The following is a 57671-nucleotide window of genomic DNA, read 5'->3' as shown; positions in this document are numbered from 1 at the left end:
GGGAGAAACCGGTCGTGCTCGACACGGACGAAGGCGTTCGTGCCGATACGACAACCGGCGTGCTCGCGAAGCTGCGCCCCGCCTTTGCGCTGAACGGCAGCGTCACGGCCGGCAACGCCTCGCAGACGAGCGACGGCGCTGCGGCGGCCGTGCTGATGAGCTGCGAGCGCGCGGAGGAGCTGGGGCTGAAGCCGCTTGCGGCGTTCCGCTCCTTCGCTCTGGCGGGTGTAGCGCCCGAGATCATGGGCGTCGGCCCGGTCGAAGCGATTCCGAAGGCGCTGAAGCAGGCGGGGATCACGCGGGATCAGGTGGATTTGTACGAAATCAACGAAGCGTTCGCTTCCCAGTGCGTGCACATTATCCGCGAGCTGAAGCTGGACGAAGCGAAGGTGAACGTGAACGGCGGCGCGATCGCGCTCGGCCATCCGCTGGGCTGTACGGGCACGAAGCTGACGGCCACGCTGGTTCACGAGCTGCGGCGCAGAGGCGGCGGCTACGGGGTCGTGTCGATGTGCATCGGAGGCGGAATGGGAGCGGCCGGCGTGTTTGAAGTTTACGGAGAATAACGGGTCACGGTTGCTTGGGCGTCAACGTACGGTTTGCCGGCTCACGGATCCGCGGATGGTAGGAGCCGTGAGGCGGTCTTGTCGAACCTTCACGGCTCCGGAGACCGGCTTCGTCCTTGGGCGGGATTAACCGAATCATCCAGCGGTCTGCCGGCAGCGGCGGAAACATGAAACCGCAAACCGGAAACCGGAAACCGGAAATAAAGCAAGCTTATCTTCGCATATGAATCCAGTAAAGGAGAGATTGCACATGATTGAAACGAGAAAATGGACCAAAGGCGGAAGTTTTGTCATCGAAGATTTGGATGTAAACGCTCTCGTAACCCCGGAGGATTTCACCGAAGAACAGCGAATGATGATGGAGACGACCCGCGACTTCGTAGAAGGAGAAGTGCTGCCGAAAGACGAAGAAATTGAGAAGCTCGATTACGAGCTGACCGTCAAACTGATGCGCAAAGCGGGAGAAATCGGCCTGCTGGGCGCGGATGTGCCGGAGGAATACGGCGGACTCGGGCTCGACAAAATCAGCTCGACCGTCATTAACGAAAACTTGTCCAAGGCGTCCGCCTTTGCCTTGTCTATCGGCGCTCACGTCGGGATCGGTACTCTGCCGATCGTCTTTTTCGGTACGCCGGAGCAGAAGCGGAAATATTTGCCGGAGCTTGCCACGGGCGAAAAAATCGCGGCCTACTGCCTGACGGAGCCTACTTCCGGTTCGGATGCGCTGGGCGCGAAAACGACGGCAAAGCTGTCGGATGACGGACAGCATTATATCTTGAACGGTTCCAAGCTGTATATTACCAACGCGGGCTTCGCGGATATTTTTATCGTGTACGCCAAGGTGGACGGCAAAGATTTTACCGCCTTTATCGTGGAGCGCGATTTGAAGGGTTTCTCCGTCGGACCGGAAGAGAAAAAAATGGGCATCAAAGGGTCGTCCACATGCCCGCTCTATTTTGAAGATGTGCATGTGCCGGTCGAAAACCTGCTCGGGGAAGTCGGACGCGGCCATATTATCGCATTTAATATTTTGAACATTGGTCGATTCAAGCTGGGAGCGGGCTGTCTCGGCGCAAGCAAGGAAGCCATCGAGCTCAGCGCGAAATACGCCAACACCCGTACGCAGTTCGGGCAGCCGATTTCTTCTTTTCCGCTGATCGGCAAGAAACTTGCGGAAATGAACATCCGCACGTATGTAACGGAAAGCATCGTGTACCGTACATCCGGCATGATCGACACGGCGCTCCAGAATCTCGACCACAACAGCGCGGAAGCGGGACAGCAGTCCGCCAAAGCGATTGCCGAATATGCGCTGGAATGCTCCATTAATAAGGTATTTGCTTCGGAAGCGCTTGATTTCGTGGCCGATGAAGGCGTGCAGATTCATGGGGGTTACGGCTTCATTCAAGAGTATAAAATCGAACGGATTTACCGGGATTCGCGGATCAACCGGATTTTTGAAGGAACGAACGAAATCAACCGCCTTCTCATTCCGGGAACGCTGCTCAAGAAAGCGATGAAGGGCGAGCTTGATCTCATGGGCAAAGCGCAGGCTCTCCAGTCCGAGCTGATGCAGCTTATTCCCGGTCAGACCTTTGACGAAACGCTGGAACAGGCAACCCATCTGACCGCTATGGCGAAAAAAATATTCCTGATGGCGGGCGGCTCCGCCGTACAGAAATACGGCATGAACCTGGAGAAGCAGCAGGAAGTGCTCAGCAACCTGGCGGATATGATGATTCAGATTTACGCCATGGAAACGACGCTGGTGCGTACGCGCAAGCTCATCGCGAAATCCGGCGAAGAGAAAGCGAAGAACGCGATTCAAATGACGGAGGTGTTCGTCCAGGAAGCGTTCGCCGAGATCGAGCGTCTTGCCAAGGATACACTGGCCGCGATGGAAACCGGCGATGTGCTGCGCACCCAGCTCTCCGTTCTGAAGAAGCTCACACGCAGCACACCGGTGGATGCGGTCGGCCTGAAGCGCGAAATTGCGGCTCGTGTCATAGCTGCTGAGAAATACGTCATCTGACGATATGGCCCGCGAAAGGGATGATCTTGTATGGATTCGGCTAGGCCATGGCTGCATCACTACGAAAGTGAAGTCGCCTCGACTTACGAGTATCCCAGGCACAATTTAGCGTACTTCCTGGTGCAGGCGGCGGGGAAAAACCCGCAGCTGCCTGCCCTTTATTTTATGGGCAAGAAAATCAAGTACGGCCAGTTGATGGAGGCGTGCTACCGGTTCGCCAACGGACTGAGGCAGCTCGGCGTCAAGAAAGGGGAGCGGGTGGCGATTATGCTGCCCAACTGCCCCCAGAGCGTCATCGCTTATTACGGGGCGCTGCTTGCCGGAGCAGTGGTCGTTCAGACGAACCCGCTTTATATGGAGCGGGAGCTGGAGCATCAGCTTCTCGATTCCGGAGCGGTCGCGATCGTTACCCTGGATCTGCTGTACCGGAGAGTCGGCGCGGTTGTGCCGAGAACACACCTGAGGCACGTCATCGTTTCTTCCCTGAAAGACTATCTGCCTTTTCCGAAGAATATGCTGTATCCGATCAAAGCGAAGCGGGACGGGGCGGATCTGAGCGTTCCGTTGAGCGAGTCCGTTCGTTCCTTCCGCACCTTGCTTGCCTCGTCCTCGGCGATACCCGTCATGGAGGAAGTGAATGCGGCCGAGGATGTGGCGCTGCTCCAGTATACCGGAGGAACGACGGGGCTTTCGAAGGGCGTCATGCTCACGCACATGAACCTCATCGCCAACACGCTGCAGACGAAGCATTGGTTCCATAAGGCGGCAGACGGGCAGGAGATTTACTTGGCAGCGCTTCCATTTTTTCATGTGTTCGGCATGACCGTGCTCATGAATCAGGCGGTCGTCCGCAGCGGCATGATGGTGCTTGTGCCGAAGTTTGAAGTGAGCGAAATACTGCGCCTTATTTCGAAGCTGAAGCCGACGGTATTCCCGGGCGCGCCGACGATGTACATCGCCTTGATCAATCATCCCGACATCAGGGAGTACGATTTGTCTTCGATTAATGTGTGCATCAGCGGCTCCGCTCCGCTGCCTCTGGAAGTCCAGGATAGATTCGAAGAGCTTACGGGCGGCCGTCTGATCGAAGGCTACGGCTTAACGGAAGCGTCTCCGGTGACGCACGCGAATCCCATCTGGGGGAGAAGGAAGATCGGCTCGATCGGCATTCCGTTTCCGGATACGGAAGCCAAAGTCGTGGACCCCGCAACCGGAGAGGAGGCGGGCATCGACGAAATCGGCGAGCTGATCGTGAAGGGGCCGCAGGTCATGAAAGGATACTGGAACCGTCCGCACGAATCGGAGGCGGTGCTCAAGAACGGCTGGCTCTACACCGGCGACATGGCCCGCGTGGACGAAGAAGGCTATTTTTCGATCGTGGACCGGAAAAAAGACATCATTATTGCAGGCGGTTTCAATATTTATCCGCGGGAAATCGAAGAAGTTCTTTTCGAACATCCGTCTGTCAAGGAGGCGGTCGTGATCGGAATACCGGACCCTTATCGGGGAGAGACTGTGAAAGCCTTCGTTATCGTGAGGGAAGGAGAAAGCCTTACGGAAGAGGAACTCAATACGTGGTGCCGGGAGCGTCTGGCGGCTTTCAAGGTTCCGCGCCGGTACGAATTCCGGACGCAGCTTCCGAAAACGATGGTCGGCAAAGTCCTCCGCCGCAGACTGCTTGAGGAAGAGCTGGAGCAAATTTCCGCGGCGAAAGAATAAACACGCCCGCTTTTCCGGCCGGCTTGCTCCATCGCTTAAGCCCCGGAACGGGGCTTTTTCTTTCCGGAACATCCCGGTATAATGGCGCTAATAGAGAAGGGAGGAAGCCCGATGGAACAAGAGAATGCAGTCAGTCCGCAGTTTCAGCATCTGATGGAACGTGCCCGAAACACGTTTTGGGAGTATCTCGGCTGTGAGATCGTGGAGGCTGCCGCGGATAAAGTCGTGGTCCGGCTTGTCGCCCAGCAGCATCATCTCAATCTGATCGGAATTGTTCATGGGGGAGTCACCTCTTCCATGCTGGATAACGCCATGGGTGTCGTGCTCATGCTCGCAAGACCCGACGACAAGATTGTGACGACGAATTTGAACGTGCAGTTCGTGGCGCCCATGCAGCCCGGCGAATTGTACGTGACGGCGGAGATTGTCCACCAGTCGCGGAAAATGTTGACGGCCATAGGTCGGGTCACGGATGCCGAAGGACGTCTAGGCACTTTGGGAACCGGGACCTTCCGGGTCATTTAAGTGAGCCGGATTTCGTTGAAAAAGAACCTGAAGAGGCGATCTCTTCAGGTTTTTTCCATTAACGGAGCCGCGTCGTTCTTTTGCGGGAGTTTAATCCGGTTGTGTGCAATTGAATAAATCATTATACTATTTATAATCCTTATAAACAGGAAGAATGGAAGGGAGCGAAATCAACATGGCAAATTGGACTGAAGTAACCACACTGGAACAATGGAACGAGATTTTCGATCAATCCGCCGAGAAGCCTTTCGTCATGCTGAAGCACAGCACGACTTGCCCGGTCAGCGCCAGCGCACTGGAAGAATACGACGAATATTTGGGCAAGAACCCGAATGAAAAGGTGAACTATTACCTCGTTAAGGTGATTGAAAGCCGCCCCGTTTCGAACAAAATTGCCGAGGATGTCGGCGTGAAGCATGCTTCTCCGCAAATTATTTACGTGAAGGACAAGTTTGCGGAATGGAACACTTCCCACTGGTCGGTAACGTCCAAGCACATTTCCGCCGTACTGGACTAATCGTATGGGATTGAGGAACGGATGAATCTGCCTATTTAGTCAGATTGGCAATATATACACGTATATATACGATATGATATACGATATACTGGTCGTACGGACGGGTATCGTGGAAAGTAGCCGTCCGTCGGATCTTTTTTTCATAACCTTTGCCCCGGCGGGCTCAGGTTATTTTTTTGCGCCGGAGGATAGCCCTTCGTTTGCAAATCAGGTATACTGATCCGAGTACATAAATTGACCCTTGGTAAAGGAAAACGGAAATCATGACAACACATTCGAACGACAAACCTCTGTTTCCGGTGCCTCTCGCATTTATCGTCGGCATTATCGGAATCTCTTTCTCTGCCATTTTCGTCCGCTGGAGCGAAGCTCCCGTGGCCGTGACCGCCATGTACCGCCTGCTGCTGACCAATCTGATTATGCTGCCGTTTCTGTTCAAATACACGGCGGAGATCAAAGCGATCCGCTGGAAATCGGTATTCGGCCTGATCGGCTCGGGCTTGTTTCTGGCGCTGCATTTTCTGCTCTGGATGGCGTCTCTCAGCTATACGACCGTCGCTTCTTCAACGGCGCTGCTTACGCTGGAACCGATCTTCGTGATGATCGGGGCATACTGGCTGTTCCGCCAGAAGAACAACTGGGGCACGGTGATCGGCATGCTGATCGCGATGATCGGGGCCGCCATGATCGGCTGGGGGGACTTCCGGTTCTCCGGGGAAGCTCTCAAAGGCGATCTGTTGTCCATCGTCAGCGCAGCCGCCGTGGCCGTTCATATGCTGCTCGGCAAAACGATGCGGCAGTCCATGTCCGCGTTCGTCTACAGCTTCTTCGTCTTTCTTGCGGCCGCCGCCGCTCTCGGCGTCTACAATCTTGCGCAGGGAACGCCGCTTACGGGCTATTCGCAGAAGGATTGGCTCATGTTCCTGCTGCTCGCTATCGTCCCGACGATGTTCGGCCACTACCTGTTCAACTGGCTGCTGAAATATGTGAAAGCCGCGACCGTATCCATGAGCGTACTCGGCGAACCGCTCGGCTCGACGGTACTCGCCTTTTTCCTGCTCGGCGAAGCGATAACCGGCATCCAAATCGGAGCGGGCTGCCTGCTGCTGTTCGGCATCTGGCTGTTTATCCGCAGTCAGGGCAGGAAGGGGAAGGACGAAATGGTGGCGACTCCCGCCGTGCTCGCGCCCCTGCCTGAAATACCCGAGGAGCGGACGGGCGCTTCCCGGCCTTCTTTGACCGACAGTTGAACGATTAGACTTCCTACTTACTAGAAATGAAAAAAAAGGATAACATACGCCCCGAGCGTAACGGAAAGCCCCCTCAAAGGGGCTTTTTTTCATATAAAAGTGAATAGGGGTCATTTTAATCTCGTTTCGGTCATAAAGATTTCTTATAAAAGTACCTTAATTTGGGGTACTCTACCTGTTTCAAAACTATAAAATTCGTCTAATGAATAGCAAAATACCCATCTAAACAAAGCGGGTATTGTTAGGCGTTTCTACCAGTTTCTACATTAGAAGAAGGACGCCCATGCTGACAAAGAGGGGGATGCCATGATTAATTTTACGAATGTCAACAAGTATTATGGATCATTTCACGTGCTGCAGAACATCAACCTCGAAGTGCAGAAAGGCGAAGTCGTCGTTGTCATCGGCCCTTCGGGATCGGGCAAAAGCACGATGCTGCGCTGCATTAACCGGCTGGAAACGATCCAGCAGGGGGAGCTTACGGTGGAAGGCGTACGCGTGAACGACAAGAAAACCGACATCAACAAGCTCCGGCGGGAAATCGGCATGGTATTTCAGCATTTCAATCTGTATCCTCACAAAAAAGTCATCGAGAACATCACGCTGGCTCCAATAAAGGTGCTGGGGCTCTCCAAAGCGGAAGCGGAGAAGCGCGCGATGCTTTATTTGGAAAAGGTAGGAATTCCCGATAAAGCGCAATCTTTTCCATCCCAGCTTTCCGGCGGACAGCAGCAGCGCGTGGCAATTGCCCGCGGGCTTGCCATGGAGCCGAACATCATGCTGTTCGATGAGCCGACTTCCGCGCTCGACCCCGAGATGATCGGAGAAGTTCTCGATGTTATGAAAACGCTGGCGAAGGAAGGAATGACGATGGTCGTCGTCACTCACGAAATGGGCTTTGCCCGTGAAGTGGCGGACAGGGTTGTTTTTATGGACCAGGGCCAAATCGTCGAGGAAGCGCTTCCGAAACAATTTTTCGAGAATCCGCGGGAAGAACGAGCCAAATTGTTCTTGAGCCGCCTGCTTGCGCATTAACTGATTAAGGGATATACGGTTTACCATTACAGAAGCGAGAAAAGGAAGGGGTCTACTTATGAAAGTTTGGAAGCCTTTTAAAATCGGCATGATTCTGCTTACCTTTATTCTGGTTCTGGGCGCCTGCGGCAAAGCCAAAGATAACGGCGGATCGACAGGCGGATCGACTCCGGGCGGCTCCAACGCGCCGACGACGGATACGAAAACGCTCGATGCGATCAAGCAGCGCGGAAAGTTCGTAGTCGGCGTCAAATTCGATACAAACCTGTTCGGGTTGAAAGATCCGGGAACGGGCCAAGTCAACGGTTTCGATATCGACATTTCCAAAGCGATTGCCAAAAAGCTGCTCGGTGACGAAACGAAAGTCGAATTGAAAGAAGTGACTTCCAAGACGCGGATTCCGATGCTCCAAAAAGGAGATATCGACGCCATCATCGCAACGATGACGATTTCGGAAGAGCGCAAGAAAGAAGTGGATTTCACGGACGTCTATTTCAAGGCGGGCCAATCTCTACTCGTTAAAAAAGGCAGCGACATCAAGTCGATCGACGACGTCGTGAAGAAGAAGGGCGTTAAAGTCCTGACCGTAAAAGGCTCCACTTCGGCGAAAAATATTCGTGCCAAAGCCCCGAACGCACAGGTACTGGAATTTGAAAACTACCAGGAAGCGTTCACGGCTCTGAAATCCGGCAAAGGGGAAGCTTTGACGACGGATAACGCCATTCTCTATGGAATGACGAAGCAGGACCCTAATTATGAAGTCGTAGGCGGCACATTCACGGATGAGCCGTACGGCATCGCGGTTCGCAAAGGCGACGCGGAATTCACGAAAGCGGTCAACGACGTTCTGAAAGAACTGAAGGACAGCGGCGAATACGCGAAAATTTACGAGAAATGGATCGGCGAGAAACCGGCCGAGTAAAAAGGTGCGGGATAGGCGGCCGGCCGGCCGCTTGTCCCGTTTTCTTCCAGGATATCGTTAATTAGAAGGAACAGATCGGGGTGCTGCCGGTGGATTTAAGCGTAATTGCAGAGAATTGGGACCGATATATCGAAGGATTCGGCAATACCGTGATGGTCAGTCTTCTGTCGCTCGTACTCAGCTTCCTGCTGGGGACGCTGGTGGCCGTGCTGCGGATCTCGCCTTTTAAAGCGCTGCGGGCGATCAGCGGGGTATATGTGGAATTCGTGCGGAACATTCCGCTATTGTTGATTATTTTCTTCTTCTACTACGGGTCTTCCGAGTTCGGCCTTTCGCTGGACGGGTTTACCGCGGGTACGATCGGTTTGACGATTTATACGTCCGCGTTTATTGCGGAGGCGATCCGAGCGGGCATACTGGCCGTTCCCGCTGGCCAGGCGGAGGCGGCCCGTTCTTCGGGTCTTTCCTACGGACAGACGATGATTCACGTCGTTCTTCCCCAGGCGATCAAGATTGTGATCCCGCCTCTTGGAAATCAGTTTCTGAATTTGATCAAAAACTCATCCATACTTGGCGTTATCGCGGGCATGGATCTCATGTATTTCGGGGATCTGATCAATTCCGATACGCTCGATACGTTTAATGTGTATATCGGGGTCGCGCTTTTCTATCTGGTGCTGACGATACCGCTCAGTCTGCTGGTTCAGTATCTCGAAAGAAGAATGGCGCGCGCCTAATCGGTTCCGGACGGGACAAGATCCGGTGAATGTCAAAGTGGGGTGTCGGAATGGATTTCTCAGGTGCGTACAGCGCGGATAATTTGATGTTTTTGTTAAAAGGGTTTCTCGTGACGCTGGAAATGGCCGTTATCGCCATTATTTTAAGTTTTGTCATCGGCAGTCTGATCGGGGTCATCCGTTACTCGAAAATCCCCGTACTCAGCCAGCTCATGGCGGTTCTCGTCGAAGTGATCCGGAACCTGCCGCTGCTGCTCATTATTTTCTTCGTTTACTTCGCCGTGCCGGAAGTGACCGGTGTGGAAATGAGCATTCTGACGTCCGCGATCATTTCCTTGACGATTTTCGAATCGGCGATGATTGCCGAAATCATCCGCGGGGGTCTCAACTCCATCGACAAGGGGCAAATCGAGGCGTCCCGTTCCTCCGGGTTAACCTATGTGCAGACGCTGTGGCACATCGTGTTCCCGCAAGCGGTGCGCCGGATGGTTCCGCCGATCGTCAGCCAGTTTATTTCACTGCTGAAGGATACGTCGCTTACCGTTATCATTGCGGCGCCGGAGCTGATGCATAACGCGCAGATCATCAACGGTTCTTCCCAGAAGTTCATCGTTCCGATCTTCCTGCTCGCCGCGGTGATGTATTTCGTCGTCAACTATTTCATTTCCCTGTTCGCTCAGCGCTTCGAGCTGAAGAGGACGTGACTCCGCGCAAGCCTTATGGCTCGCGGACCCGCGTAATTCCGGCTCCGGCCGGACGACAAAGAACCCGCTGTGCCGGTCCCGGACCGGTTTACAGCGGGTTCTTATGTGCTGGCGGACGAACCGCCGGAGCTTAACGCGCCGAACGTGTTCGCTCGAATTCGGCTTTGATCTCGGCCAGCAGCGACGGGTCCGTGATCACGTCGTAAGCGGTGGCCGCCAGCATCTTGGCGGCCAGGATCATGCCGTCCAGCGCACGCTGCTTCATCGCGAGGTCGCGGAACTCCGGCGTGTGAAGCAGGTGTTTCTCTTCAATGACCTTCATATACGGGTGAATCGTCGGGCAGTGAAGAGAGACGTTTCCGAGGTCAAGGGAGCCGTGGTCCTTGCCCGTCTGAATCATGTCTTCGGTAATGCCTGCCGAAGCCAGGTTGCGGTTGAACACCGCCGAGAGTGTCTCGTTCGTGTTCAGCTCGTCGTACGAGTACTCGTAGTTCGAGGTGGTGAGGGTGCAGCCGGTCTGCAGAGCGGCCCCCTCCGCGCATTTCAGCACCTTCGCCGCGACTTCGTTCGTGTAGGCGCGGGAAGAAGAGCGGACATAGAACTGGGCGACGGCATAGTCGGGAATAATGTTCGCGGCCTGGCCGCCTTCCGTAATGATTCCGTGAATGCGCACATCGCTGCGGAGCTGCTGGCGCAGCGCATTGATGGAATTGAACAGCATCAGAACGGCGTCCAGAGCGTTCACGCCCTCGTATGGGGAAGCGGCGGCGTGGGCCGCCTTGCCGAAGTACTCGAACTGGATGGCATCCAGCGCAAGCGATTCGCCGGAACGCTCATAAGTATAATAAGGATGCGCCATCAGCGCGAAGTCCACGTCATCGAACAATCCCGCGGCCGCCATGGGGACTTTCGCCCCTTTGGTTTCCTCGGCGGGCGTTCCGTAGACGCGGATTACGCCTCCCGTCTCGTCGATGACGGATTTAAGCCCGACGGCCGCTCCGATGCTCATCATGCAGATGAGATGATGTCCGCAGGCATGACCCAGCTCGGGGAGGGCGTCGTATTCCGCCAGGAAAGCGACAGTCGGTCCGGGCTTGCCCGAGTCATACACGCCGATGAAAGCGGTCGGAATGTCGAGCACGGCCCGTTCGACCGTGAAATCGTGCCGCTCCAGCTCTTCGATCAGCCGGGCGCAGGCCAGAAATTCTTCATGGCCGAGCTCGGGATTTTGCCCGATATAAGTTGAAATCGCTTGAAACTCCGGCGTGTGGAAATCGATGGTGTTATAGATACGTTCCTTCATGGCGGGTTCTCCTTATGTATGTAAGTGGTAGGGGCGGCGCCCCGTCGTTATCTTTCGGATGTAAGTCTATTGTAATACAAACTCGGACCCGCTACCACTTCCGGCTCCTTTGCGTTACAATAAAGCACGGAAAGCGCAATGTCCGCGTTTGCTGCAATTAGCGCATCTTCCCGAGGGAAATTCCACCGAAGGGAAATTTCATCCGCGAAGATGTTTACATAGCCCAGGAGGAGGATGTTTTATGAATAAATACGGATCGGATAATTGGCAGGATCACCGCTTTACGCTGGCCTGCAAAGAAGTCGAGCGCAGAGGACAGTGGCTGGACATCTATCTGGCGCTTCATCCCGAAGAAGGAGAAACTTTGCCGGAAGAACTGCAAGACCCCAGCGTGTACGTCATCTGCAATCTCGAAGGAACGATCGTTCAAATCATCCTGCTGGATGAAGGCTGCGACTGCGAATACCAGTTTACCCAGGGCGAGAAGGAGAAGATTGCCCGTTTTCTCGAAGAGCATTGCACGGCGGAAATGAATTCTCTTCTACTGCGCTAGAAAAGTAGAGACCGGCAGGCCGGCTCCGGAATATACTGTCTTACAGACGTAAGCGACAGGAGGGGCCGCCATGGGAAGAGCATTACGCTACATCGCGTTCGGAGATTCGCTGACCGTCGGTACGGGCGATCCGACGCGGGAAGGGTTTACCGCAAGATACCGCGGTATGGCAGAAGCGGCGCTGGGACGCAGCGTAGTTCTGCGCAATGCCGGTACGAACGGCGCCACATCGGGCGAGCTGCTGCAGTACTTGCGCAACGAGGGCGATTTGCGGCGGGGGCTGGCGACCGCCGATATCGTGACGGTTACGGCCGGAGGGAACGACCTGATCCGCTCGGCCATGCCGTATTTGAAGAGCCGCGATACGGGCGTGTTGAAGCGCAGCCTGCGCACATTCGGGAGCAATCTGCGCCAGATCGTGCGCTACTCCCAGCTTCCGATTCCGGACGGCAAGTCGCCGCTGGTGATTCTCGTCGGATTGTATAATCCGATTTCCATGCTGCCGGAAGCGGAGTTCTGGATCACGCGCTTCAACCAGCAAATGGAAAGGCTTCAGTCGCGCTCAGTCCGGTACGTGGACGTGTATTCGGCTTTCAAGGGAGCGGAGAGCCGCCTGATTTCCGACGATCTTTTTCATCCGAATGCGGAAGGATACAAGCGGATTGCGGAATGCATCGCTCAGAGCGTCCCGCTCACTTCCCTTGCCGGAGGCGGCGGGCATTAAAAAAACAGTGAAGCGGCTGCCTCACTGTTTTTTTTCGGTTTACGCGGGGACGGGCAAGACCTGCATCACGGCGAAGAAGTGACAGACGCTGCCTCCGATGACGAACGAATGCCAGATCGCATGGTGGTAGGGAATGCGCCGCCACAGATAGAACACCGTTCCGACCGTGTAGAGCAGTCCGCCCGCGACGAGCCAGACGATGCCGTTTGCCGACAAATGCTCGGCGAGGGGTTTAAAGGCCAGTACGATCAGCCAGCCCATGCCGATGTAACAAACCGTCGAGAGGACGATAAACCTTTTGACGAAGAAAATTTTGAGCACGATTCCGATAAGGGCGAGTCCCCATACGATGCCGAGCAGGGTCCATCCCAGCACTCCCCGCAGCGTAACGAGCATAAAGGGGGTGTAGGAGCCGGCAATCAGTACATAAATAGCGGAATGGTCCATGATTTCGAAAATGTCTTTCAGCCTTCCTCCCGGAGCGCTGTGAACGAGCGTGGAGCACAGATAGAGCAGAATCAGGGAAGTGCCGAAAATGCTGAAGCTGACGATATGCCAAGTGTTTCCGTATGTGGTTGCCTGCAAGAGGAGAAGAACCAGAGCGGCAATGCTTAGCAGGGTGCCGATTCCGTGCGAGACGGCGTTCGCGAATTCTTCGCGCGGTGAATATTCCATAGGGATTACCTCCAAGCTATCCGGGACCGGATGCCCAATTTACTGGCTAATGCTACTTAGACGCGATTCCCGGGCAAACCCCTTCAACGCTTTTTAGCCGTTTTTGCGTTCTTTTTAGATGGAACTTTTAACCAAAGAGGGGTTACAGGTGCGTCTAAAGACTCAGAAGGTGCATAAATATGCAGGTTTGACGCCCTATATACGCCGAAAAAGCATTTTCATAAAGCATCTTGCATAAAAGAAGCGATTTCGGTATACTAAAGCATGTTCTTTTTCGAATTGACCCTGCGTTAATAAACTACAATGAATAAAGGAGCACTTGCCATGAAAAAATGGGGACTGACACTAATCGCCCTTGTCCTGACAATGAGCCTCATTGCTGCATGCGGCAAAAAACCCGAAGCACCGAAAGATGCAGCCGGCGGCGCCCAAACGACAGCACCTGCCAAGAAGCTTATTCTCGGGACGAGCGCGGATTATCCGCCGTATGAATTCCACAAATCGACGAACGGTAAAGACGAAATCATCGGCTTCGACATCATGATCGCCAAAGAAATCGCGAAAGACATGGGAGCCGAGCTGGAAATCAAGGACATGAAGTTCGACGGCCTGCTGCCTGCGCTTCAATCCGGCAACGTGGATATGATCCTTTCGGGTATGACCCCGACGGAAGAACGCAAGAAGAACGTTGATTTCTCTAAAACGTATTACACCGCGAAGCAGATGATCGTTGTCCGCGCGGAAGACAAAGACAAGTACAAGACGATGGACAGTTTGGCGGGCAAGCGGATCGTCGTTCAGAAAGCTTCCATTCAAGAGACGGTAGCCAAAGAACAAATCAAGGACGCCAAAATCAAAACACTAAGCAAAATTACCGACATCGTGCTTGAGCTGAAAAACAAGAATGCCGACGCCGCGATTATCGAGCTTCCGGTTGCGACTTCCCACGTAAACCGCGACAAGAGCATCGTGATTGCCGAAGCGACTCCGAAGGTTGAAGAAGCGGGTTCCGCGGTTGCTTTCAAGAAAGGCAGCCAGGACAAGATCGACCTGGTGAACAAGACGATCGACCGTCTGATCGCCGAGAAGAAGATCGATCAGTTCGTAACCGATGCTACTTCCCAGGTGGAAGCCGAGTAAGCGCAAGGTCATCGGACCGGTAACTGCAATAAATGTGAGATAGCGGAGAATCCTCCGCTATTTTCTTTTTTCAGGGATGGTCACACGGGAGTCGGAAATTGTATAATTAGCGGTGTCCATCCGCATTTAAGGAGGAGTTAACAGCCCATGAATTTTTCATTTTTAAACGAATACGGGCATTATTTTGTGGACGGAACGAAGGTTACGCTGCTTCTGTCCGTGATTACCGTCATTTTGGGAGCGATTTTCGGGACAGGCATGAGTCTGCTCCGATTGTCGGGTATTTGGCCGCTCCGGTGGCTGGCTACGGCGTATATCGAGTTTTTCCGGGGAACGCCGATCATTATTCAAATTTTCCTCGTCTATTATGCGCTGCCGCAGTTTATTCCGGACTTTCATTTTCCCCCGTTTCCGTTTCTCGAAGAGTACGGCGGAGAGTTTACCGCAGCCGTCATCACGCTCGGTCTCAACAGCACGGCCTATGTGGCTGAAATTATGCGCGCGGGCATCCAGTCCGTGGACAAGGGGCAGATGGAAGCGGCACGTTCCCTCGGGATGAAGCCGTGGATGGCGATGCGTCTTGTCGTGATTCCGCAGGCGTTCCGCACCGTACTGCCGGCGCTCGGAAACGAGCTGGTAGTCGTGATCAAGGAAACGTCGATCGTATCGGTCATCGGCCTCAACGAACTGATGTTCAACGCGGACACGGTCAAAGGAAGCCTGTCGCTTCCGTTCGAACCGCTGATCATCGCCGCTCTTATTTATCTGGTCATTACCCTGACGCTGTCCAAGCTCGTCGGAATACTCGAAAGGAGGCTGACGAAGTCGAATGCTTAAGATTACGAATCTTCATAAACATTTCGGGAAATTAACCGTACTGAACGGCATCGATATCGAGATTGAAAAAGGCGAGGTCGTCGTTGTCATCGGGCCTTCCGGCTCGGGCAAAAGCACATTCCTGCGCTGTCTCAACCTGCTGGAAGTGCCGACCGACGGCGAAATTCTCTTCGAGGGTATTTCCATCACGAACAAGAAAACGGATATCAATTCCGTCCGTCAGAAGATGGGCATGGTGTTCCAGCAGTTCAACCTGTTCCCCCATCTGTCGGTCAAAGATAATATTATGCTTGCTCCGCGCAAGCTGAAAAAAATGCCGGTAAGCCAGGCGAATGAAACCGCGGCCGATCTGCTTCGTAAAGTAGGATTGGCGGAAAAAGCCGAAGCTTATCCGGCCCAGTTGTCCGGAGGACAGAAGCAGCGGATCGCGATTGCCCGCGCGCTTGCGATGTCTCCCGACGTCATGCTGTTCGACGAGCCCACCTCCGCGCTAGATCCCGAGATGGTCGGCGAGGTGCTCGATGTTATGAAAAAGCTGGCGAAAGACGGCATGACCATGGTCGTCGTCACGCATGAGATGGGATTTGCCCGTGAAGTAGGCGACCGCGTCGTCTTCATGGACGGGGGCGTCATCGTCGAACAGGGCAAACCGGAAGAAGTGTTCTCGAACCCGCAGCATGCCCGGACGAAGGAATTCCTGGGTAAGGTGCTGTAAGCGAGATAGAACGCGAAATTGTTACTGCAGAGCAGGGAGGAAGTCTCGTGGCGCCCATTAAAATTTTTACGGACAGCACGAATGATTTAAATCCGCACTATTTGAAAGAAAACGAAATTGGTGTCGTTCCCCTTTATGTCGTCTTCGGCGACGATTCGTATCGGGACGGGGTGGACATTACACCGGAGGTCCTGTACCGGAAAGTCGAACAGTCCGGCAAGCTGCCCAAGACAGCGGCTCCGTCGCCGGCCGACTTCGAGAAAGCGTTCCGGCCTCATATCGAACAGGGCTGCGATATCGTCTACATCGGGCTTTCTTCCGAAATTTCGTCGACTTATCAGAATGCCGTGTTAACGTCCGATCTCTTTCCGGAAGGGCGGGTAACCGTCATCGATTCCCGCAACCTCGCTACCGGCATCGGCATTCTGATCTGCAAAGCCGTGGAAGCGGCCAAACAGGGACGCAGTGCGGCGGAGATCGAAGCCCTGGTTAAATCGTTCATTCCGAAAGTGAGTACCGAATTCATTATCGATACGCTGGATTATTTGCATAAAGGCGGCCGTTGTACGAGTGTACAGGCTTTTTTCGGGAGCCTGCTGAAAATCCGCCCGGTGGTGCAGGTCAAGGACGGTTCCATGATTCTAACTTCCAAAGTGCGTGGTAAGAGGGAGAAAGCCCTGGAACAGCTGGTGGACAACGCGCTGGCTTTCAAGCACGAGATGGACCCGGATGTCCTGTTTGTCACGCATTCCATGGCGCAGGAGGAAGCGGAGCTTGTACGTGCCCGTCTTCTGCAGGAAACGGGTGTCAATCGGGTTGAGATTACGGAAACCGGATGCGTGATTTCCAGCCATTGCGGTCCTCAGACAGTGGGCATCGTATTTATTAAATCGTAGAAATGAGGGTACTTCTTGACGATCAAGATTATTACGGACGGAACTGCCGATTTGCCTCAGGAGCTGGCCCGGGAACTAGACATCACAGTCGTTCCCCTGATCGTCCGTTTCGGCGACAAGGAAATGACTTCAGACATGAGCAGAACATTATTCTATGACCTGATGAGGCAGGAGCCTGCGCTTCCTCAGACGGCGAGTCCCGCCCCGCATACTTTTATGGAAGAGTACCGCAAGGCTTCACAAAGTGACATTCTGGTAGTCTCTGTTTCGTCTAATCTTAGCAGTACCTATCATCATGCCCTTATGGCGAGGGAACAACTTATGGAGGACGGCTATTCCGGCCGGATTGAGGTGCTGGATTCCCGCACGGCTTCTCTTGGACAAGGTCTTCTTGCCGTAAAAGCGGCCAAGCTTGCGAAAGAAGGCATGCCGTTCGAAGAGCTGACAGCCAGGATGAAGGAAGAAGTCAAAAGCCATCATACGTATTTTTTCCTGGATACGCTTGAAAATGTCATAAAAGGAGGCCGCCTCGACCGCGTTCGCGGTGCGGTGGCTTCGGTGCTGAACATCAAGCAGATCATGAAAGCGAGCGAAGAAGGCACCTTGGAGCCTTTCGAGAAAGTGCGCGGCACCCAGAATGCGATCAAGCGTCTGATCGAACGGGTGAGCGAGAAGGTGAGCGAAACCCGGCACGATCTGGAGCGGTGCATTCTCGGCATTGCGCACAGCAACTGCGAGGACCGCGCCCGGGACGTGAGAGATCAGCTGCTCCGGCTGTTCCCGTTCGGGCAGGTCGTGATCACGGAGATGGGGCCGGTTATCGGCACCTACGCGGGAGAGGGCGGCATTCTTATCAGCTGCTGACAGCTGACGGGAAGAGGATGTTTATCCGCCCTGCGGACCCTGAATGTGTCCGATTCTCCACCTGTGCACGGAAATGAAAAAAAGGCTGTCTACCGGTCCGTAGGACCGGTAGACAGCCTTTTTTTGTCCGCATGACCGGACGTGCCGGCGCAATAGCTCGCCTTCGCCAGTTTGCACGCGAAGGCCACGTCGGCGCCGCAGCGCCGGTCGACGTCACCGTGTAAGACGTCGACCTCGACCTCGACCTCGACCTCGACCTCGACGAGCGTACCTTCCTCAAGAACCCGCGTCGTCTTCCGCGGGAAGCTCCCGCGTCACAATCTCGGGATCGTCGACGTTGACGAGCGGTGAAGGCTCCCCGTCGTAGAGCACCCACAAATCGTGCAGGGCGCGGGTACAGCCCACATAGAGCAGCTTGGCGTCCTGAGCGTCGGCGCCGTAGCGGAGCGGGTCCGCATCCGTCAGAATGGCGGCGTCGAACTCAAGCCCTTTCGTCAGGTAGACGGGCACGACCGAGATCCCGCCGGCGTACTGCTTCTGATCCGCCGTGATTCTGCTGGCCGCAAGGCCCAGCTCTCCAAGCTGCGCGTGCAGCCGCACGGCGTCTTCCTCGGTGCGCGTAATCACGGCCACCGTGTCGTAGTTCCGGCGGAGAAGCCGCTCAACCGCGTCGCGGAGGAAGAGGCTCTCCCGCTCCTTCTCTACCCGGAGCACCTTGACCCGTTCGCCGGACCGGAATACGGGAACGGCCAGAAGGCCGGCTCCGACTCCGGTGGAGAGGACGTGGTTCGCGAAACGGATAATTTCCATCGTGGAGCGGTAGCTCCGCTCCAGTTCGAAATAAGCGGTTTCGCCTTCTCCGAAGAGCGACGTGAGCTCGGCCCAGTCCTGCGTTCCCCGATAGGCGTGAATTCCCTGGGACAGGTCGCCCAGAATCGTGAAGGAATGCTGCCGGGTGTACTGGTCGAGCACGGCAATCTGGAACGGCGAAGCGTCCTGCGCTTCGTCGATGACCACGTGGTCGAACCGTTCCGGGCCTTCGATGCCGTGCAGGGAGGCATGGATAAAGACGAGCGCCGGGAGATCCTCGTGGCGCACCTTCTTGCGGCGGAAGGAGGCCAGCGTATCCTTCGCTATGGCTTCTGGAATCCGGGAGCGCAGTTCTTCCGTCATCCAGACGGCCCCGGCTTTGGGATCGAACACGGCTTTATAGAACGACAGCGCATCGAGCTCCGGCCAGCCTTTCAAGAATGCTTTCAGCCGCTGGGTCGATTTGGTTTTCCGTTCTTTTTTCTGCTTGGCGTCCCAGACTTTGTCCAGTTCCATCGTTATCCAGCGTTTGATCCGGGCGACGACCCGCTCTCTGCGCTTGGCGGGAGGAAGATGTTTGTATTCTTCGTTGTACCAGACGCCGATCGTTTCGGCCGGGAGCGTTTTTCCGTCCCAAGGGTGAAAAGGTTCCTGCGGCAGACAGGTCCGCGCGTAGCCGTCAAAGCAGCTTTCCAGGAAGTCCCTGAAGGCGACGGAGCCTTTCCAGCGGCCGGAAACTTCATCGTTCAGCGGCGGACGCTTGGAACCGAGGGCAAACCAGACGGCGCTTTCGTCTGCCGGATTCTCCAGCGCGAAGGAAAGTCCGGTCAGCTCTATAGCCCAATCCGCAAACGTGCTCTGACGGATATGTCCAACGCCGAGCTCCGGGAGAACCCCGGATATATAATCGAGAAACATGGAGTTCGGTGCGAAAATGATCATATTTTCCGCTTTAACCTGGTCACGGTATTGATAGAGCAGAAAAGCGAGACGATGGAGAGCGACAGTCGTCTTACCGCTTCCGGCGACGCCCTGAATAATAAGGGCGGCGTTTTTGGCCGAACGGATAATTTTATCCTGCTCCGCCTGGATCGTGGAGACGATATCGCGCAGTTTATTGTCTTTGTTCTCGCCGAGCCGGTACAGCAAAAACTCGTCTCCGCCCGCTCCGGACAGAAGATCGCTGTCCCGCTCGTACGTATCGACGACCCGTTGGAGAATCTGCTTGCGGATGACCAGGTTTCTTTTTAAATACACCAAGCCTTCGATGAGGCCGTCGGGAGATTCGTACGACGCTTTCTCGTCCCCGCCCGTGTAGGAATAAAACATGCTGGCCACCGGCGCCCGCCAGTCAATGACGTGAGGCTCTCCGCCGTTCTCGTCGTCGACGCCGAATTTGCCGATGTAGAGAGCGGACTTACCGGCAGCGTTTTCAGGCTGAAAGTCGAGACGGCCGAAATAAGGTTCGTCCGATGCCAAGGCAAGCGACTGCCGGCCGCTTTCGCGTACGGCTTCCAGTGCCTGTTCGGTGAAATCCGGTCCCCGGTACACGGGAACGGCCTGCAGCTCCGCCAGTCTTCGGTTGACGTCCGCCAGGATGGCATCCAGCCGGTTTTGTTCCTCTTGATAGGCACTTTGATTCTTATCCAAGATCAGTTACCCCCTAAGATCAGATTTTGAACATGAAGAAACAATATATCATATCCGGCAAACAATGGCAACAACGCCGGGCATGGCGGACAGGGCCCTGCACAGCATAAACTGAAGGCACATACAGAAGGTCTGCCGGAGGCGGCAAGCCCGAGTTTCTGGCAGGATCATCCTTGTGATATAATGACTGCATATTTTGCGAGAACCGCATCATCTAAGATGAAGCTTAAGTTCTCCTAACCGAACCTGGAGTGAGCAGCCATGAAAAAAGGAAAAGAACAACAAGCCGTCATGACCGGTCTTCTTATTGCGGACAAGCAGGGGACGTTTATTACGCGCCATCTCGATTGGGTGGAAATGCAGTTCGGGGGATTGGTCGGAGACCGGCATTTCGGAGTGACCAGCAAGGCCGACGTCCGCCAGCCGATGTATCCGCGGGGAACCGAGATCATGAACCGGCGTCAGGTCAGCATCGTGTCCGAGGAGGAATGCGAAGAGATTGCGGCCGCTCTCGGCATTGAACGCGTCGCGCCGGAGTGGCTGGGAGCGAACATGGCGCTCAAGGGGCTGGAACGTCTGACCGCACTGCCGCGGGGAGCGAGAATTTTGTTTCCGAGCGGAGCGGGGCTCGTGTGCGAGGGAGAGAACGAACCGTGCGTCCATCCGGGCAAGGTGATCGCCGAGCAGACGGGGAATCCCAGGCTTGCGGGCAAGTTCGTAAAAGCGGCCTGGAACCGCAGAGGAATCGTGGCTTCGGTCGAGAGACCCGGCATCGTATCCGCGGGGGACGAGGTAAGGATTCTTTTTCCGGACGAATTGTAAGCTGATACTTGCCGTTTGAAAGGAGTTTTGCAGCATGAAAATAGGAGTATTGTCCGATACGCATATGAGACCCGCGGCAGGCAAGCTGCCCGATGCCGTTCTGAAAGGTCTGGAGGGGGTCGACCTCATTCTGCATGCCGGAGACTGGACCAGCCCGGAAATTATCGAGTGGGTGGAGAGGATTGCGCCCGTGGAATCCGTCGCGGGGAACAATGACGGCCCGGACATTGTAAAGAGATTCGGATACAGCAAGCTGATCGAGGCCGGCGGGCTCACCATCGGGCTTGTCCACGGGGATCGCGGCCGGGGAAGATCGACGGAGCAGCGCGCCTTGCTCACTTTCCAGGACGACAATCCGGATGTGATCGTGTTCGGCCATTCGCATATTCCGTATTCGGAACGGGTCGACGGCCTGCTTCTTTTTAACCCCGGCTCGCCTTGGGATAAGCGCTGGCAGCCCCGGTTTTCGTTCGGGTTGATCGAGACGGACGGGGAAAGAAGCGAAGCGAGGCATATTTTCTTCGATTCCCGGGAATAGCCGGGCAGAGACTGTGAAAGACGGCAGAGAGCATGACAAACGATAGGAAATAAGGACGGCTGCGGAAGATGCGGCTGTCTTTTTTTTTTTTTTGAAGAGGCGGTTATTCTTTAGGACGAATGGCGGCGGGGAGAATACCGGGTGCCGGCTGTCTTTTCAATGGTTAGCCCAGTTCATGTCGTATTTGTTTTTTCCATCTTATGATGTTTGCGATTGCCTGTTGTTCGCCGCCGAGATAAATATCTTCAATTGTCATGGACCAGGATGCGAGCTTGCGTTGTCTGTCTTTATTCGGAAGAGGGTTTGTCAGTTTATCTACGTTCTTCATTAACTCCCGATTTTTCTTAAGAATATATGCAGTGTCCCAATCGTGATCATAAGCGTCAATAAATAAACGGACCAGCTGCCGGTAACCTTCTTCCGTATAATTGGAAGGATGCTGGATCATGTAACATGAAACAAGCCAAAAATGTAAATCATATAATTTCGGGTCATTATGCTCCCAAACTAGAGGGAAACCGAACAATTCGTAGCAGGAAAACCCGTCTATCCCCGCAGCTCCGCATTCCATACATCTTCCGGACTCCATAACTGTGCTGTTATCAACCACTTTGAAATAACCTCCCATCAAAACTCTTCTGTTTACAAGTTAGCATGAAAAAGATGACTTATCATAGACTGCGGGCAGCCTTAACCCATTTAGCTGCGTTATAACCTTCTTACTACATATACTCTCTTTTGACAAATATCAATATAAAGATGAAACGGAGTATGGCGAAAAATGGAGAATGTTTGAAGGAGCGCGGGTGCTTAAAATTGATAAAACGTTTAATCGTTGATCTATCAAAACGTTCAGGAGTACAATCATCTCGTAAGAAGGAATGAGAAGGCGTAAGAAAGACGAACAAAGAAGATAGGATCATTTAGGTGTAAAACGATTAATCAAATTTCTGACCAATCGGCCGATTTGGGGGAACGATGAACAAAATAACGATTAAAGACATAGCGGCCGAGGCCGGCGTATCCATCGCGACCGTATCGAACGTGATGAACGGTACCGGAAGAGTCTCCGGTGAAACCGCCAAGAGAGTGCTCCGGGTCATCGACCGGCACGATTATGCGCCCAGCACGGCGGCTCGTTTTTTGAAAGAAAGGCGCTCCCAGCTCATCGGGATTTTGGTCCCGACCGGCGATAGGGGACGGCTTGAGGACAACCCGTTTTACTGGCAGCTCGTCATGGCCGTCGAAGCGGAAGCGAGGGAAGAGCGTCTGCATGTGATCGTGTCGGGAGTGACGGAAGAGGACCCGCTCACGTTTGTGCAGGAGCGGCAGCTCGACGGCATTATCGCCATCGGGATAACCGGCGATTCCCCGCTGCTGGGGCGCATCGCCCAGCTCGACGTTCCGTGCGTGTATCTGGACTGCTACCTCGCCGGAGGGGAGAACCTCCAGGTCGTCAATATGAACGACCGGATGGGCGGTTACCTCGGGACGAAGCACCTACTGTCGCTCGGGCATGAGCGGATTGCCGTCATCGCGGGCGACATCGTCACTTCGGGCGCCTATGAAGAACGCTGGCTCGGCTATACCCGGGCGCTGGAGGAGAGCGGGATCGAAGCGGACCGCGCTCTGCTCGTGGAGACGCCGGTCTCTCTGCTCGGCGGCTATCACAGCGCCCAGCAGGTTTACATGCTCAGCCCGAAGGTCACCGCCGTTTTCGCTTTTTCCGATGTGGCGGCAATCGGGCTGATGAAAGGGCTTCAGGAGCTCGGCGTACGAATTCCCGACGATCTCTCCGTCATGGGATATGACGATATCGACTACGCGGGGTTTATGACGCCCTCCCTGACCACGATCCGGCAGGATATCGGCACCAAGGGGAAGACGGCGATACGCCGCATTCTCAGCATGATCCGCGGAAGCGTTCCGGCGGAACATTCGGTTACGCTGCCCGTCGAACTTAAACGCCGCCAGAGCACCGCCCGGCGGTTCCAATCCAACTCCATTCAGAAAGAGGAATAGGCCATGCAAACGAGCGAAACCATACATCCCGACAAATCCATCGATACGGTGCTGGAAGTGGCCCCCAAAGCGCCCGGACGCGCCGTACGCGTAACGGAGCACGACGATTCTTATGTGATTCACGGACAGCATGCCAATCTGCTGCTGACTTTTTTGGAATGCGGGCTGTTCCGGATCAAATTGTTTCACGGGAATAAGCCGGAGTTCAAGCCCGCGACCGTCGCTGTACTGTCGGAATCGTTTCAACCGGTTAAAGCCGACCGTACGGAAAGCCCGGAAGCGTTCGAATTCCGCACTTCCGCGCTGCGCCTGATCGTCGAGAAAGAAACATTCGCTTTGACGGTTCAAACGCCGGAAGGCGAGCTTCTGATGAAGCAGCCCACGATTTCGTGGACGACACGCGGTTCGCTGAGCGGCTCCTATGTGATGGGGACGGACTCTCATTTTTACGGCCTCGGGGAGAAAACGAGCTTCCTGGACAAGCGGGGAGAGCGCTACGCGATGTGGAACTCCGACGTGTTCGCGCCGCATGTGCCGGAAATCGAAGCGCTGTACGAATCGATCCCTCTGCTCATTCACATGCATCAAACCGGAACTTACGGATTGTTTCTCGACAATCCCGGCCGCACCGATTTCGATATGCGCACGCATCCCGATCTTTTTACGATTCAATGCACGACCGGGGAGTATGACCTGTACTTCATTTTCGGTCCGCAGCCCAAAGACGTCGTCGGCCGTTACACAAAGCTGACGGGGCGCATCTCTATGCCGCCGAAATGGTCCCTTGGCTACCACCAGTCCCGTTACAGCTATATGAACCAGCAGGAAGTGCTGGAGCTGGCACGAACGTTCCGCGAGAGAAACATCCCTTGCGACGTCATTCATCTCGATATCCATTACATGGATCAGTACCGCGTCTTTACGTTCGATAAGGACCGTTTCCCGGACCCGGAGGGAATGATGGCGGAGCTGAAAAAGCTCGGCATGCGCATCGTGCCGATTGTCGATCCCGGCGTCAAAAAAGATCCCAAATACCCGATTTACCGGGAAGGGATCGAGAACGGCTATTTCTGCAAAAAGCTGGAAGGTGAGCTGTTTATCGGAGACGTGTGGCCCGGTAAAAGCGCGTTCCCCGATTTCACGGAAGATGCCGTGGGCAAATGGTGGGGAGAGAAGCACAAATTCTACGTGGACCTCGGCATCACGGGAATCTGGAACGATATGAACGAACCGGCTGTGTTCAACGAATCCAAAACGATGGATCTCGACGTCATCCATGGCAATAACGGCGACAGCAAAACGCACGAAGAGCTGCATAACTTGTACGGCATGATGATGTCCAAAGCGACATTCGAAAGCCTCCGGGAGCAGTTGGGCGGCGAGCGGCCGTTCGTTCTGACCCGCGCGGGCTACAGCGGCGTGCAGCGTTATGCCGCCGTATGGACGGGCGACAACCGCAGCTTCTGGGAGCATATGGCGATGGCGATTCCGATGGTGCTGAACCTGGGGTTGTCCGGAATTCCGTTCACGGGCCCCGATATCGGCGGCTTCGCGCATCACTCCACGGGACAACTGCTTGCCCGCTGGACGCAAATGGGGGCGCTGTTTCCTTTCTGCCGCAACCACAGCGTGATCGACTCCGTCCGCCAGGAGCCGTGGTCGTTCGGCGAAGAGACCGAGGCAATTTGCCGCACCTATATCGAGCTGCGCTACCGCTGGATGCCGGTCTTGTACACGCTGTTCCACGAAGCATCCCGGACCGGGATGCCGATTCTGCGGCCGCTTGTGCTGGAATATCCGCACGATCCGCAGGTGACGAACCTCAGCGACCAGTTCCTGCTCGGCAGCAGCGTTCTCGTCGCCCCGGTCTACCGTCCCGATACGGAGCACCGCGCCGTCTATATCCCGGAAGGCGAGTGGATCGACTACTGGAGCGGGGAGAAGCATGCGGGACCGAGGCATATTCTCGCCCGCGCGCCGCTTCACATTATGCCGATGTATATCAAAGCGGGAGCCATTCTTGCGGAAGAGCCGCTAAAGCAGCATGCGGATGAGAGCGTGGCATCGTCTCTGACGTGGAACATTTATGCTTCCGGCGGCAGCTCCGAAGGAACCGTGTACGAAGACGACGGGATCACTTACGGGTACGAGCAGGGAGCGTACAATGTGATCCGCATGTCCACGGAAGCGGCGGACGGAGGCATGAAGCTGGCCTGGGCATACGAGCACACCGGGTTGCCCAACGGGGACCGCAGCTTCCTGATCCGCATCAAACATGCGGGATTCGTTCCTGCGGCGATCGAAGGCCTCCGCCGTCTGGAAGCCGGCGTGATCGCCCGGGAGCAGTCGGCAGCCGGCTGGGCCTACGACGAAGCGGCCGGAGAGATCCTGGTCCGGACGGCGGACACCCCGCAGCAAATTCTACACATCCGCGCCTGATCGTTCGGCGCGCGGTCAGACCGCTTCCGGCGGTGCGAAAGCTCCGGCCCCTTACAGGGGTCGGAGCTTTTTGGCGTGCCCGGGTGTACGGCCGCTGTGTCACGAATAAGCTGGACGGGGCGGCGAGCAGCCCGGAAGAGCCCGGAAGCTGCGCACAAAACAATGGAGGATAAGCTCCAATCCGCTCGCTTCTGTCCGATTCGTTCGAATAGTCCGGGACAGTCCCGGACAGTTCTTCTGCTGTTTGCTCCGCCCCGTCACCGCTATTTCAGCTTGGTGATGACAAAGCCGCCGACTACGATACCGAGGCCAACCCAGGTTTTCCAGTTCGGAATCTCCTTCAGGAAGATGTACCCCATCAGCACGCAGATAAAAATCTCGATTCCTTTGGATATGCCTAAGGATAAGGTCAAGCTACCCGTCGTCTTGTAGCAGAACTTCACGCCGTATCCGATCATAACGTTGGCCGCAAACACCAGCGGGATCATTTTGCACTGAAACCACAAGGTTTGCCAGAGCGAAGGATCGATGTGTTTGCTCTGGTACGAGAAGATACTGTTGATCGTCAGAAGTCCAGCCAGAAGCAGGGCGATTCCGTATACCATAAACATGCGCAGGTCTCCTTTGTCTGTTTCTTCTCCTTTAATGTTTCCGGCGCGCAACAAATTAACCGCTGGAAAACTTATTTGTTCCGGGCGAAATAAACAATTCACACAATGTTAACGAGAATAGCCCTGTTGAGTCATATTAAAAAGAGCAGCCGCGTGTAAGAATAATGGAAGCGAAAGGAAAGGAGGCCTTGCCTTGCTAAAACCGATCAGCCGATTCCTGCTGGCCGTTCTTCTGGTGTTTGCGGTCACGGCTTGCTCGTCCGAGCTTAAGGGACAGGACCCGGCCAAAGTCAAAGTCGATCTTGTCACCGAGCCTTCACCGGTCAAAACAGGCGAGAAAGCGGTGGTCACCGCGAAGATTACCGGATTAACCACACAAGAGGGGGCGAGAGTCCAGCTCGACGTCCGCCTGGCGGACAACAGCGGGCTTCCGGAACTGCTGGATGCGAAATCAAGCGGGGACGGAAATTACTCGATAGAGAAAACGTTCGACCAGCCCGGCAAATATGCCATTTACGTGCATCTTTACCAGGGAGTGCTGCACATCACCAAGAAAAAGGTGCTGGACGTTTCATGAAGCTCCGTCTGATTCCCCTGTGGCTGTGCGTCTGTGCCGCGGCGGCGGCTGGGTTATGGCTGCCTCACCAGCGGGCGGAAGCGGCTCCGCCGGACGCGGGTCCGGCCCGGCCCGCCGAGCTGCAGCAGCTCATCGACCGTACGCCGTCCGGCGGTCTGCTCCGGCTCCCGGCAGGCTCCTACGAGGGCCCGGCCGTTATTACCCGCCCCATCGTGATCGAGGGGCAGAGCGGTGCCGTCGTCAGGAACAAGGAAGGCAGCGGAAAGCCCGCTATTACCGTCGGGGCAGACGATGTTACCCTGAAAAGCCTGCAGATCGAGCAGGACGGGAAAGGGGCTTCTTCAGACACGTCCGCGGTACTGGTCCAGGGAAGCGGGGTTTGGCTTCATTCGCTGGATATCCGCACGGATGCGTTCGGCATTCTGCTGCGGGATACGGGGCATAACCGGATCGAGAATAATTCCGTCGTCCGGACCGGAAGCGAAGCGGCCAAGCTGTCCGAAAGACGCAACGGCATCGATCTTTTCAACGCGCACGATAACGTGATCTCGGGCAACCGGGTAAGCTCCATGAACGACGGCATTTATCTGGAAAGCAGCCACCGGAACAAGGTGGAAGCCAATTCCGTCGAACATTCCCGGTACGGGATTCACTGCATGTACACGAAGGGGACGTTCGTCCGGGGCAACACAGGCATGTACAACATCACGGGCGCCATGATCATGGGCGTCAAAGAAGCCGAGGTAACGGGCAATTCCTTTACGAAACAGAGCGAGAGCGTGAACTCTCAGGGATTGCTGTTCTTCGACGTACATAACTCGAAAGTAACCGGCAACAAAGTGGAGGGCAACCGGGTCGGCCTTTATGTCGAGCAATCGGGCTCCAACGAGTTCACTAACAACGACGTGCTGCAAAATTTCGTTGGCGTCCAGTTTCTGGAATCGGAAAATAACCGCTTCACCGGCAACCGTTTTATCGGCAACGTAATCGAGGCGGAAGCGAATGAGAGCGAGAGCAACGCATTCAGCGGCAACTTCTGGGAGGCGTTCCGCGGTCTGGACAGCGACGGGGACGGGAGCAGCGAGCTGTCGTATGCGCTGAATCCTTTTTTTCAAAGATTGACGGGGGCGGTTCCCGCTTACCAGCTGTTTTTTCAGTCGCCGGGGATGCAGTTTCTCGAAGGGATGTACGCCTCCGACCGTGAAGGCTGGACCAAGGATGAAGCGCCTTTGATGAAGCCCGGAACGGGGCCGGAACAAAAGCCGTTAAGCGGAGCGGCGGGGAATACGACGCTAGTATTCGGGCTCCTGCTGCTGCTGGCGTCCGTCAGTACAATTTATTATGTGGGGGTAAGAAGAGGATGAAAAAAACAGGGTTGTTTTTGCTGAGTGTACTGCTGATTATGACAATTTTGTCCGCTTGCGGGAAAGCGAAGGATCAGGCGGAGCCCATCAACGAAGAAACGGATAAATGCGCGATCTGCAACATGCAGATCAAAGACGACGCGTTTGCCGTCCAGCTCAAAACGAAAGACGGAAAAACGTACAAATTCGACGATCTCGGCTGCATGAACGAGTGGAAAGGAAAAAATGCGGCGGACTCCATCCAAGTCCAGTTTGTCCGGGATTATAACAACAAAGAATGGATCAAGTATGAGGATGCGACTTACGTGTACGATCCTTCCTTCAAATCGCCGATGGCTTACGGCATCTATTCGTTTAAGGATAAAGCGGAAGCCCAGAAGTTCACGGACAGCCAGAAAAAAGGCAAAGTGATGACGGCTGCGGATCTCGGCAAGCACACGTGGGAGCAGAATAAAAGCATGATGAACATGGGCGGAAGCCACGACCACAGCGTCACGCCGGAAGCCGGCGGAGATAAGGACGCTCACGGCGGTAACGCCGGCGATAAGGGAACGCACGGCAAATGAACGTGCTGACGATCGCGCTGCGAGAAGTGAAAGTCGGGTTTAGAAACCCGTGGGCCTATTCGTTTATGGCCCTCTTTTCTTTATTCAGCCTGTCCCTGCTTCTCATTAACGCTCAAAGCTTCATAGAGGGCTATTCAAGCTCTACCTCTTCCATGCTTAATCTGATCTTATATCTACTTCCGCTGATGACGCTTCTGCTGGGCTCGTTTTCGTTAACGGCGGAGAAGGAAGAAGGAAGCTGGCAGCTTCTTTCAACGTATCCGCTCGCTACCTTTGCGTTTATTGCCGGGAAATATACCGGTTTGACCGTGGTTATGCTGAGCATCGTCGCCTTCGGATACGGCCTGACGGGCGTAGTCGGGGCGTTGACCGGAAGGGGACTGCAGCCGGCTACGCTCGGGTTGTTTTTTGCCTTCTCCACGGGGCTCGTTCTGCTGTTTCTTGCGATTGCGCTCGTGCTGGGCACGTTTGCCAAGAACCGCTGGCAGGCGCTGACCGCAGGTGTGGCGGTGTGGTTTTTCGCGGTGATCGGCTGGCCGACGCTGCTCATTGCCGTTCTCGGCCAGCTTCCTTACGTCTGGATCAAAAGCGCGCTTGTGGCGCTCACATTCCTGAACCCGGCGGAGCTTGTCCGGCTGTTCGTCGTCGTGAAGCTCGGAGGCGGTGCGGCGCTGGGGCCTGAATATTACGAGTGGGTCCGCTGGATCGGCCGTCCGGAAGGAACCCTGGTATTTATGGGTTTGTGCCTGGTCTGGATCGCCGTATGCGCAGGTTTGGCCAACTGGATCTGGGAAAGGGGGCGTTCCCGTGGCTGAGAATGTCCTGCAAGTGTCTGACTTGCATAAAAAAATCGGCAAGCAGCCGATTATTCACTCGGTCAACCTTCGGATAAGCAGGGGACAGGTGCTGACCCTCTGCGGCGGGAACGGAGCCGGGAAAAGCACCATTCTGCGTATGATAGCAGGTATTACGCAGCCCACTTCGGGGGTTATCGAGGTAAACGGCCGGAAGTGGAAAGAAAACCGCACCGCGTATGCGCAGCAGATCGGATACATGCCGGATGATTATTTGTTCGGCCAAGGGTTGTCGGCGGAGGAAACGCTTTTGTTCTGGGCTTCGCTGCGCAAGGTTTCCAAAGCGAGAGTGCTGGAAACCCTGGAGCTGGTCGGACTGGCCGACGTGAGGCGGAAGCCGGTCAGCTCCTTCTCCAAAGGCATGCGGCAGCGGCTGCTGTTTGCCCAGGCGCTGCTGGCCAAGCCGGCGCTGCTCATCATGGACGAACCGACCAACGGACTTGATCCTTACTGGATGGATTCGTTCGTCGAGCTTGTCCGCTACGCGAAGCGGGAAGGTCATGCCGTTCTGTTCTCCACGCACCAGCTCGGCGTGGCGGAGTCGGCCGCCGATCATGTCGTGTTCCTGAAAGAAGGGCGCATAGCCGAGGAAGGAACGGCCGAGTCTTTCCGGGAAGCCTATGGTCCCGGGGGGCTGCAGGCGGCCTTCTCCAAGCTGTTCGGCTATCGTACCGGCGGAGACGGCGGGATTTAGAGGGAGGCGGGAAATTTGATACATAAGCTGCGGCGAGGAGCCGTCCTGCTTATCGCAGGACTGATCGCGGCCGCTCTGGCGTACACCCTGCTCCATGCGGATTCGAAGGAATCGGCCGTGGCGGTCCGGACCGGTGCGATGGCGCCGGATTTTACCGTTACCGGATTGGACGGCCGTTCCGCCGCGCTTTCCGACTACCGGGGGAAGGGCGTGCTGCTTAATTTCTGGGCCTCCTGGTGCGGCCCTTGTACGCATGAGATGCCCCGTATGAATGAAGCTTACCTCGAAGGAATTCCGGACGTGGAAATTGTCGCCGTCAACGTAGGCGAATCGAGAGGAACGGCGAACGAATTCGCCATGCGGAAGCACCTGGCATTCCCCGTCCTGCTCGATCCGAGCGGCGAGGCCGCCCGAAAATACCGGGTCGTCGGCCTTCCGGCCACGTTCCTGATTGATCCCGACGGCAAAATCGCGGCGATTCGTCCGGGTGAGCTGACCAGCGCTTCGGAAGTGAAGAAGCTGCTGCAAAGCCTGAGCAGATGAATGAAGGCTGGCTTCGGGTTAAGCCGGAAGCCGTCCGTTTCTTTTCACTGCCGCCGCTTAAAAAAACTCCGGACCGCCGAAGGTCCGGAGTTTTTCGTTCTTTCGCGGTAAACGCCCGTTAATGACGACCGGCCGGCGAGATATCAACCTCCGCAGGCGGGATGCCGATGCTTTCGCCTTCACTGAGGGTTAATTATCACCCACAGATCGTGTATGATCATATGCGAGAAAATACCGGGATTTCAGTTTTGAACCGGATTACATCAAGAGGGAGGGAGACTGGGAAGTTTTGAGCAACATCGGAAACATAGGGTTGTTCAAGACGATCGAATTATCTGACCGGAACTAGAGACTTAGGCTACTTATAGTTCTAGTTAGTAATGAAGATCTACTTAATGAAATTTATGTAATTGTTAGCAACCAACTTTTGAGCTTGATTAATCGCATTCTTAATTGCGGTTGAGTTTGAGGACCCATGGCTCTTGATACATACACCCTTAATCCCTAAGAGTGGAGCACCACCAAACTCTCTATAGTCCATTTTTTTCTTGAAACTTCTGAGCGTAGGTAACAAAGCTAACGTGGCTACTTTTGTTATCAAATTCTTATTAACTTGCTTTTTGAATAATGAGAAGAACGTTTCAATAACACCCTCGAAAGATTTCAAAAGTATATTTCCGCTAAAGGCATCACAAATTATTACGTCACAATGTCCTTTTAAAACATCTCTTGCTTCAACGTTGCCAACAAAATTTAGCTCTTCTTTAAGTAACATGTTATATGTCGTCCTAACCAACTCATTCCCTTTGCCTTTTTCTGTCCCAACATTAAGAAGGCCTATCCTTGGATTCGTTACTCCTTTCATTTTGTTAACATATATACTTCCCATTTTTGCGTATTGAATAAGATTTTCAGGTTTGGCGTCAATATTTGCTCCTAGATCTAATACGAGAACATCATTTCCGTCATAAGTGGGTATTAACTGAGCAAGTGCCGGACGTTCAAATCCTTGTACTCTACCTATAATAAGTATTCCCATCGCAACTAAAGCGCCTGTATTGCCTGCGGAAACCATAGCATCAGCTTTTCCTTCCCGAATTAGTTTCCCGGCAATAACTAACGAAGAATTTTTTTTTCGTCTCACTGAACTAACAGGATCATCATGTGCTGTAATTATTTCAGAAGTATGAAGCAATTGGATATTGGGGAGATTCTCTTTCAAAAAAGGCTTGGCGTGAGTTTCATCACCAACTAATATCAGTTTCACATTTTCTAGTTCTTTAGCCGCCAAAATTGCTCCTTCAATGTTCATTTTAGGGGCAAAGTCCCCTCCCATTATATCAATGGCAATTCGCAAGAAGATTCCTCCTAATAGTATAAATTTCTCGCTTTTTATTACTTATTGAAAAACAAAAAAATGAGAACAATAAAAAGTTTATTCGTCTTCACGAGAATGGAATTGCTTACAAAGTAGACGAATCACCGATAACAATTGCTCCTATATCTGTGACTTGCAAGATTGTTTTTTGATAAGCGAAAAAGCTAATTAACTTACACAAAAATATCTTTTACAGGTTTGTATTTCCAAATTTTCTATAAAATTAAACTTTCTGTTGGATTATATCATACCCGGAGGGCTGCTTCAAAGCCCTTAATTGCTAAGGAAGTTCCTTACGTAGTTAGGTAAGGAATGGATATCACGTATTTCCAAACGTAACAAGGCCGGATATGCGTGTGTTCAATCTTGAACCGGAATTTTCTGGAGTATCGACGATTGGCCAATCGATCAATGTCTGGGGATTGTGTTCGTATAGGATACTATGAAAGGAGTATTAATGAGACATTAGCAAGGATTATTTAAAGCGATCATCTTTTGTATATAATATCTGGACTCCAACGTCTAGAATGCTTATATTATCTAAAAATTTAAACTCGACTTTCGCTCTATTCTTATGTTTATCAACTCTCTTGATAATCCCCTCGAAGTTTTTTAAAGGACCAGAAAGTACAGTAACACTTGAATTTTCTATAAATAATTCTGAATAATCAAGAATCCCTTCTTCGCCAATTATATTAATTAAAAATTGCATTTCTTTGGAATTAATTTTCTTGAAGCAATCAGATTCATCAAAATCTTCGTCTAACGTATAGCAATACTTTGGAGAATTATAATTTAAAAGTCTAATTAATGTTGGTATTTCTTTTAATTTGTAATATATTTTATAATCCAATTTTAATTCAATTAATACATAGCCGGGAAACATTATTTTGAAACAATGGTATGTAACTCCTTGTTTTTTTTCAGGTACTTTTCTTTTTGGAACAATGCATCGAATGTTACTTTTCGAAAATATTTTATTAATATAATCTTTTGTGATCTCCTCTTTACCCGTCTCAACAAAAAGAGCATACCAATCCATAAATATCTCCTTATTAGTGTATATTATTGAATCCAGATTATATTCATGTTTTCTAAAAAGAGGACTTTCTAGTAATGGAATTATATGTAGAAAACGCTTTCTTTGCAATGAAAAAAATACCAAAAGTACTAATGGATTTACAAATTAATTACTGAAAATAGTGAGGATTCATAATATTGACATTAGCGAATATAATAGTTTATACTATAAAAAAAGCCTAGTTATTCTGGCAAAGTTTCGGCATGTCAGGTTAGCGAAGCGGTCAGGTTAGAATACAAATACACCTTGATAAAGAGTGTATTAATTTGGCGTGCCTATAATTGTGATTGACTGTATATTATGTGTAGCTTACTAGTTTAGTGTGCTTGCTTCCTTTTCTTAATTAAAAGCTGCGATTTTTAATTATCCATGGTGGTGATATCTTGGATGTATTGCTCAATCATGATCACAAAAATTTGGAATACGCTCGAGCGTATTCAGGGCCTTTTATACTGAAATCATCTGATGAAAAATATCGCTGTTCATTTGGAATTTGTAAAATAAAAAATGGTCATGTAGAAGAAATGATAAAACGGCATTTTCACAAGAGTGAACAAGATAAATTCAATGAAATTAAATACGAAAGAAGAATGAATAGTTATGTTGTGGGAAGATATGCAGGGAAATTGGCTGTTTCAGATTTTTCAGCAGAAAACGATATTAGAACAATAGCTATTCATAATGGGATTTTTAATCAACCGTATATTATTAGCGATTCCATTAGAAATGTTCAAATTAGTATAAGTCATTGTAATGATTTAGGTGTAGCGATAGCTTTTACTGATGGGCTGCTAATGGGGATAGACATAGAGAAAATAGATCCATCCAAGTTTAGGTTTCTTAAGAGCAGTCTTACGCCTAAGGAAATGGATATATTGAAGAAGTTTAATTGTGGCGAAGATATATTGTTTATGTTTTGGACCATAAAAGAATCTCTATCAAAAGTTCTTAAAACGGGTTTGACACTTCCGTTGGAATTGTTAGAGGTAAAAGAATTCACTCAGCATAGTGCTGTATATCATAGCTGTTTTGAGAATTTTCCTCAGTTTCGCTCAGTTTCCATAGTTTTAATGGGATATATTTGTTCAATAACATTTCCAAAGAAATTAAGCCTAAATATAAGTGATATTCAGATGCACCAAAAAATTATTGAGTCAATTTTAAAAAAATTATAAATAGATTTACTTTTGTCGGAGGAGGTCGCTTAGGCCTCTTTTTTGTTTTTGGATTTATAAACGGTAATCTCAACAGTGGATCAATGATTACGATTAATTACGAATTGGGAGGGAAAGAAATGCTAACATACGTTTTTCCGGGACAGGGTTCGCAACATGTAGGTATGGGAATTAGTCTCTTTGATGAGTTCAAGGAATTAGTAAAAAATGCGGATGATATATTAGGTTTTTCAGTAAAAGAGCTTTGTTTGGAGGACTCTAGTGCACGGTTAAATCAAACGCAATTTACGCAACCAGCCATTTATACGGTAAATGTATTAAGCTATTTGAAAAAACTGAATGAGACTGGAAGAAAACCTGATTACGTTGCGGGGCATAGTCTTGGCGAATATAGTGCATTGTTTGCTGCCGGAGCTTATGATTTTGAGACTGGACTAAAAATAGTAAAAAATAGAGGCGAACTTATGCAGAGGGCCAAAGGAGGAAGTATGGCCGCTGTGATTGGATTAACAAAGGAGCAAGTCGATAATATCTTGAGGGAGAACCATTTTGATGGTATTGATATTGCAAATTTAAACAGCCCGAAACAAATTGTAATTGCGGGTAACAAAGAATTGATAAATAGAGCGAAATCTATTTTCGAGGCAAATGAACAGGTACAACTATTTTCTGTATTAAATGTCAGTGGTGCATTTCATTCAAGATATATGAGTGATGCCATGAGCGAGTTTGAAATATTCATTGATAGATTCGCATTTTCCCCACTACAAATACCTGTAATCTCAAATGTTTTTGCTCGCCCGTACGTGGATTCAAAATTAAAAGAAACATTAGTTTCTCAACTTACCTCATCAGTGAATTGGACAGACAGCATCCGCTATTTGATGGGAAGAGGGAATATGGAATTCGTGGAGATTGGGCCAGGGAACGTTTTAAAATCGTTAATTCGTAGAATCCAAGCAGAGGCAGAAGCTCTTATTATAAATGAAGAGAACTTGGATGATGGAAAGATAGAAAGAAGGAAAATGAAATCAGTACCTAGTTTTCATGTGAACAAAGGCAGCCAAACATCAAATGAGGCGGATCATCATATGAAAATAGTTGAAACACCAAAAATCGTGCCAATCGATTTGGGGAGTTCCGAATTCAGAAAAGATTACAATCTAAAATATGCTTATTTAAGTGGTGGAATGTACAGGGGCATTTCATCTGAGGAATTGGTTATAAAAATGGGTAAGGCAGGAATGATGGGCTTTTATGGGACTGGGGGTAAAACGTTAAGGGAGATTGAGAAAGCCATAATTCAAATTCAAAACAGCCTGACTCAAAACCAAGCGTATGGAATGAATTTTATCCACCACCCGTATAATTTGGACCATGAAGAAAAAATTATAGAACTTTATTTGAAATATGGAATTAAGGTAATAGAAGTTGCCGCTTTTGTCACTATTACACCCGCCTTAGTAATGTATCGTGCGAAAGGTCTGAAAAAAGACGCATTTGGTAATGTTATTGCGAACAATAAAATAATCGCGAAAGTATCAAGACCTGAGGTGGCTGAAGGCTTCTTAATGCCTTCGCCAAATAGAATAGTAGAAAAATTATTAGCTTTAAACAAAATAACAAAAGATGAAGCTGAGATGTTAGTGACAGTGCCGATTGCTGACGATATATGTGTCGAATCTGATTCCGGAGGCCATACCGACGGTGGAATAGCATATACGCTAATGCCCGCAATGATTAGATTACGTGATGATATGATGGCGAAATACGGATACAAGAAGATTATAAGAGTCGGAGCTGCGGGTGGTATAGGAACCCCAAGTTCAGCTGCAGCTGCGTTTATATTAGGTGCTGATTTTATACTTACTGGTTCAATTAACCAATGTACTGTAGAAGCAGGGACAAGTGATGCTGTAAAAGAAATGCTGCAGCAAATAAATGTTCAGGATACGGAGTATGCTCCGGCTGGGGATATGTTTGAATTGGGAGCAAAAGTACAAGTGTTGAAGAGGGGGGTGTTCTTTCCTGCTCGAGCCAACAAATTATTTGAACTATATCGTAGACATAATTCACTAAATGAGCTCGATAAACAAACAAAGTCCCAATTGGAAGAAAGATATTTTAAACGTAGTTTTGAAAAGGTGTTTGAGGAAGTACAAAAATATAAACCGGAAAGTGAAATTCAAAAGGCGGAAGCAGACCCCAAATTGAAAATGGCTTTAATATTTAAATGGTATTTTGCTTACACGACACAGCTTGCATTGGAGGGAAAAGAAGAAAGCAAAGTGGATTTTCAAATTCATTGCGGTCCGGCATTAGGAGCTTTTAACCAATGGGTCAAGGGGACTAAGTTGGAAGATTGGAAAAACAGACATGTCGACACAATTGGGGAGAAAATAATGTTAGAGACTGCGGAATATCTTAATTATAAAATATCCATGTTAATGAAAGGGTGAAAACGAAGGTGCGGTTAGAAAACTTGAAGTACGTACCGGAAACAGGTTCTAAATCACCTTCATTACTCTTTTTACACGGGACCAATCATGGGGCATGGTGTTGGGAGGAATATTTCCTTCCTTATTTTCTCCAAGAGGGATACCCTTCTTATGCGGTGAGCTATCGCGGTCACGGTAAAAGCGAGAGGGGCGAGAAGAATCATTCATTTTCTTTAGATGACTATGTGAGAGATGTGATTTCAACTATCAATCAACTGAACATAAAACCTGTTTTAATAGGTCATTCAATGGGGGGGGCAATAGCGCAAAAGATTTTAAATAGTTATCCGAACAAGATAACCGCAGTTGTTTTGCTGGCATCTGTTTCGCCATTCGGAATGTTAATTGATTATTTAAAACTTTTGGTTAGATATTATCGCAAGTGCACTCAGTTGAATTCATTTAATAAAGGCCAAAATGTTCATTTTCCATCAGACTTGTTTCTATCGAACAAAATTTCTAGAGAAAAATTGGAACATTTTGTTCAACAAATGCAACCCGAATCTAGAAAAGCTATGATAGGCCTTCTTAAACGAATTGTTCCAAAAACAATGGTCACAGACATCCCGATTCTCGTTTTGGGATCAAACACAGATAAAATTTTTACAGCGAGAACCTGCAAATCTACAGCAAAGTTTTACAAAGTTAACCCCATAATTCTTCCTGACTTAAGTCATGACATGATGCTGGATTCCAACTGGCATGTGGCTGCAGATGAGATCCTTCGTTTTTTACAGAAACTATCCACGGATGAAACAATTAAGGGGGGTTCATAGTGAACACTGGATCATATCAAGTAACGAAAATTGCTAGCAATGTAGAAAATGAAATCGAAAGATTAAAAGGGCAGGTTGAATTGTTCTGGAATAAGGAATTAAAGCGATATATAGAGTTTGGACTTCGGGATGGTATTTCATTAGTTGAACTGGGATCCGGTCCTGGCTTTGTTATCGAAAAAATTAAAGAGAACTTCCCCGATATACAAGTCACGGCTGTTGAAATTGATTCTGTCTTAGTCAATTATGCCAAGAATTATTTCAATAAAAAAAAAATCAAAAATGTAAAAGTGATTAAAAAATCCATAATGGAAACAGGATTGAAGAATGATACCTTTGATTTGGCTATAACCCGTCTAGTTTTGGAACATTTGCCTGACCCGCTAAATGCTGTGAGAGAAATCCACAGAATACTAAAGCCAGGGGGAAAGGCGATTTTTATCGATAATGATTTTGAAATGCACTTAATGACTTACCCTCATATTCCTAAGTTGAGAAAACTTTATGATGCTTACTGCCAGTGTCGTTATTCTGAAGGCGGGAATCCCAAAATAGGAAGAGAGCTACCTAAGTTATTAAAAAAAAGCGGGTTTGTCAACGTGGATTTTGAAATAATTAATGCGCATAGTGAAGTAGATGGAGATCAAAAGTTTTTTAAATCGGAGGGATTGGGCATACCTTCTAAATTGGTGCAAGAAGGGGTTTTATCAAGCAAGGATTTAGGAGAGATATTAATCGATTGGAGAAATATGTTGAAAGACAATAATCATTCGATTATTCGACAATTGTATATGGCTGTTGGGGAAAAAACATTACAGGAGCCTTGATCAGGGGATACAAAAAAGAGGGCTGTCCGAACCTGCTCTGTAATGCTGCTACACGAAACTTGTCAGCGATCTGCCTTTTATTGTGTTGTGCCTAGGTTTTGGCCGCACTAGCCTTGAAAATCAAGGTTATTTCAAACTACATAAGATATGTAATTGGAAGGTGGAAGAACGGTGAATATAAATACTATTAAAATAAAGAAGTTATTTGCAGAGATAGTATCTGAAGTGTCGAGTAATAATATGAAGAGTATAATGTTTGAAAAAAGTCTCCTCGAGCAGGGGATTAGCTCAATTTTGGCTGTCGAATTAATTGAAAAACTTAATGAGACATTAGGTACACAACTAGGAGTGGAGGCATTATTTGATTTTCAAAATGTTGACGATTTAGTTTTGCATATAGCTAATAATCTTCCAATTTCCCAAAAGGGGGCCGACGATAATAAGGAAGCGTTTTCCGAAACCAAAGATGTTGAAATAAGAGAGTATGTCGAAATTGTATTCAAAGAAATTTTTGAAACCAAAACAGGTAAAAAGATGGAATACCCTTCAAACAGTGATAATAATTTGATTGATATGGGGATAAACTCCATTTTAGCGGTTGAAATTATTGAAGATATCAACAAAGTACTGAGGATTGAACTAGGTATTGAAGTATTGTTCGAGTGTGGAAGTATTTCACAATTAATTGGAATTATTGAGACGGAATATAAATCCTTACAAACAAAAAGTATCGATGAACATGTACTCCAATCATCAAAGGAGAAAGATCATAGTGTATATGCGCCTGAAAAACTAAAAAATACAGATATAGCTATTATCGGGATGTCAGGGAAGTTTGCAGGGGCAGAATCTGTTGATCAATTTTGGGACTATCTTCAGTCGGAGACCGGGAGCATAAGTGAAATTACGCGGGAAGGTTGGGACGAAAACCAATATTATCATCCCGACCCAATGAAAAAAAATAAATCTGTAAGTAAATGGGGGGGGATGCTAGATGATATTGACAAATTCGATGCTGAATTTTTTAATATTTCCCCTGAAGAAGCTGAAAGAATGGACCCACAGCAAAGATTATTTTTAGAAGAATCCTATAAAGCTTTTGAGGATGCGGGATACTCTGAGGAATGTTTGAATGGAAGAAATATTGGTGTATTCGTTGGCGCAAGGGCATCGAGCTATAAAGAGAAGGCATTAATGGACAGCGATATAGATAGCCGGTTATTTATCGGAACTGAGAATTCGATGCTTGCATCGAGAATCTCATATTTTTTAAATTTAAAAGGGGTTAGTCTTGTAATAGATACAGCATGTTCATCCTCGCTGGTTGCCATCCACTTAGCTTGTGCGAGTATAAATAGCGGAGAATCAGAAATTGCATTAGCGGGCGGTGTGTTCGTTAACAGTTCCCCTGATTTTATGATACTGACATCAAATACTGGTATGTTATCCGAGAAAGGACAATGTTTTCCTTTTGATAATCGCTCGAACGGGATGGTATTAGGTGAGGGTGTTGGTGCCGTCATATTAAAATCTTTAAATACCGCAATTAGTGACGGAGACCACATTTATGGGATTATTAAAGGGTCTAACATCAATCATGATGGCAAAACGAATGGGATTACTTCACCGAGTGTACTTTCCCAAAAAGCATTACTTTATGAAACATACAAAAAATTTAATATTCACCCAGAAACGATCAGTTTGATTGAAGCACATGGCACTGGAACGAAACTGGGAGACTCAATGGAAGTAAAGGCGTTAACCGAAACATTCGATTTATTTACTGACAAAAGAAATTATTGTGCAATAGGAAGTACTAAAGGAAATTTTGGTCATAGTACGCTGGCATCGGGTATGGCAAGCATATTTAAAGTATTGTTATCCATGAGATATAAGAAAATACCAGTCATTAAAGGGATTAAAGAAATTAATGAACTTATTAATCTTGAAAATAGTGCATTTCATATAAATAAAAAAATGATCAATTGGGACGGTCACGGCGCACCACTTAGGGCAGGTATAAATGCATTAGGCTCTGGCGGTACGAATTGTCACATAATCTTAGAGCAATCTCCGGTAAGAGCTCACAATGAGATTACTTCTTTAAAGCCGTATTACGTTTTTGCGTTTTCTGCTAAGACAATTAAAGCACTCGAGAAAATAATAGTAAAAATGAGCAATTGGTTAACAAACGAATCACATCAATACTCCATAGAAGATATTTCATATTCGCTATTAACAGGCCGCAATCATTTTCCATATCGTATTGCTTTAATTGCTTCAGATCTAGAAGAACTCAATAAAATGTTAGTTCAAACAAATTTGGAAGATCTGCTTAATATAGGAAATGACAAAAGAAGCGTAAACAAAAATGAGGTCCGGCAGATCAATACTACTTTAAAAATATTGGCAGAAGATCAAGGCAATCTATCTAATGAAGAATATAACGAGGCACTCGTCAAATTGGTACAGGCATACATAAATGGATTTAATATTTCGTGGAAAGACTTATTCAATAACAATAAATGCTTTCGTGTTCCTTTGCCAACGTATTCATTCATTGGTGAACGCTACTGGTTACCAAGAATGTATCAAAAACATAAGATTGATGAACAGAGTGCGGAAGTTCAGTCTGTAACAAACACGGAAGCCGTAAATGATCTTAAGTGGTTGAATGAAAGAGGCGGTTTGCAAGTTAAGAGCATGGAACCTATTCTTGTAAAAATGTTATACGGACAGTTGTATTCTATGGGGTTATTTAATAATGATCTAATTTCTTGTGAAGATTTGCTCCAAACCGGCACATTTTATAAGAAGTGGTTAAGAGAAAGTCTTGAAATATTGACAAGACATCAAATGCTTCGTTGTGAGGAAGGGAAGTATTCGATAATTAATCCAATTGATATAAATATGAGTGATTTATGGAGGGAATGGAAAAACTTAAAGCAGAGTTGGATAAATGAAGCTAGTATGAGAGCACAGGTTACTTTGGTTGAGGAAACAATCAAAGGATTGCCAGAAATTATAATGGGAAAAGTCCCTGCAACGGAAATCATGTTTCCTAATTCATCGCTCAGTCTTGTGGAGGGAGTTTACAAAGACAATATTGTCGCTGATTATTTTAATGGGATACTGGCAGATCATGTGATCGAATATATTCTCGAAAAGAAAAAAAGGGACCCAAATGCGACAGTTAGAATTATGGAAATTGGGGCTGGAACAGGTGGAACCAGTAAGTTTATTTTTAATCAGCTAATACCCTATCAAAATGATATTGAAGAATATTATTATACGGATATCTCAAAAGCTTTTTTATTGTATGCTGAAGAAAACTATGGACCCAGATTCCCCTATGTTACTTACGATCTTTTAAATATTGAAACAACGCCATCCAACCCTCAAATTAACGGGGATTTTGATATTGTGATAGCAGCTAATGTCCTGCATGCAACATCGGATATTAAGTTAGCGCTTCAAAACGTAAAGTCCTATTTATGCGAGAAGGGAATTCTCTTATTGAACGAAATCAGTAAAAACTCCCTCTTCTTACATATGACTTTTGGACTCTTGGAAGGTTGGTGGCTATTTAAGGATCATTCACTTCGTATAGCAGGTTGTCCGGCATTATCCTCAAAAAAATGGAGTGAAGTGTTGGAGGATCTGGGTTTTTGTGATGTTCAGTTTCCTGCGAATGAGGCCCATGATCTAGGCCAACAGATTATTTATGCAGCTAATGATGAGGCTGTTCCCGCTTCGAAATTTAATGAGAGTTATTCATTTTTGAAAGAAAACGATGATGATAACAGATTAGAAAGTAGTAAGGATACGAATTCGGAAATACTCATCATTCATCATATCTCAACGGTAATGTTAAATATATTGTCACAATCACTAAGTATGAGTATCGATAGGATTGATCCAAATAAACCTTTTGCTGATTATGGAGTAGACTCTATAGTCGGAATCAATATAGTAAAGAAAATGAATCAATCCCTATCGATTCCATTAGATACCACTATTTTGTTTGACTACACGTCAGTTAATCAGTTGTCAAGGTATATAGGAAAAAAATATAAAGATAATATTTTCTTTCAGTCAAACAACAAGGAGGATGTTTTAAATAGAGGTACCATTATTAATGGGTTAGATGGGAAGATCCATGATGAAGCCAATAGTAATAATGAAAAATTCAACTCAAAATCGACTAATCCCTTTGGAAAAGAACCTATTGCAATAATCGGTGTAAGTGGGCGGTTTTCAAAAGCGAAAAACATTGATGAATTATGGGAACAGTTGGAGAGTGGCAGAGAGTTAATTTCAGAGATCGATCGCTGGGGTACTACCATTTACCCGAACGTTCCACACTATGATACTAAAGGTGGGTTTCTCGAAAATATTGACTCATTTGATCCTATGTTTTTTAATATTTCAGGAATTGAAGCAACATATATGGATCCGCAACAGCGGCTGTTTTTGGAAGAATCGTGGAAAGCGTTAGAGGATGCCGGATATGCCGGAAAAAGTATAAAAGGGAGTAATTGTAGTGTATTTGTAGGATGTACAAACGGTGATTATCATCAGTTGTTTGACCAGAATGCACCGGCACAGGCTTTTTGGGGAAATATGGTCTCCATTATACCATCAAGAATTGCTTATTATTTGAACCTGCAGGGTGCTGCCGTTTCAATTGATACTGCTTGTTCTAGCTCACTTGTGGCCATTCATCATGCATGTTTAAGCTTATGGGCCAGGGAATCTGAAATGGCTTTGGCAGGAGGCGTATTTGTTCAAAGTACGCCTGCTTTTGTTTGCTCTGCCGGTAAAGCGGGTATGCTGTCTTCGTCCGGTCATTGTTATACGTTTGATGACAGAGCAGATGGATTTGTCCCGGGAGAGGGAGCAGGAGCAGTAATTTTAAAACGCTTAAGTGATGCGGTTGCGGATGGAGATAACATTTATGGTGTAATTAAAGGATCAGGTATAAATCAAGACGGTACGACTAACGGAATTACAGCCCCAAGTGCAGTTTCACAAGAAAGATTATTGCAAAACATCTATGAAACCTATCATATAAATCCAGCTCATATACAAATGGTTGAAGCACATGGAACAGGCACAAAGTTAGGTGATCCCATTGAATTTAATGCATTAACCAGAGCTTTTAGAAAGTATACGGATAAAGAAGAGTTCTGCGCAATAGGATCTATAAAAACAAATATTGGGCACACCCAAATTACTGCTGGAATCGCTGGATTGACCAAAGTATTATTATCATTAAAACATAAAAAAATTCCTCCTTCTCTTAATTTCTTATCAGGAAATCAAAATATCCAATTTGAGGGAAGCCCGTTTTATGTAAATAGGAAACTAATCGATTGGAAAGTTGAAAATGGTCTGAACCGTTGCGCTGTAGTTAGTTCATTTGGAGCAAGTGGAACGAACGCACATATCGTCATTGAAGAAGCCCCAGAATTAAATAGAAATATCGAAAGCAAATCTAAATATCTGATCCCACTATCGGCACGTTCGAAAAAGCAGCTATTAACAATAGCTGAACAACTTTTGGAATATTGTGAAATTAATCCTGGCGTGAATATTGGGGATATGAGCTTTACCTTACTATTAGGAAGAATGCATCATCGTTCACGGATTGCATTTATAGTAAGCAATATATCCGAACTTAAAGGATTTTTAAATGATTGGTTAAAAAATAAATATGACTCTATTGAAGAGCATGAAGAACTAGCACATTTTGAGCCGCAACAGATTGATCATAGAAAGATTGATTTTGATCAACTCCCTTATTTGGAACACATCACTGCATTAGCTGATTTTTATATGAAGGGATACGAGTTGGAATTTGAACCATTATTTAGAAAAGGTGATTATAAGAGAATATCTTTACCAAAGTACCCCTTCTCTACAGAGAGCTACTGGGTTCAAAGCAAAGAAGTGCTGAATCCTACTACTGCATGTTTTAAGGAAGTTGAAATGATTCATCCACTTGTTCAACAAAATAGATCTGATTTTACGGAAGTTAGATTTATGTCAACATTTTCCGGGCAAGAATTTTTCTTGAAAGATCATTGTATTAATTCTAAGCACTTATTGCCGGGGGCCGCTTATCTTGAAATGGTACGGGTATCCATTGAGCAGGCTGCGGGTAGAGTTAAAGGGTCTTTAACTCAAATTCAAATCAGAGATGTAAATTGGATTGAGCCATTCGTAGTGGAATCAGAAGAGGTAACCCTATATATTAGTCTCCATCAAGAAGAGAACAACCATATCTCTTTCAAAATATATAGTCAATCCATTATAACGGAAAAGAAAGTGATTCACTGTAAAGGAACAGCATTTTTGGGGGGCAAGACCACAAGAGATTCTATAGATTTGGACGTGATGACAAATCAATTTTTCTTTTGCGGGTTAAGTCCAGATATTCTCTACGATTCTTTTAGGCGCATAGGCATCGATTATGGTTTGGGACATCGCGGAATAGTATCGATTTATGCCCGCACAGGTCAGATATTGGCGAAACTTGCGATACCATCATCAATTTCGAATACGAAAGATCAATATATTCTTCATCCGAGTCTATTGGATTCTTCTCTTCAGGCTACGTTATTGTTGATGGCGGATTATGATCAAAATCAAAACGTGGACCTATTAGAAAAAGCAGTCATTTTTTCATTGGGCAGCCTGGAGGTTTATTCCGAATGTTCAAATGAAGTTTGGGCATTAATTCAACATTGTGGGGTTGCTTCGGTAGATAATGTAAGGAGTTTTAATATTGATATTTATGATAATGACGGAAATTTATGCGTAAAAATGAAAGAAGTTATAGTGAAAAAGGTGTTTTCTGACCAGTTTGAATTAAACGAACATGCTAATACCCAGTTGTTAATGTTTCATCCTAAATTTGCTCCAAGCCCTTTAAGGGTTGTACGGAATAATGAAACATGGGGTCACAAAGACCATCATGTATTTTTTTGTAATCTTAGTGATTTTGTTTTTCAGAAAATTAAAACAACTTTAAACAAGATGAATGTCAAAAACTATAGTCCTGTCAATGAAAGACTTTCAGAGGGTTTCTCACAGTATGCGGCAGAATTATTTGGAGATATCAAGTCTATTCTTAACAAGAATCCAATGGAACCTGTGTTAGTACAGGTTGTTTTTAAATCCAATGCAGATCAATGTCTATTGCATGCCTTATATGGGATGTTAAAAACAGCCCATTCAGAAAACCCAAAATTGATTGGCCAATTAATTGAAGTAGAGCCACAAGATGATGCCACCGGAATAATAGAAAAAATAAATGATAATAGTACTATTCGAGAGTCTGTTCATGTGAAGTACCATAATGACGAAAAGTCGATTGCGTCCTGGGAAGAGGTAAGCACAACGGGAATTACTATTCCGTGGAAAGATGAAGGCGTTTATCTAATTAGCGGTGGGAGTGGGGGCTTAGGGCTAATTTTCGCCAAGGAAATCATAAAACAATCAAATAATGCGAAGATTATTTTGATTGGAAGATCGGAAATTGATAGGAAAAAGGTAGCACTCCTTGAAGAAGAGTGCTCTCTAACTAATGCCATTGTTGAATATAGGCAAGTTGACGTAACACAATTAGATCAGGTAGTTGATAACGTACAGAGTCTGTTGGAAAAATACGGACAGCTCAATGGTATTATTCACAGCGCAGGGATTATTAAAGATAATTATATTATCAAAAAGACTAGAAGTGAGTTTTTGGAAGTCTTGGAACCGAAGGTAACAGGACTGACTAATCTGGATATTGCAACAAGAAATATTAAACTTGATTTGTTTATTTTATTTTCATCCATTTCAGTTGCGATAGGCAATCCTGGACAAATTGATTATATTGCAGGCAATGCTTACATGAATGAATATTCAACATACCGCAATCAATGTGTTGCTCTGAATCAATGTTATGGTCGAACAATTTCAATTAATTGGCCGTTATGGAAAGAAGGCGGTATGCGTGTTCATAAAGAGATTGAGAAGGCTTTAAGAACCCAAACTGGTATGATACCTATGAAAACTAAGACGGGTATTCAAGCTTTTTATCAAAGCTTGGCATCAGGAAAAGATCAAGTATTTGTAATCGAAGGTATACCTGATGAGATTAGAGCAAAACTTTTGTCACAACAACCAGGCGGGACTGCTTTTGATGAGGAATTATTAAATATTTTAGAATCCTATCTTGTTAACACCGTATCAAAAATTATAAATGTTAAAGAAACAGATGTAGATATAAAAGCTGATTTAGTTGAAATGGGTTTCGATCCTATTTTAATAAGTAAATTTGTAGATATTATAAACGAGAATTTAAACATTCAAATTAACTCAACAACGATCCACGCTTTAAAGAACCTTCAAAATTTCTCATTGTATTTGCTGAATAAAAACATAACAGAACTAAGTAATGTGTTATTTCCTGAACAGACGAACAAAATTCAAGAATATGAAAGCAATAAAGTAGATCACTTCTTTAAGGAGAAAGTAATTGATTATATCAAGGGAGTTGTATCGTCAGTTACGAGATTGCCAAAAAGTAAGATTGAAGCAAATGTGGATATGGATAAATACGGGATGGATTCGATTTTAGCCATGCAATTGGTAAATGAATTAGAGAAAGATATAGGACTTTTGTCAAAGACATTATTTTTTGAATATCAGAAGATAAATCAATTATCAGATTATTTGATGAGTTCCCATGGATCTAAACTTAAAGAGCTTCTGGATATTGATCCAAAAGAAATGGTTCGACAGGGTACAGCAATTTCTGCTCCAGAAGCACTTATAGAATCAAACATCAAACGTCAAGGAAGTATGGATGGTAACTACTCCATTCTCCAGTCTGAAGAAAGTGAAAAAGATTTCGATATAGCGATAATTGGATTGTCAGGCCGATATCCCCAAGCTAAAAATATCAAAGAATTTTGGAAGATTTTAAAAGAAGGAAGAGATTGCATAACTGAAATTCCCGAGCATCGTTGGGATTATAAAATGTATTACGATTCTAATAAGACGAAGTCAGGGAAAATTTACAGTAAGTGGGGAGGATTTATGGAAGGGGTTGATTGTTTTGATCCCCTTTTCTTTAATATTACACCAAAAGAAGCAGAAATAATGGATCCACAAGAACGTCTCTTCTTAGAGTGTTCTTATGAGGTTTTAGAAGATGCCGGGTATACTAGAGAAGTATTGGCTAGTAAGGAGATTGGCGGGAATGTAGGCGTTTTTGCAGGTGTTATGTATGAAGAATATCAACTTTACGGAGCCCAGGAACAAATACAGGGGAGATCTCTTTCACTTTGGGGAAGCCCATCTTCAATTGCCAACAGGGTTTCATATTTTTGTAATTTTAATGGGCCAAGCATAGCTGTTGATACAATGTGTTCATCTTCATTAACATCGATTCATTTAGCTTATCAGAGCTTGAAAATGGGAGACTGTAAACTAGCTATTGCGGGAGGAGTAAACGTTTCCATTCATCCCAATAAATATCTTTTCCTTTCTCAAGGGAATTTCGCATCCAGTAATGGGAAATGTGAAAGTTTCGGAGAAGGTGGAGATGGATATGTACCGGGAGAAGGAGTTGGAGCAATCCTGCTCAAACCTTTGACGAAGGCGATTGCGGATGGGGATCAGATTTACGGAATTATTAGGGGAACGTCAATAAACCATGGGGGCAAAACCAACGGATATACTGTTCCGAACCCCAATTCTCAGGCCTCTTTGATTAGCCGGACTTTAAAACGGGCAAACGTGAACCCTAGGACGATAAGCTATATTGAAGCCCACGGCACCGGAACGAAACTAGGAGATCCTATAGAAATAACAGGATTGTCGAAAGCGTTTACCCAATATACAGAAGATATGCACTATTGCTCAATTGGATCTGTAAAGTCAAATATTGGTCATTGCGAAGGAGCAGCAGGCATAGCAGCCATAACAAAGGTATTGTTGCAGATGAAATACCAGAAGCTTGTACCTTCTCTACATTCGCAAACGCTTAATCCTAATATCGATTTCGTTAGGTCTCCTTTTGTTGTTCAACAAAAACTTGCGGATTGGAACAGACCTCTACTAAATATTGAAGGGGAAATGAAAGAATATCCTAGGCTTGCGGGAATTTCATCTTTTGGGGCGGGAGGGTCAAACGCTCATATCATTCTCGAAGAATTCATTCCTAGGAAGACAAGAGAAAAACAATTTAGTGATATTCCAATAATTATAGTGTTATCAGCAAGGACAGCCGAACAGCTCAAAGAAAGGGCACGGCAATTAGTAGAATATATTCGGGAAGGTAACGATCAATCCTTAGTAGACATTGCGTATACTCTTCAAGTCGGGCGCGAGGCTATGGAAGAACGTTTAGCGTTTGTTATAAAATCTCACGATGAACTTGAGAACATGTTGAGCAGCTTCATTGCAGGTAACGTAGAAAACGAAGAAATGTACAGAGGACAAATTAGGGAAAACAAAGAGACTTTGGATTTATTTATATCAGATGAAGAATTAATGGAAGGGATTAACAAGTGGATTCTCCGTGGAAAATATTCAAAGCTTTTAAATTTATGGTCAAAGGGTCTTAGTTTTGATTGGAATAATCTATATGGGGAAATGAAACCGCAGAAAATAAGTTTACCTACTTATCCTTTTGCGCAGGACCGATATTGGGCGCCACGCACAGATCTCTTGAAAAAATCCAATCATCTGGACATGATTATTGATAATGAATCGGGAGAAGCCGATAATAAGAAGTTAATGTTAACCAAAAACTGGGTACCTTGTCAGTTGGACATCGTGAAAGAGGAAGCAAAAGGAATTGTTGTTATTTTAGGTACAGCAAATACAAAAGAGTTAGCAACAAAGTTATTTGAGAAAATGACTTCAGTCAAGTTAATTCATGTTATCCATGGAGATTGCGATTTGCCCGCTTATCTGCCATGTGACTACTACTCTGAATCTGCTGGAAAAATCCTGTTTCAGCAGATTAGTCATTTATTAGACGCATACGAATTCATGGGAATTGTCGATATTACATCATTTGACGAAAAATATGAGCAATCTCTATGGATTGAAAGCGGGAAAATCAAGCTTATCCAAGAATTTATTGAGCATAAGAGAACTTGCGGTTTCAAAATTTTACAGGTGACGTATCGGCTAAATAGTTTTATGGTGCCGCAGACGACCTTACAGGGAGCTCGACTTGCTGGGCTTTATAGAATGTTGGGAACGGAATATAAACAGATAACTTCGGTAACAATGGATACGGATTATTCCATACATTCTATCGACCTTTTAAGCAAGTTAATCGAATCGGAGTTTCTATCTGCTACTGTTCATGAGTATACAGAATTTTGCTATCGTCAAGGTGTTCGATATAAACCGGATTTGGAAGTAACAAAGATCAATGATACTGATCTACATTTCAGAAGGGAATACTCGGATAATGATGTTATTTTAATTACGGGAGGTTCTCGTGGTATAGGTTTTTCCATTGCCGAACGATTAGTATCACAAGGGGTCAAAAATCTTATTGTTATGGGTGTGCAGGAATTACCTCCCGAATCGGAATGGAAGGGAATCATTGAACATAATGATACATCGTCGCAGATCATTCAAAGATTAAAAAATTTGCAACACTTAGTGAATAGTGGTGCCTCGATTCGTTATTATTCTACGTCTTTGTCTGATCTGAATAACTTAAAAGAAATAATAGCTGAGATAGGGAAAGAGATTGGACATATAAGCGGTGTTTTTCATTGTGCGGGAATAGCAGGTAAAAATCCAGCATTCATAAAGAAAAAAATCACGGATATTGCAGCTGTATGTCAACCCAAAATTATGGGGCTTGTAAATTTACATCAAGCTTTAATAAAAGAGCCATTAAGCTTTTTTGTCATGTGTTCTTCACTTTCAAGCACAATCTTGACACTGGCTTCCGGGCAGAGTGATTATACTATGGCGAATGCATACATGGATTATTATGCAATGCATCAAATTCACCATGGAAAAACCTCCTTTAGATCTATTCAATGGCCGGCTTGGGGAGAAGTGGGGATGGCAGCTGATAAGCATCAGTCAAGCGTCTACGAAAACACAGGGATATTATCGCTATCAACCAAGGATGGTTTGTCTTTTGTCGACTGGATTATTGGAAGTAGAAACGCAGTAAGCTTACCCTGCATAATGAAAAAAGAGCAGACGGATTACGGGCATTTCCTAAAGAATAACCCGGCACTGCCATACTCTTCGGAAGCAAACCGTAAAATACAAGATCCGAAAAATTGGAAATCGCTACCAGAAGAAGCGGCAGTAAAAAGTTGGATTAGTAACATATTTGTCTCCGAGTTGAAACTGAGACAGGATCAAATTGAGGATGACAAAACTTTTGATGACTATGGAATCGACTCTATTATTATTGCACAGTTGATTCAAACTATGAGTGAAAAACTAAATGTCACATTAGAACCTACAATACTTATTGAATATAATACGTTAAGACAATTAGTTAAATATTTCTTGTCAAATCATGTTGATCAAATTGCAAAATTTGAAGGTGCAACAGAAATTACATTGCAAGTTTCATCGACTACAAACCCAAATGAGATTCCATTTGGAATGCCAACAAAGTCGAACAACCAATTTCAAAATATGAAACACACTACTAATAATGATATCGCAATAGTAGGGTTATCTTGCCGCTTTCCTGGTTCATCTACGAAAAAAGAATATTGGGAATTGCTATGCGAAGGAAAACGTGCGATTCACTCCATGCATGATAGTGAACGGAAGACTGACGATATACAAGGTGTATACGCTGGGTGGTTAGATGATATCGATTGGTTCGATACCAAGTATTTTGGTATCAAGGCAGAAGATGCACGTGTCATGGATCCACAAGCACGAATTGTCCTTGAGGAAAGCCTGAAAGCATTTTTGGATGCTGGGTACGAGAGAGGCGAGCTTTCTGGCCAAAGTATTGGTGTGTATGTCGGTGGACGACATCAAATGAACAATCAATCAGAAATACTGAAAGCTAATAATCCAATATTAGGGGCAGGACAAAATTATATGGCGACTAACATCTCAAGATTTTTTAATTTTGCCGGTCCCAGCCTTGTGATTGATTCAGCTTGTTCTTCAGGTCTAACCGCTCTTCAGATCGCTTCAGATGCTTTACGCGAAAAGCGGATTAGTATGGCGCTAATAGGTGCCACAAATGTCATTAAGGACTCGTTTGCGCACGATTTATTTTCGGCTAGAAATATTTTAAGCAGTAACGGGGAATTCCATATTTTTGATAAACGTTCTGATGGTGAAGTTTTAGGTGAGGGTACCGGTGTAGTTATCGTAAAACGTCTGGAAGATGCCATTAAAGAGGGGAACCACATCTACGGGGTAATAAAGGCCGTTTCGGTTAACAATGATGGACGAACACTAGGCCCGGGTTCTCCCAATATGAAAGCACAACAGCAAGTGATGTCTCAAGCGCTTTCAATGTCAGGCGTAGATCTCGAAGAGGTTGGATACATTGAAGTAAATGGAGGAGGAACTCATTTTGGAGATACAGCCGAAATAAAGTCACTTAATGAAGTCTATCAATTGCAGAATACTGGATTGTCAGAGTGCTATCTTGGATCTGTTAAACCCAACATTGGCCATTTACTTCTTTCATCCAGTATAGCCGGTTTAATCAGATGTATTTTAAGTGTGTACTACAAGAAGATTCCCCCCTTTATATCGGCTGTGGAGCCATTTGATTATTATAACTTTTCAACATCGCGAATCGCCTTTAATAGAGAAACTATTCCTTGGGAGGTTGGCGAAGGAAAGAAAAGAATTGCCGCATTAAACTCTTTTCCTGATGGGGGTACGAATTGTCATGCGATAATAAGTGAATTTATCCCGGATGGAAGTTACATAAGGAGATATTTTCCGAAGCAAGTACCCGTTCTGGATAAAATTAATCTCTGTCAACTTGATGCAAAGCAAATCGCCTCATTCACGGAAAAGACGAGCGTTAATAACGCTTCTGAAGAGACAGGCCTTGAAAAGATTAAAGAGAATTTCGGAATATTCCCTAGGAAAAAAAACATTTGGGGAGATATCTATGGAAAAAATAATTAATCTAAGTTTTACGAAGGAACATCCTATAATTGGGAACCATAAAGTGTATGGGAATCGTGTACTCCCGGGATTAGCCTACATTGATTTGCTCTATCAATTGGCACGGGAAGTTATAGGAATAGAACCTTATACCTATAGTTTAAACCATTTAACCATTTACAATCCGATGCTGATCGATGAGCAGTCATCAGTTCATCTTAAAGTTGTGTTTAAACAATCCACCCATCATTGGAATGTAAAGGTAACAAGTGTAGGGAACGGACCGGAAGCTAACGAAGGGATTTCTAAGACGTATATTAAGGCAGAATTTCATCCTAAACATATGTCTGTTAAGGGAGAAAAGGATCTCTTTCATTTGAAGAATAACACGAATAAGATCGTTGATTTAGATGATGTATATAATAGTGCCCAAAAAAAAGGATTAGTTCATCAGGGGATCATTAAAGCATGCGGAAAAGTTTATATTACTGATCAAAATTGTTTGGTGGAAGTTAAGTTGGGTGATGAGTTTTTGGATGAATCAGAAGGGTTTATTTTTAATCCGACGTTGTTAGATGGAGCTGCTATGGCATGGGGGGAAATTGAAAGCAGGATTGGATCCTATGATAATACGGACCTCTTTTTGCCGCTATATTTTGAGTCATTTTCATGCTCGGAAGCTTTAAAATCAAATTGTTATGCGATTATTGAACTATCTTCCCTAAGCCAAGCTAATGATATATTGACCATGGACATGGAACTTTATAATTCAAAAGGGCTAAAAGTTGGAATGCTGAAAAAAATGACCGCTAAGAAAGTAAGGAAGTTCAATCATTTTATTACGGAAAGCGATGTTGAAAAACATACTCAAGATTTCGGATTTGAACTAGTAAAGGATGATACGAAAAACGGTTGCGAGGGCATCGTCAGGAAAATATTGTCAAAATACATGGATGAGCTAGCTTATCAAATTGAATTGGAAACGGGATTTTTTGAATCTGGGATGGAATCACAGCAATTGTTGAGCCTAGTAAATGATTTGGAAGACACATTACAATTATCACTAAGTCCCACATTATTATTCGAATATAGTAATCTGAAAGAATTAGTAGACTATTTAGATCATGTGCTTGATTGTAGGGTTCCTGAGATGATTCAAAAAAAGGATGAAGAAGACTCGATATCGGCAAAGCAGAGATCAATCATGAATCAATATATGTTTTATGTAAACGAAAGATTTTTACATGATCATTTGGTTTATGGTAAACCGGCCTTGATGGGAGTCACTCATCCATGTTTGGCAATCGAAAGTTTATTAGCGCAAAAAGAAATTTCCTGCCCTCTTGAACTAAGAAATATTATTTTTCAGGGTGGCCCAATAACGTTGGAAGATAACGAAACTGTCACTGTTAAGGTGGAATTTGAGGAGAAAAACAATCAGGATACCTTTAAAACCCTTTTCTTTGTAGATAATCCTGCCCATTTAAAAACTTGCTGCTCCGGGGAATATATCGGCGCCATGAATGAAAGTGCTGAGAGATTAGACATAAAAGAATTAATCGAACACGCAAAACCACTAAATAATGATACCGTTATTAAGTGGTATGAAGCTTTTAACAATTTTAATATAGGCCCGATGTTAAAGGTTATTAAATCAGCCTACCAGTATGACAAATTAACTACTATTTGCCACGTTTGCTTGGAATGGAAGGAAAAGAAAGGGGAGCTAGTTGATTTTTCATTCGACCCTTTACTATTAAATGCCTGTTTCATGATGAATAGTGATCCCAAGTTTAAAACCAAGGATAGCATTTATGTGCCATTCATGATAGAGAAGTTAAAAATTTATAACACCTTATCCAACAATGTTTACATAATTAAGAAATCACGTTTCGAGAAGTCAGATTTCCATTCGTTTGATGCCTTAATAACCAATCAAGATGGTGTTATACTTGCAGAAATAATTAATGCCTCTCTTAAAGAGGCAAGCAATCCGCAAAAACTTGAAAATGCTTCTTTTCCTCTACCTTCGTTGCAAAATAAGGGGGGTAAAGTGGTGGGGCAACAAGGTACAGAAACGCCTCTAGATGTTGCTATCATTGGAGTTTCCGGCAGATATCCGATGGCTTATGATATTGAAGATTTCTGGCTGAAACTTGCTGCAGGCGAAAATTGTATATCCGAGATCCCCAAGGAACGTTGGAATTGGGAAGGCCTGTATACTTCTGATTTATCCGAAGCAGGGAGGATACACAGCAAATGGGGAGGATTTATTGAGGATGTAGATCGGTTTGATTCTCGGTTCTTTAACATTTCACAACGAGAAGCGGAATTAATGGATCCCCAGGAACGACTATATTTGGAGCACTGCTGGATGGCGTTGGAGGATGCAGGCTATACGAAAGAAATGCTTGGTTCTGACTCCGGTATTCGATCCCAAGTTGGTGTATATGTAGGGGTTATGCATCACGAATACCCTTTGCTGGCTGCAGAGTCAACAATGGATGGAAATAGGATTGGGATGGGGGGAGCAGCCTCTTCTATTGCTACCAGGGTTTCTTATTTCTTTGATTTTTCTGGACCAAGTATGGCTGTAGATACTATGTGTTCAAGCTCCATGTCCGCTATTTATTTAGCATGCCAGGCTTTGAAGGAGAAGCAAATTGATGCAGCTCTTACAGGTGGCGTTAACCTATCGCTTCACCCCAGTAAATATTTGATGTTGAGTCAAAGACATTTCATCTCTCCAAAGGGGCGCTGTGCTAGTTTTGGTGATGGCGGGGATGGATATATACCGGGTGAAGGTGTAGGCGTATTATTTTTAAAAAGATTAGAGGATGCAATACGGGATAGAGATCACATATATGCGGTTATTAAAGGTGCTGCACTTAATCATGGGGGAAGATCAGGCGGTTATACAGTTCCCAATATAAGGTCTCAAAGTGATGTTATTTCAAAAGCGATAATTGAATCCCAGATCGATCCAAAAAGTATTACTTATATTGAGGCTCATGGTACGGGGACAAAGCTAGGTGATCCTATTGAAATTCAGGGGCTTAAGAATGCTTTTGAAAAATTTACGGACCAAAAACAGTATTGTTGGATAGGTTCAGTAAAATCAAATATTGGGCATTGTGAAGCTGCGGCAGGTATTGCAGGTATTACAAAAGTATTGAATCAGATGCGTCATGGGAAAATTGCGCCCACTTTACATTCGCGAGTAGTCAATTCAGAAATCGATCTTGCAGATACACCCTTTATGCTGAATCATGAACTTCGAAATTGGGAGAGACCTGTCATTGAGGGTGAAGAGCAACCGCGTAGGGCAGGTATTAGTAGTTTTGGTGCAGGAGGAACAAATGCACATTTGATCATTGAGGAATATATGAATGACGTACCGGAACAACCCAATAGTAGTGTTCAAATACAGCCGGTTATTATTGTACTCTCAGCCAAAAGTAAGTGGAGTTTAAAGAAGAATGCAGAAAAATTGGTAGACGCTATTCATAGAGATAAATTTTCAAATCTAGATATGGCTAATATAGCATACACATTACAAACTGGTCGTAATGCCATGAAATATCGCTTGGCAATCATTGTGGAATCATTGGAAAAAATGAAGGAAAAACTTCAAAGTTTTATAAATGGGCATCAAGAAATAGAGGGTTTGTTCGTTGGAGAATTTGAAAGGATGATTGATAAGGAAACGTTTAATTACCTAAGCGATAGTTATGATGAGATTTGTAAATATTGGGTGAGTGGTAGTAACGTTAAATGGGAAAATCTTTATAACGGATTGACTCCGAATCGAATCAGTATGTCTACCTATTCTTTTGAAAGAGTTTTATGTTGGATACCGAGCGAGAGGAACATTAGTTCAACAATTCAGCCTACAACCCTCCATCCGGTGCTGCATTCGAACAATTCGAATTTTATGGAGCAGCGGTTTACTTCTACCTTCACGGGTCAGGAGTTTTTTTTATTGGACCATCGAATAAATGGACGAAAGGTGTTGCCTGGAGCCGTTTATATCGAAATGGTACGTGCAGCAATCGCGTATTCAACATGCATTACGGGCCGACAAAGGATTGAACTTAAGAAAATCATATGGAAACACCCCCTTGTAGTCAATGATCAACCGGAAAGAGTAAGCCTGTCGCTCTACCTCGAGCAAGAGGGGGAAATTCGTTTTGAAGTGAGTCAAGAATCTAATAGCCAAACGAATCTAGTGCTGGCTCAAGGCCAAGCGATCCTCATGGAGGATCACTTAAGCCCGACGATGGACATGGAGGAAATCAAAAAGAAGTGCTCGAAGCAGAAAGCCGTTTCCGCGGACGAGTATTATAGGGCATTCAATGAGATTGGAATCGAATACGGTCCTTCTTTCCAAGCAATAACGACGTTATGGCTAGGAAATAACATGGCTTTGGCGGAACTGAATTTACCCGTTAACGATTCGAGCTTCACCCATGCTTATTATTTGCACCCTAGCATATTGGACGCGGCATTTCAAACCTTATTCAGCATGACCGACAGTTCGGGTATTCCGAAGCCCTCAGTCCCATTTCTGTTGCAGAATATAAGGAT

Annotated in this window: 40 protein-coding genes (1 of these 40 running past the window's edge); 33 read left to right on the top strand and 7 right to left on the bottom strand. The window is 47.0% G+C overall.

Annotated features, from left to right (window positions below):
- The 10 genes from KVT34_RS05480 to KVT34_RS05435 form a co-directional block, all read left to right on the top strand.
- Nucleotides 1-566, top strand: the final stretch of a protein-coding gene (locus tag KVT34_RS05480; RefSeq protein WP_217557383.1) for an acetyl-CoA C-acyltransferase. Its footprint begins 619 nt before the window's first position; the window shows 566 of its 1185 coding nt (coding positions 620-1185); its start codon lies beyond the left edge, outside the window; it ends in the stop codon at nt 564-566.
- A gap of 250 nt (nt 567-816) precedes the next feature.
- Complete coding sequence (locus tag KVT34_RS05475) at nt 817-2598, top strand: acyl-CoA dehydrogenase family protein (protein WP_217557380.1); 1782 nt, start codon at nt 817-819, stop codon at nt 2596-2598.
- A 30-nt stretch (nt 2599-2628) separates the two neighbouring features.
- Nucleotides 2629-4317 carry a long-chain-fatty-acid--CoA ligase gene (locus KVT34_RS05470; RefSeq protein ID WP_217557378.1) on the top strand — a complete coding sequence of 563 codons (1689 nt, stop codon included), beginning with the start codon at nt 2629-2631 and terminating at the stop codon, nt 4315-4317.
- Nucleotides 4318-4428: 111 nt separating this feature from the next.
- Nucleotides 4429-4842 (top strand): PaaI family thioesterase, encoded by a 414-nt coding sequence (locus KVT34_RS05465; protein ID WP_217557376.1) that lies wholly within the window; start codon nt 4429-4431, stop codon nt 4840-4842.
- A 175-nt stretch (nt 4843-5017) separates the two neighbouring features.
- Nucleotides 5018-5359 (top strand): bacillithiol system redox-active protein YtxJ, encoded by a 342-nt coding sequence (gene ytxJ / locus KVT34_RS05460; RefSeq protein ID WP_016423439.1) that lies wholly within the window; start codon nt 5018-5020, stop codon nt 5357-5359.
- A gap of 263 nt (nt 5360-5622) precedes the next feature.
- The gene (locus KVT34_RS05455; RefSeq protein WP_217557374.1) at nt 5623-6609 is read left to right on the top strand and encodes a DMT family transporter; all 987 of its coding nucleotides are present in this window, start codon (nt 5623-5625) and stop codon (nt 6607-6609) included.
- A 306-nt stretch (nt 6610-6915) separates the two neighbouring features.
- Nucleotides 6916-7644, top strand: coding sequence for an amino acid ABC transporter ATP-binding protein (locus tag KVT34_RS05450; protein ID WP_217557372.1), 729 nt, complete (start codon nt 6916-6918; stop codon nt 7642-7644).
- Between the two features lie 58 nt (nt 7645-7702).
- Complete coding sequence (locus KVT34_RS05445; RefSeq protein WP_217557370.1) at nt 7703-8566, top strand: transporter substrate-binding domain-containing protein; 864 nt, start codon at nt 7703-7705, stop codon at nt 8564-8566.
- 80 nt (nt 8567-8646) lie between these two features.
- On the top strand, nt 8647-9303 hold the full coding sequence (locus KVT34_RS05440) for an amino acid ABC transporter permease (protein WP_217557368.1): 657 nt from the start codon (nt 8647-8649) through the stop codon (nt 9301-9303).
- A gap of 50 nt (nt 9304-9353) precedes the next feature.
- Nucleotides 9354-10007 (top strand): amino acid ABC transporter permease, encoded by a 654-nt coding sequence (locus KVT34_RS05435; protein WP_217557366.1) that lies wholly within the window; start codon nt 9354-9356, stop codon nt 10005-10007.
- Between the two features lie 130 nt (nt 10008-10137).
- On the opposite strand, the gene KVT34_RS05430 is transcribed toward KVT34_RS05435, so the two are convergent.
- The gene (locus KVT34_RS05430) at nt 10138-11310 is read right to left on the bottom strand and encodes a M20 family metallopeptidase (protein WP_217557364.1); all 1173 of its coding nucleotides are present in this window, start codon (nt 11308-11310) and stop codon (nt 10138-10140) included.
- Between the two features lie 241 nt (nt 11311-11551).
- Between KVT34_RS05430 and KVT34_RS05425 the strand changes: the two genes are divergently transcribed.
- Nucleotides 11552-11863 carry a hypothetical protein gene (locus KVT34_RS05425; RefSeq protein ID WP_217557361.1) on the top strand — a complete coding sequence of 104 codons (312 nt, stop codon included), beginning with the start codon at nt 11552-11554 and terminating at the stop codon, nt 11861-11863.
- A gap of 70 nt (nt 11864-11933) precedes the next feature.
- Nucleotides 11934-12587 (top strand): GDSL-type esterase/lipase family protein, encoded by a 654-nt coding sequence (locus KVT34_RS05420; RefSeq protein ID WP_217557358.1) that lies wholly within the window; start codon nt 11934-11936, stop codon nt 12585-12587.
- Between the two features lie 39 nt (nt 12588-12626).
- Here the strand turns inward: KVT34_RS05420 and trhA are convergent, their stop codons facing one another.
- Nucleotides 12627-13262 (bottom strand): PAQR family membrane homeostasis protein TrhA, encoded by a 636-nt coding sequence (gene trhA, locus KVT34_RS05415; RefSeq protein ID WP_217557356.1) that lies wholly within the window; start codon nt 13260-13262, stop codon nt 12627-12629.
- 324 nt (nt 13263-13586) lie between these two features.
- Between trhA and KVT34_RS05410 the strand changes: the two genes are divergently transcribed.
- The 5 genes from KVT34_RS05410 (at nt 13587) to KVT34_RS05390 (ending at nt 17714) form a co-directional block, all read left to right on the top strand.
- Nucleotides 13587-14402: a transporter substrate-binding domain-containing protein gene (locus KVT34_RS05410; RefSeq protein WP_217557355.1), complete on the top strand. Its 816-nt coding sequence runs from the start codon at nt 13587-13589 to the stop codon at nt 14400-14402.
- Between the two features lie 147 nt (nt 14403-14549).
- Complete coding sequence (locus KVT34_RS05405; RefSeq protein ID WP_217557354.1) at nt 14550-15239, top strand: amino acid ABC transporter permease; 690 nt, start codon at nt 14550-14552, stop codon at nt 15237-15239.
- Nucleotides 15232-15954 carry an amino acid ABC transporter ATP-binding protein gene (locus KVT34_RS05400; RefSeq protein ID WP_217557353.1) on the top strand — a complete coding sequence of 241 codons (723 nt, stop codon included), beginning with the start codon at nt 15232-15234 and terminating at the stop codon, nt 15952-15954. Before KVT34_RS05405 ends, KVT34_RS05400 begins: the two co-directional genes overlap by 8 nt.
- A 47-nt stretch (nt 15955-16001) precedes the next feature.
- Nucleotides 16002-16850, top strand: a complete 849-nt coding sequence (locus tag KVT34_RS05395; RefSeq protein WP_217557351.1) for a DegV family protein — start codon at nt 16002-16004, stop codon at nt 16848-16850.
- 15 nt (nt 16851-16865) lie between these two features.
- On the top strand, nt 16866-17714 hold the full coding sequence (locus KVT34_RS05390; RefSeq protein WP_217557350.1) for a DegV family protein: 849 nt from the start codon (nt 16866-16868) through the stop codon (nt 17712-17714).
- Nucleotides 17715-17990: 276 nt separating this feature from the next.
- Here KVT34_RS05390 and KVT34_RS05385 read toward each other — a convergent pair whose 3' ends face one another.
- Entirely contained in the window at nt 17991-20174 is a 2184-nt protein-coding gene (locus KVT34_RS05385) for a HelD family protein (RefSeq protein WP_217557348.1), read from the bottom strand.
- Between the two features lie 261 nt (nt 20175-20435).
- Between KVT34_RS05385 and KVT34_RS05380 the strand changes: the two genes are divergently transcribed.
- Nucleotides 20436-20996 carry an MOSC domain-containing protein gene (locus KVT34_RS05380; RefSeq protein ID WP_217557346.1) on the top strand — a complete coding sequence of 187 codons (561 nt, stop codon included), beginning with the start codon at nt 20436-20438 and terminating at the stop codon, nt 20994-20996.
- Between the two features lie 34 nt (nt 20997-21030).
- Nucleotides 21031-21534, top strand: coding sequence for a metallophosphoesterase family protein (locus KVT34_RS05375; RefSeq protein ID WP_217557343.1), 504 nt, complete (start codon nt 21031-21033; stop codon nt 21532-21534).
- Between the two features lie 163 nt (nt 21535-21697).
- On the opposite strand, the gene KVT34_RS05370 is transcribed toward KVT34_RS05375, so the two are convergent.
- On the bottom strand, nt 21698-22144 hold the full coding sequence (locus tag KVT34_RS05370) for a DUF5946 family protein (RefSeq protein WP_217557341.1): 447 nt from the start codon (nt 22142-22144) through the stop codon (nt 21698-21700).
- Nucleotides 22145-22512: 368 nt separating this feature from the next.
- Between KVT34_RS05370 and KVT34_RS05365 the strand changes: the two genes are divergently transcribed.
- Nucleotides 22513-23556 carry a LacI family DNA-binding transcriptional regulator gene (locus KVT34_RS05365; protein WP_217557339.1) on the top strand — a complete coding sequence of 348 codons (1044 nt, stop codon included), beginning with the start codon at nt 22513-22515 and terminating at the stop codon, nt 23554-23556.
- Between the two features lie 3 nt (nt 23557-23559).
- Nucleotides 23560-25995 carry a glycoside hydrolase family 31 protein gene (locus KVT34_RS05360; RefSeq protein ID WP_217557337.1) on the top strand — a complete coding sequence of 812 codons (2436 nt, stop codon included), beginning with the start codon at nt 23560-23562 and terminating at the stop codon, nt 25993-25995.
- A 263-nt stretch (nt 25996-26258) separates the two neighbouring features.
- On the opposite strand, the gene KVT34_RS05355 is transcribed toward KVT34_RS05360, so the two are convergent.
- Nucleotides 26259-26606, bottom strand: a complete 348-nt coding sequence (locus KVT34_RS05355; RefSeq protein ID WP_217557335.1) for a hypothetical protein — start codon at nt 26604-26606, stop codon at nt 26259-26261.
- 193 nt (nt 26607-26799) lie between these two features.
- Between KVT34_RS05355 and KVT34_RS05350 the strand changes: the two genes are divergently transcribed.
- From KVT34_RS05350 to KVT34_RS05325, 6 genes are read left to right on the top strand one after another with little or no spacing between them, the layout of a single operon-like run.
- Nucleotides 26800-27183: a FixH family protein gene (locus KVT34_RS05350; RefSeq protein ID WP_042233244.1), complete on the top strand. Its 384-nt coding sequence runs from the start codon at nt 26800-26802 to the stop codon at nt 27181-27183.
- Nucleotides 27180-28547 carry a right-handed parallel beta-helix repeat-containing protein gene (locus KVT34_RS05345; protein ID WP_217557333.1) on the top strand — a complete coding sequence of 456 codons (1368 nt, stop codon included), beginning with the start codon at nt 27180-27182 and terminating at the stop codon, nt 28545-28547. The genes KVT34_RS05350 and KVT34_RS05345 overlap by 4 nt, the downstream gene beginning before the upstream one ends.
- Complete coding sequence (locus tag KVT34_RS05340; protein ID WP_217557331.1) at nt 28544-29113, top strand: nitrous oxide reductase accessory protein NosL; 570 nt, start codon at nt 28544-28546, stop codon at nt 29111-29113. The genes KVT34_RS05345 and KVT34_RS05340 overlap by 4 nt, the downstream gene beginning before the upstream one ends.
- On the top strand, nt 29110-29928 hold the full coding sequence (locus KVT34_RS05335; protein WP_217557328.1) for an ABC transporter permease: 819 nt from the start codon (nt 29110-29112) through the stop codon (nt 29926-29928). Before KVT34_RS05340 ends, KVT34_RS05335 begins: the two co-directional genes overlap by 4 nt.
- Nucleotides 29921-30661 carry an ABC transporter ATP-binding protein gene (locus KVT34_RS05330; RefSeq protein ID WP_217557325.1) on the top strand — a complete coding sequence of 247 codons (741 nt, stop codon included), beginning with the start codon at nt 29921-29923 and terminating at the stop codon, nt 30659-30661. The genes KVT34_RS05335 and KVT34_RS05330 overlap by 8 nt, the downstream gene beginning before the upstream one ends.
- 15 nt (nt 30662-30676) lie before the next feature.
- Nucleotides 30677-31204: a peroxiredoxin family protein gene (locus KVT34_RS05325; protein ID WP_217557322.1), complete on the top strand. Its 528-nt coding sequence runs from the start codon at nt 30677-30679 to the stop codon at nt 31202-31204.
- A gap of 388 nt (nt 31205-31592) precedes the next feature.
- Here the strand turns inward: KVT34_RS05325 and plsX are convergent, their stop codons facing one another.
- Both plsX and loaP read right to left on the bottom strand, forming a co-directional pair.
- Complete coding sequence (plsX, locus tag KVT34_RS05320) at nt 31593-32561, bottom strand: phosphate acyltransferase PlsX (protein WP_217557319.1); 969 nt, start codon at nt 32559-32561, stop codon at nt 31593-31595.
- Nucleotides 32562-33057: 496 nt separating this feature from the next.
- Nucleotides 33058-33624, bottom strand: coding sequence for an antiterminator LoaP (gene loaP / locus KVT34_RS05315; protein WP_217557316.1), 567 nt, complete (start codon nt 33622-33624; stop codon nt 33058-33060).
- 422 nt (nt 33625-34046) lie between these two features.
- On the opposite strand from loaP, the gene KVT34_RS05310 reads away from it, so the two are divergent.
- The 6 genes from KVT34_RS05310 to KVT34_RS05285 all read left to right on the top strand — a co-directional run.
- Nucleotides 34047-34838 (top strand): 4'-phosphopantetheinyl transferase family protein, encoded by a 792-nt coding sequence (locus KVT34_RS05310; RefSeq protein ID WP_217557314.1) that lies wholly within the window; start codon nt 34047-34049, stop codon nt 34836-34838.
- 119 nt (nt 34839-34957) lie between these two features.
- Nucleotides 34958-37297, top strand: a complete 2340-nt coding sequence (fabD, locus tag KVT34_RS05305; RefSeq protein ID WP_217557312.1) for an ACP S-malonyltransferase — start codon at nt 34958-34960, stop codon at nt 37295-37297.
- Nucleotides 37298-37320: 23 nt separating this feature from the next.
- Nucleotides 37321-38112, top strand: a complete 792-nt coding sequence (locus KVT34_RS05300; protein WP_217557310.1) for an alpha/beta hydrolase — start codon at nt 37321-37323, stop codon at nt 38110-38112.
- Complete coding sequence (locus tag KVT34_RS05295) at nt 38112-38939, top strand: methyltransferase domain-containing protein (protein WP_309244066.1); 828 nt, start codon at nt 38112-38114, stop codon at nt 38937-38939. The genes KVT34_RS05300 and KVT34_RS05295 overlap by 1 nt, the downstream gene beginning before the upstream one ends.
- A 171-nt stretch (nt 38940-39110) precedes the next feature.
- Complete coding sequence (locus KVT34_RS05290) at nt 39111-53105, top strand: SDR family NAD(P)-dependent oxidoreductase (RefSeq protein ID WP_217557309.1); 13995 nt, start codon at nt 39111-39113, stop codon at nt 53103-53105.
- Nucleotides 53089-57671: beta-ketoacyl synthase N-terminal-like domain-containing protein (locus KVT34_RS05285; protein ID WP_217557308.1), on the top strand; the 4583-nt coding region annotated here is incomplete at its 3' end. The genes KVT34_RS05290 and KVT34_RS05285, both read left to right, overlap by 17 nt.

The organism is Paenibacillus sp. GbtcB18, from assembly GCF_019091125.1.
Lineage (GTDB): Bacteria > Bacillota > Bacilli > Paenibacillales > NBRC-103111 > Paenibacillus_F > Paenibacillus_F chitinolyticus.
Note: the sequence above shows the minus strand (reverse complement) of the source record. Positions and strands in the feature narration are given on the sequence as shown.

What these genes read in the sequence shown, in the direction of transcription:
- KVT34_RS05380 (WP_217557346.1), top strand. Translation starts at nt 20,436, where the DNA reads ATGAAAAAAGGAAAAGAACAACAAGCCGTCATGACCGGTCTTCTTATT.
- KVT34_RS05355 (WP_217557335.1), bottom strand. Translation starts at nt 26,606, where the DNA reads ATGTTTATGGTATACGGAATCGCCCTGCTTCTGGCTGGACTTCTGACG.
- trhA (WP_217557356.1), bottom strand. Translation starts at nt 13,262, where the DNA reads ATGGAATATTCACCGCGCGAAGAATTCGCGAACGCCGTCTCGCACGGA.
- KVT34_RS05465 (WP_217557376.1), top strand. Translation starts at nt 4,429, where the DNA reads ATGGAACAAGAGAATGCAGTCAGTCCGCAGTTTCAGCATCTGATGGAA.
- KVT34_RS05335 (WP_217557328.1), top strand. Translation starts at nt 29,110, where the DNA reads ATGAACGTGCTGACGATCGCGCTGCGAGAAGTGAAAGTCGGGTTTAGA.
- KVT34_RS05400 (WP_217557353.1), top strand. Translation starts at nt 15,232, where the DNA reads ATGCTTAAGATTACGAATCTTCATAAACATTTCGGGAAATTAACCGTA.
- KVT34_RS05360 (WP_217557337.1), top strand. Translation starts at nt 23,560, where the DNA reads ATGCAAACGAGCGAAACCATACATCCCGACAAATCCATCGATACGGTG.
- KVT34_RS05430 (WP_217557364.1), bottom strand. Translation starts at nt 11,310, where the DNA reads ATGAAGGAACGTATCTATAACACCATCGATTTCCACACGCCGGAGTTT.
- KVT34_RS05425 (WP_217557361.1), top strand. Translation starts at nt 11,552, where the DNA reads ATGAATAAATACGGATCGGATAATTGGCAGGATCACCGCTTTACGCTG.
- KVT34_RS05435 (WP_217557366.1), top strand. Translation starts at nt 9,354, where the DNA reads ATGGATTTCTCAGGTGCGTACAGCGCGGATAATTTGATGTTTTTGTTA.
- KVT34_RS05405 (WP_217557354.1), top strand. Translation starts at nt 14,550, where the DNA reads ATGAATTTTTCATTTTTAAACGAATACGGGCATTATTTTGTGGACGGA.
- KVT34_RS05345 (WP_217557333.1), top strand. Translation starts at nt 27,180, where the DNA reads ATGAAGCTCCGTCTGATTCCCCTGTGGCTGTGCGTCTGTGCCGCGGCG.
- KVT34_RS05445 (WP_217557370.1), top strand. Translation starts at nt 7,703, where the DNA reads ATGAAAGTTTGGAAGCCTTTTAAAATCGGCATGATTCTGCTTACCTTT.
- loaP (WP_217557316.1), bottom strand. Translation starts at nt 33,624, where the DNA reads ATGGATTGGTATGCTCTTTTTGTTGAGACGGGTAAAGAGGAGATCACA.
- KVT34_RS05410 (WP_217557355.1), top strand. Translation starts at nt 13,587, where the DNA reads ATGAAAAAATGGGGACTGACACTAATCGCCCTTGTCCTGACAATGAGC.
- KVT34_RS05340 (WP_217557331.1), top strand. Translation starts at nt 28,544, where the DNA reads ATGAAAAAAACAGGGTTGTTTTTGCTGAGTGTACTGCTGATTATGACA.
- KVT34_RS05475 (WP_217557380.1), top strand. Translation starts at nt 817, where the DNA reads ATGATTGAAACGAGAAAATGGACCAAAGGCGGAAGTTTTGTCATCGAA.
- KVT34_RS05420 (WP_217557358.1), top strand. Translation starts at nt 11,934, where the DNA reads ATGGGAAGAGCATTACGCTACATCGCGTTCGGAGATTCGCTGACCGTC.
- KVT34_RS05375 (WP_217557343.1), top strand. Translation starts at nt 21,031, where the DNA reads ATGAAAATAGGAGTATTGTCCGATACGCATATGAGACCCGCGGCAGGC.
- fabD (WP_217557312.1), top strand. Translation starts at nt 34,958, where the DNA reads ATGCTAACATACGTTTTTCCGGGACAGGGTTCGCAACATGTAGGTATG.
- KVT34_RS05455 (WP_217557374.1), top strand. Translation starts at nt 5,623, where the DNA reads ATGACAACACATTCGAACGACAAACCTCTGTTTCCGGTGCCTCTCGCA.
- KVT34_RS05365 (WP_217557339.1), top strand. Translation starts at nt 22,513, where the DNA reads ATGAACAAAATAACGATTAAAGACATAGCGGCCGAGGCCGGCGTATCC.
- KVT34_RS05470 (WP_217557378.1), top strand. Translation starts at nt 2,629, where the DNA reads ATGGATTCGGCTAGGCCATGGCTGCATCACTACGAAAGTGAAGTCGCC.
- ytxJ (WP_016423439.1), top strand. Translation starts at nt 5,018, where the DNA reads ATGGCAAATTGGACTGAAGTAACCACACTGGAACAATGGAACGAGATT.
- KVT34_RS05450 (WP_217557372.1), top strand. Translation starts at nt 6,916, where the DNA reads ATGATTAATTTTACGAATGTCAACAAGTATTATGGATCATTTCACGTG.